At 63.2% G+C, this 57,671-nt stretch carries 49 protein-coding genes and 2 tRNA genes (1 of these 51 running past the window's edge); 18 read left to right on the top strand and 33 right to left on the bottom strand.

The annotated features are described in order from the left end of the window. The 5 genes from ilvN to mrcB all read right to left on the bottom strand — a co-directional run. Positions 1-464 carry the 5' portion of an acetolactate synthase small subunit gene (gene ilvN / locus ACXHGZ_RS02195; RefSeq protein ID WP_003250040.1) on the bottom strand. It extends 28 nt beyond the left edge of the window, so the window shows 464 of its 492 coding nt (coding positions 1-464); it begins with the start codon at positions 462-464; the stop codon falls past the left edge of the window. 1 nt (position 465) lies between these two features. Next, positions 466-2,190, bottom strand: a complete 1,725-nt coding sequence (locus ACXHGZ_RS02190) for an acetolactate synthase 3 large subunit (protein ID WP_480462164.1) — start codon at positions 2,188-2,190, stop codon at positions 466-468. 408 nt (positions 2,191-2,598) lie between these two features. Continuing rightward, a complete protein-coding gene (locus ACXHGZ_RS02185) occupies positions 2,599-2,931 on the bottom strand; it encodes a YqcC family protein (RefSeq protein ID WP_480462162.1) in 333 nt (110 codons plus the stop codon). Next, positions 2,928-3,710 (bottom strand): tetratricopeptide repeat protein, encoded by a 783-nt coding sequence (locus ACXHGZ_RS02180; RefSeq protein WP_480462160.1) that lies wholly within the window; start codon positions 3,708-3,710, stop codon positions 2,928-2,930. The genes ACXHGZ_RS02185 and ACXHGZ_RS02180 overlap by 4 nt, the downstream gene beginning before the upstream one ends. Positions 3,711-3,735: 25 nt before the next feature. Next, entirely contained in the window at positions 3,736-6,054 is a 2,319-nt protein-coding gene (gene mrcB / locus ACXHGZ_RS02175; protein ID WP_480462159.1) for a penicillin-binding protein 1B, read from the bottom strand. 153 nt (positions 6,055-6,207) lie between these two features. Here mrcB and ACXHGZ_RS02170 point away from each other — a divergent pair, with 153 nt between their 5' ends. Together ACXHGZ_RS02170 and ACXHGZ_RS02165 are read left to right on the top strand one after the other, a co-directional pair. Beyond that, positions 6,208-7,770 (top strand): bifunctional aminoglycoside phosphotransferase/ATP-binding protein, encoded by a 1,563-nt coding sequence (locus ACXHGZ_RS02170; RefSeq protein WP_480462156.1) that lies wholly within the window; start codon positions 6,208-6,210, stop codon positions 7,768-7,770. A gap of 214 nt (positions 7,771-7,984) precedes the next feature. After that, the gene (locus ACXHGZ_RS02165; RefSeq protein WP_224457905.1) at positions 7,985-8,263 is read left to right on the top strand and encodes a TfoX/Sxy family protein; all 279 of its coding nucleotides are present in this window, start codon (positions 7,985-7,987) and stop codon (positions 8,261-8,263) included. Positions 8,264-8,452: 189 nt separating this feature from the next. On the opposite strand, the gene ACXHGZ_RS02160 is transcribed toward ACXHGZ_RS02165, so the two are convergent. Genes ACXHGZ_RS02160 through ACXHGZ_RS02145 form a run of 4 tightly spaced genes read right to left on the bottom strand, consistent with a single transcriptional unit; the run spans position 8,453 to position 12,013 of the window. Beyond that, the gene (locus ACXHGZ_RS02160; RefSeq protein WP_480462154.1) at positions 8,453-9,331 is read right to left on the bottom strand and encodes a ChaN family lipoprotein; all 879 of its coding nucleotides are present in this window, start codon (positions 9,329-9,331) and stop codon (positions 8,453-8,455) included. 11 nt (positions 9,332-9,342) lie between these two features. Beyond that, positions 9,343-10,110, bottom strand: coding sequence for a heme ABC transporter ATP-binding protein (locus ACXHGZ_RS02155; protein WP_480462152.1), 768 nt, complete (start codon positions 10,108-10,110; stop codon positions 9,343-9,345). Beyond that, the gene (locus tag ACXHGZ_RS02150; protein WP_480463979.1) at positions 10,110-11,093 is read right to left on the bottom strand and encodes a FecCD family ABC transporter permease; all 984 of its coding nucleotides are present in this window, start codon (positions 11,091-11,093) and stop codon (positions 10,110-10,112) included. Before ACXHGZ_RS02150 ends, ACXHGZ_RS02155 begins: the two co-directional genes overlap by 1 nt. 50 nt (positions 11,094-11,143) lie before the next feature. Continuing rightward, entirely contained in the window at positions 11,144-12,013 is an 870-nt protein-coding gene (locus tag ACXHGZ_RS02145; protein ID WP_480462151.1) for a heme/hemin ABC transporter substrate-binding protein, read from the bottom strand. 151 nt (positions 12,014-12,164) lie between these two features. Here ACXHGZ_RS02145 and ACXHGZ_RS02140 point away from each other — a divergent pair, with 151 nt between their 5' ends. Next, a complete protein-coding gene (locus ACXHGZ_RS02140) occupies positions 12,165-12,482 on the top strand; it encodes a Rieske (2Fe-2S) protein (RefSeq protein WP_480462149.1) in 318 nt (105 codons plus the stop codon). Here ACXHGZ_RS02140 and sfsA read toward each other — a convergent pair. Together sfsA and ACXHGZ_RS02130 are read right to left on the bottom strand one after the other, a co-directional pair. Next, entirely contained in the window at positions 12,472-13,185 is a 714-nt protein-coding gene (gene sfsA, locus ACXHGZ_RS02135) for a DNA/RNA nuclease SfsA (RefSeq protein ID WP_224457900.1), read from the bottom strand. The genes ACXHGZ_RS02140 and sfsA overlap by 11 nt on opposite strands. Then, positions 13,185-14,357, bottom strand: a complete 1,173-nt coding sequence (locus ACXHGZ_RS02130) for a pyridoxal phosphate-dependent aminotransferase (protein ID WP_480462147.1) — start codon at positions 14,355-14,357, stop codon at positions 13,185-13,187. The genes sfsA and ACXHGZ_RS02130 overlap by 1 nt, the downstream gene beginning before the upstream one ends. 211 nt (positions 14,358-14,568) lie before the next feature. Here ACXHGZ_RS02130 and dksA point away from each other — a divergent pair, with 211 nt between their 5' ends. From dksA to ACXHGZ_RS02065, 13 genes are all read left to right on the top strand, one after another. Beyond that, positions 14,569-15,015 carry an RNA polymerase-binding protein DksA gene (dksA, locus tag ACXHGZ_RS02125; protein ID WP_084855459.1) on the top strand — a complete coding sequence of 149 codons (447 nt, stop codon included), beginning with the start codon at positions 14,569-14,571 and terminating at the stop codon, positions 15,013-15,015. Positions 15,016-15,077: 62 nt separating this feature from the next. Next, positions 15,078-15,965 (top strand): tRNA glutamyl-Q(34) synthetase GluQRS, encoded by an 888-nt coding sequence (gene gluQRS, locus ACXHGZ_RS02120; protein WP_480462145.1) that lies wholly within the window; start codon positions 15,078-15,080, stop codon positions 15,963-15,965. Between the two features lie 256 nt (positions 15,966-16,221). Continuing rightward, on the top strand, positions 16,222-16,398 hold the full coding sequence (locus tag ACXHGZ_RS02115; protein WP_003250005.1) for a hypothetical protein: 177 nt from the start codon (positions 16,222-16,224) through the stop codon (positions 16,396-16,398). Beyond that, positions 16,382-19,357, top strand: coding sequence for a sensor histidine kinase (locus ACXHGZ_RS02110; protein ID WP_172402961.1), 2,976 nt, complete (start codon positions 16,382-16,384; stop codon positions 19,355-19,357). The genes ACXHGZ_RS02115 and ACXHGZ_RS02110 overlap by 17 nt, the downstream gene beginning before the upstream one ends. Positions 19,358-19,361: 4 nt before the next feature. After that, positions 19,362-20,819: a sigma-54-dependent transcriptional regulator gene (locus tag ACXHGZ_RS02105; RefSeq protein ID WP_480462143.1), complete on the top strand. Its 1,458-nt coding sequence runs from the start codon at positions 19,362-19,364 to the stop codon at positions 20,817-20,819. Between the two features lie 849 nt (positions 20,820-21,668). Beyond that, positions 21,669-23,057 (top strand): polynucleotide adenylyltransferase PcnB, encoded by a 1,389-nt coding sequence (locus tag ACXHGZ_RS02100; protein ID WP_084855463.1) that lies wholly within the window; start codon positions 21,669-21,671, stop codon positions 23,055-23,057. 2 nt (positions 23,058-23,059) lie between these two features. After that, positions 23,060-23,539, top strand: coding sequence for a 2-amino-4-hydroxy-6-hydroxymethyldihydropteridine diphosphokinase (gene folK, locus ACXHGZ_RS02095; RefSeq protein WP_084855464.1), 480 nt, complete (start codon positions 23,060-23,062; stop codon positions 23,537-23,539). Between the two features lie 251 nt (positions 23,540-23,790). Continuing rightward, positions 23,791-24,591 (top strand): 3-methyl-2-oxobutanoate hydroxymethyltransferase, encoded by an 801-nt coding sequence (gene panB / locus ACXHGZ_RS02090; protein ID WP_084855465.1) that lies wholly within the window; start codon positions 23,791-23,793, stop codon positions 24,589-24,591. After that, positions 24,588-25,451: a pantoate--beta-alanine ligase gene (gene panC, locus ACXHGZ_RS02085; protein WP_084855466.1), complete on the top strand. Its 864-nt coding sequence runs from the start codon at positions 24,588-24,590 to the stop codon at positions 25,449-25,451. Before panB ends, panC begins: the two co-directional genes overlap by 4 nt. A gap of 228 nt (positions 25,452-25,679) precedes the next feature. Continuing rightward, a complete protein-coding gene (gene pgi / locus ACXHGZ_RS02080; RefSeq protein ID WP_480462140.1) occupies positions 25,680-27,344 on the top strand; it encodes a glucose-6-phosphate isomerase in 1,665 nt (554 codons plus the stop codon). A gap of 206 nt (positions 27,345-27,550) precedes the next feature. After that, positions 27,551-29,485: an acetate--CoA ligase gene (acs, locus tag ACXHGZ_RS02075; RefSeq protein ID WP_480462138.1), complete on the top strand. Its 1,935-nt coding sequence runs from the start codon at positions 27,551-27,553 to the stop codon at positions 29,483-29,485. 30 nt (positions 29,486-29,515) lie between these two features. Further along, a complete protein-coding gene (locus ACXHGZ_RS02070; protein WP_480462136.1) occupies positions 29,516-30,385 on the top strand; it encodes an oxygenase MpaB family protein in 870 nt (289 codons plus the stop codon). Between the two features lie 79 nt (positions 30,386-30,464). Continuing rightward, positions 30,465-33,401 (top strand): DUF748 domain-containing protein, encoded by a 2,937-nt coding sequence (locus ACXHGZ_RS02065; protein WP_480462134.1) that lies wholly within the window; start codon positions 30,465-30,467, stop codon positions 33,399-33,401. A 347-nt stretch (positions 33,402-33,748) separates the two neighbouring features. Here ACXHGZ_RS02065 and ACXHGZ_RS02060 read toward each other — a convergent pair whose 3' ends face one another. Continuing rightward, on the bottom strand, positions 33,749-34,162 hold the full coding sequence (locus ACXHGZ_RS02060) for a VOC family protein (protein WP_084855470.1): 414 nt from the start codon (positions 34,160-34,162) through the stop codon (positions 33,749-33,751). A 60-nt stretch (positions 34,163-34,222) separates the two neighbouring features. Here ACXHGZ_RS02060 and ACXHGZ_RS02055 point away from each other — a divergent pair, with 60 nt between their 5' ends. Continuing rightward, positions 34,223-34,537, top strand: coding sequence for a heme-binding protein (locus ACXHGZ_RS02055; protein WP_084855471.1), 315 nt, complete (start codon positions 34,223-34,225; stop codon positions 34,535-34,537). 106 nt (positions 34,538-34,643) lie between these two features. Here ACXHGZ_RS02055 and ACXHGZ_RS02050 read toward each other — a convergent pair whose 3' ends face one another. From ACXHGZ_RS02050 to rlmE, 16 genes are all read right to left on the bottom strand, one after another. Next, positions 34,644-34,991 (bottom strand): BON domain-containing protein, encoded by a 348-nt coding sequence (locus tag ACXHGZ_RS02050; protein ID WP_084855472.1) that lies wholly within the window; start codon positions 34,989-34,991, stop codon positions 34,644-34,646. Between the two features lie 257 nt (positions 34,992-35,248). After that, positions 35,249-37,354, bottom strand: coding sequence for a polyribonucleotide nucleotidyltransferase (gene pnp / locus ACXHGZ_RS02045; protein WP_084855473.1), 2,106 nt, complete (start codon positions 37,352-37,354; stop codon positions 35,249-35,251). Between the two features lie 250 nt (positions 37,355-37,604). Further along, a complete protein-coding gene (rpsO, locus tag ACXHGZ_RS02040) occupies positions 37,605-37,874 on the bottom strand; it encodes a 30S ribosomal protein S15 (RefSeq protein ID WP_011532144.1) in 270 nt (89 codons plus the stop codon). A 149-nt stretch (positions 37,875-38,023) separates the two neighbouring features. Next, positions 38,024-38,941, bottom strand: coding sequence for a tRNA pseudouridine(55) synthase TruB (gene truB / locus ACXHGZ_RS02035; RefSeq protein WP_480462131.1), 918 nt, complete (start codon positions 38,939-38,941; stop codon positions 38,024-38,026). 3 nt (positions 38,942-38,944) lie between these two features. Next, a complete protein-coding gene (gene rbfA / locus ACXHGZ_RS02030) occupies positions 38,945-39,343 on the bottom strand; it encodes a 30S ribosome-binding factor RbfA (protein ID WP_224457887.1) in 399 nt (132 codons plus the stop codon). A gap of 115 nt (positions 39,344-39,458) precedes the next feature. Then, positions 39,459-41,996 carry a translation initiation factor IF-2 gene (infB, locus tag ACXHGZ_RS02025; protein ID WP_480462129.1) on the bottom strand — a complete coding sequence of 846 codons (2,538 nt, stop codon included), beginning with the start codon at positions 41,994-41,996 and terminating at the stop codon, positions 39,459-39,461. 27 nt (positions 41,997-42,023) lie between these two features. Continuing rightward, positions 42,024-43,505: a transcription termination factor NusA gene (gene nusA / locus ACXHGZ_RS02020; protein ID WP_070092245.1), complete on the bottom strand. Its 1,482-nt coding sequence runs from the start codon at positions 43,503-43,505 to the stop codon at positions 42,024-42,026. A 59-nt stretch (positions 43,506-43,564) separates the two neighbouring features. Further along, entirely contained in the window at positions 43,565-44,023 is a 459-nt protein-coding gene (rimP, locus tag ACXHGZ_RS02015; protein ID WP_043210161.1) for a ribosome maturation factor RimP, read from the bottom strand. A 129-nt stretch (positions 44,024-44,152) separates the two neighbouring features. Continuing rightward, positions 44,153-44,229 (bottom strand) — tRNA-Met (locus ACXHGZ_RS02010). Positions 44,230-44,327: 98 nt separating this feature from the next. Continuing rightward, positions 44,328-44,413: transfer RNA gene (locus tag ACXHGZ_RS02005), tRNA-Leu, on the bottom strand. A gap of 21 nt (positions 44,414-44,434) precedes the next feature. Next, on the bottom strand, positions 44,435-44,827 hold the full coding sequence (gene secG, locus ACXHGZ_RS02000; protein ID WP_196145662.1) for a preprotein translocase subunit SecG: 393 nt from the start codon (positions 44,825-44,827) through the stop codon (positions 44,435-44,437). 4 nt (positions 44,828-44,831) lie between these two features. After that, on the bottom strand, positions 44,832-45,587 hold the full coding sequence (gene tpiA, locus ACXHGZ_RS01995; protein WP_480462126.1) for a triose-phosphate isomerase: 756 nt from the start codon (positions 45,585-45,587) through the stop codon (positions 44,832-44,834). Positions 45,588-45,653: 66 nt separating this feature from the next. Beyond that, complete coding sequence (glmM, locus tag ACXHGZ_RS01990) at positions 45,654-46,994, bottom strand: phosphoglucosamine mutase (RefSeq protein WP_480462124.1); 1,341 nt, start codon at positions 46,992-46,994, stop codon at positions 45,654-45,656. A 16-nt stretch (positions 46,995-47,010) separates the two neighbouring features. After that, positions 47,011-47,862 carry a dihydropteroate synthase gene (gene folP, locus ACXHGZ_RS01985; protein ID WP_480462123.1) on the bottom strand — a complete coding sequence of 284 codons (852 nt, stop codon included), beginning with the start codon at positions 47,860-47,862 and terminating at the stop codon, positions 47,011-47,013. Between the two features lie 8 nt (positions 47,863-47,870). Beyond that, positions 47,871-49,778, bottom strand: coding sequence for an ATP-dependent zinc metalloprotease FtsH (ftsH, locus tag ACXHGZ_RS01980; RefSeq protein WP_084855481.1), 1,908 nt, complete (start codon positions 49,776-49,778; stop codon positions 47,871-47,873). Positions 49,779-49,981: 203 nt separating this feature from the next. Then, complete coding sequence (rlmE, locus tag ACXHGZ_RS01975) at positions 49,982-50,608, bottom strand: 23S rRNA (uridine(2552)-2'-O)-methyltransferase RlmE (RefSeq protein WP_084855482.1); 627 nt, start codon at positions 50,606-50,608, stop codon at positions 49,982-49,984. Between the two features lie 102 nt (positions 50,609-50,710). On the opposite strand from rlmE, the gene yhbY reads away from it, so the two are divergent. Beyond that, positions 50,711-51,019 carry a ribosome assembly RNA-binding protein YhbY gene (gene yhbY, locus ACXHGZ_RS01970; protein WP_084855483.1) on the top strand — a complete coding sequence of 103 codons (309 nt, stop codon included), beginning with the start codon at positions 50,711-50,713 and terminating at the stop codon, positions 51,017-51,019. A gap of 128 nt (positions 51,020-51,147) precedes the next feature. Here yhbY and ACXHGZ_RS01965 read toward each other — a convergent pair whose 3' ends face one another. The 5 genes from ACXHGZ_RS01965 to dapB form a co-directional block, all read right to left on the bottom strand. Further along, positions 51,148-51,597 (bottom strand): MFS transporter, encoded by a 450-nt coding sequence (locus ACXHGZ_RS01965; protein ID WP_480462120.1) that lies wholly within the window; start codon positions 51,595-51,597, stop codon positions 51,148-51,150. Beyond that, the gene (greA, locus tag ACXHGZ_RS01960; protein ID WP_480462119.1) at positions 51,575-52,057 is read right to left on the bottom strand and encodes a transcription elongation factor GreA; all 483 of its coding nucleotides are present in this window, start codon (positions 52,055-52,057) and stop codon (positions 51,575-51,577) included. Before greA ends, ACXHGZ_RS01965 begins: the two co-directional genes overlap by 23 nt. Continuing rightward, positions 52,054-55,275 carry a carbamoyl-phosphate synthase large subunit gene (gene carB / locus ACXHGZ_RS01955; protein WP_084855485.1) on the bottom strand — a complete coding sequence of 1,074 codons (3,222 nt, stop codon included), beginning with the start codon at positions 55,273-55,275 and terminating at the stop codon, positions 52,054-52,056. The genes greA and carB overlap by 4 nt, the downstream gene beginning before the upstream one ends. Before the next feature lie 107 nt (positions 55,276-55,382). After that, entirely contained in the window at positions 55,383-56,519 is a 1,137-nt protein-coding gene (gene carA / locus ACXHGZ_RS01950; RefSeq protein ID WP_084855486.1) for a glutamine-hydrolyzing carbamoyl-phosphate synthase small subunit, read from the bottom strand. Between the two features lie 332 nt (positions 56,520-56,851). Continuing rightward, positions 56,852-57,658: a 4-hydroxy-tetrahydrodipicolinate reductase gene (gene dapB / locus ACXHGZ_RS01945; protein WP_084855487.1), complete on the bottom strand. Its 807-nt coding sequence runs from the start codon at positions 57,656-57,658 to the stop codon at positions 56,852-56,854. Between the last annotated feature and the right edge of the window lie 13 nt (positions 57,659-57,671).

Here is a 57,671-nt window from a genome sequence, read left to right as displayed (position 1 = left end):
GCAATGCCGGTAACGCCGCTGCGCACGGTTTCCAGGATCGACGCAGTGCCGATGGCCTGGATGAAGCTGTCCAGCTTGTCGCTGGTGCCGCTCAGTTGCACGGTGTACACGCTGGCGGTGACGTCGACGATCTGGCCACGGAAGATATCCGTGGTGCGCTTGATCTCGGCGCGCTGGGCGCCGGTGGCCTTGACCTTGACCAGCATCAGCTCGCGCTCGATGTGAGCACTTTCCGACAGATCGACGAGTTTGACCACTTCGACCAGCTTGTTCAGGTTCTTGGTGATCTGTTCGATCACTTCATCATGACCAACGGTCGTCAGGGTCAGGCGCGACAGGGTCGGATCCTCAGTCGGCGCCACGGTCAGGCTTTCGATGTTGTAGTTACGCTGGGAGAACAGGCCGACCACGCGAGACAAGGCACCGGGTTCGTTTTCCAACAGCAGGGAAATGATGTGCCGCATATCAGGTACGCTCCGTCTTGCTCAGCCACATGTCACGCATCGAGCCGTCCTTGATCTGCATCGGATAGACGTGCTCGGTCCTGTCGACCGCGATGTCGATGAACACCAGGCGGTCCTTCATCGCGAAGGCCTCTTCCAGCTTCGGCTTGAGGTCCTTCAGGCTGGTGATGCGGATACCCACGTGACCATAGGCCTCGACCAGCTTGACGAAGTCAGGCAGCGACTCCACGTAGGAGTGCGAGTGACGGCCGCTGTAGGCCATGTCCTGCCACTGGCGAACCATGCCCAACACACCGTTGTTCAGGTTGACGATCTTCACCGGCAGGTCGTACTGCATGCAGGTGGACAGCTCCTGGATGTTCATCTGGATACTGCCTTCGCCGGTCACGCAAGCGACGTCCTGATCGGGGAAGTTGAGCTTGATGCCCATCGCCGCCGGGAAACCGAAGCCCATGGTGCCCAGGCCGCCGGAGTTGATCCAACGGTTCGGCTTGTTGAAGCGGTAGTACTGCGCCGCGAACATCTGGTGCTGGCCTACGTCGGAAGTGATGAAGGCATCGCCCTTGGTCACTTCGCAGAGGGTCTCGATCACGGTCTGCGGCTTGATCACGCTGCCGTCGCCCTTGTCGTAGGGGAACAGGTCGCGATCGCCACGCCATTCCTCGATCTGCTTCCACCAAGCATCGAGCGCGGCCTTGTCGGGCTGCTCGCCAATTTCCTTGAGGATGGTCAGCATCTCGTTGAGGACGCTTTCCACAGGGCCTACGATCGGCACGTCGGCCTTGATCATCTTGGAGATCGACGCCGGGTCGATGTCGATGTGGATGATCTTGGCATTCGGACAGAACTTGGCCGGGCCGTTGACCACACGGTCATCGAAACGCGCGCCGACCGCGAAGATCACGTCGGCATTGTGCATGGCCATGTTGGCGGTGTAGCTGCCATGCATACCGAGCATGCCGAGGAACTGACGGTCGGTACCCGGGAAGCCTCCCAGGCCCATCAGGGTATTGGTGACCGGCAGGTTCAGCGACTTGGCGATCTCGGTGAGCGCCTCGGAGCCGCCGCCGAGGATGACGCCGCCGCCGGAGTACACCACCGGGCGCTTGGCGGCCAGGAGCATCTCGGCCGCCTTGCGGATCTGGCCGGAGTGACCGCGTACCGCCGGGCTGTAGGAGCGCAGCTTGACCTTCTTCGGGTAGACGTATTCGAACTTCTCGGCCGGGTTGGTCATATCTTTTGGAATGTCGACCACGACCGGGCCTGGGCGACCGGATTGCGCCAGGTAGAAGGCTTTTTTCAGGACTTCGGGAATTTCCGTGGCATGTTTGACCATGAAGCTGTGCTTCACGATCGGCCGGGAAATACCAATCATGTCGGTTTCCTGGAAGGCATCGGTCCCTACCATGGTGCTGGGCACCTGGCCAGAGAGGATGACCATCGGGATCGAGTCCATATAGGCGGTGGCAATGCCAGTGATGGCATTGGTAGCGCCCGGGCCGGAGGTGACCAGTACCACGCCGGCCTTGCCGGTGGCACGGGCATAACCGTCCGCCATATGGGTGGCAGCCTGCTCATGACGAACCAGGATGTGGTTGATCTCCGGTTCCTTGAACAGGGCGTCGTAAACATGAAGGAGAGCACCACCAGGGTACCCATAGATGTGCTTAACGCCTTCGTCACGCAAGAAGCGGACGACCATCTCAGCGCCAGATAAAAGCTCCACGTTGTTCACCTCTAAAACGCCAGAATACCGCCCTCATTGGGCGGGTCTTAATAGGTTTACTGCCAAGCAGAGCATGAGCGAACGTCAGCACTGACTGAGCAAGTATTGGGAGCGCCCCAGAGTGTTGCGGGGGTTTCCCACCCAGCGCGAGGTAACGCGTTGCGGGGTGTAACAAGTCGGCGCGGGTGTGCGCCTCATGATCTGCTTAGCGGGTCTGCTTCTGGCAGTCCCTCTACAGCGGAAACTGGATTCTTCTGATTCGGCACGCGTAAGTCAAGAAAAATTATTGCCAATTTTTCCCAAGGATGAAGTGCTGCCACCACTAAAAACGAGCTCTGCAGCAGAAAAATAAAGAATCCAATAAAAAAGGGCCACAATCTGCGGCCCTTGAAGGAAAAAGAGAAGAAATCAGGCGGAAGGACTGATCAATTGATCGAACGCTGCCAGCAGGCGCCGTAGCTCGCGGCTCTGTTCCGGACGATCGACGAACACGGTTTCGGCCATGACCAGGATGCCGGAGGCGTTGGGGAGCGGATGCCCTTGCTCGATGATGAGCTTCATACGGGGCAGGAAGATCCATTGCAACCACTGCTCGAAGGCCATGGTGTCCACCGCGAACGGCACCACACTGGCGAGCGCCTCAGCCGTTGGCGCCTCGGCGCTCCACCAGCCCTGGACCTGCAGCTCACGCTCGATCAGCAGCAGGTGGTCGGCGATGTCCAGGATACGCTGCTCCATCACGATGTCGTCCGCGCCTTCTGCCGCGCCAATGCCGCGCCAGCGCTGTCACCCTGCTTCTCGCGGGCCTGGGCGATGGTGTTCCACAGCTCGGCCTGCAGGTCGGGGCGACCGTTGGCGTAGGTCAGGGCGCGACGGGCCAGTTGTTCGGCCTGGGCGGCGTCGCCCTGGGCCAGGCGCACCTGGGCCAGACGGAACAGTACCTGCGGCTCGCGCGGGGCGATGCGCTGGGCACGCTCCAGGCTCGATGCGGCACCGTTGAAGTCACCGCCGCCCTGCTGCTGTTGGGCAGTGGTCAGCAACGCCAGCACAGGGCCGTCCAGTTGCTCGTCGGCCGACAAGCCACCGCTGCCCACGTTGCTGCGCGGAATGCCGGTCGGGGCGCCGGAGGTGGCGCTCGGCGCGCTGTTCATCGACGCGATGTCGAACGGTTCATCCGCCACCGGATTGGGGTTGGTGGTAATCGGGCCGGTGCCGATCGGCCCAGGCGTGATCGGCCCAGTGCTGATTGGCGCCGCGCTGCTGCCGGCCGGGAAGGACTGGATCGGTGCACCGCCGGCCCCTTGCGGGATCATTACGGTCACGCCGGAGTCTTCGGGCAGGGCCTGGGCCTGGCGGGTGCCGCCACTGGTCGCCAGGCCACCGCTGCGGTTGGCCGCGACCCGCTCGCTGTTGGAGACCCGGGTGCTGGAGTCCACCACCGGGATATTGCCGCGCGGCACGCTGGCACAGCCATGGAGCACGGCCATCGCCGTCAAGGCAGGAAACAACCACTTGTTCACGTCACACCCTCTTCGAAGCTAGCGCTCAATTCATCCATCCCTTGACCCAGTCCATGACGGACTCGACCGGGTCCTGTGGGCCACAGATGGCACCAGGAGCCGGTTCACTCCCTCGAATATACGGCATCTGCACCGCCCCCGGACAGCTGCTGTCCGACCCCTGGCCGCTGTACGGGTCGATCCAGGCTTGTACCACGTTGTCCGGTTGCGGCATGTCCAGCGGCAGTGGGTCGGCCTTGCGCATGAAGCTGGTCCAGACCTGCAGAGCGCCGGTGGCACCGGTGAAAGGGGTCTTGCCGTTGTCGTCACGCCCCAGCCAGACCACCGCCAGCAGGTCCTGGCTGAAACCGGAGAACCAGCTGTCGCGCGAGTCGTTGCTGGTACCGGTCTTGCCGGCCAGGGTCAGCGAGCGTGGCAGCACGTTGTAGACCGAGCGGCCCGTACCTTCGCGCATCACCCGCTGCATGGCGTTCTGCACCAGGTAGATGGCGCCCGGGTCGAAGGACTGCTGGATCTGGAACGGATAGCGCTTGAGCGGCTCGCCTTCGGCGGTGAGCACGCTACGGATACCGCGCATCGGCGTGTTGAAGCCACCGTTGGCGATGGTCTGGTACATGGTCGCGACCTGCATCGGCGACATGCCGCCGGCCCCCAGCAGCATCGACGGGAATGCCGGCCAGTCGACGTTCACGCCGAGCCTGCCGATGGTCTTGATCACGTTGGGCACACCCACTTCCAGGCCGATCTTGGCGGTGGACAGGTTGTACGAGTTCGCCAGGCCCTGGTACAGGTAGATGGTGCCGTGGGGGCGGCGATCGTAGTTCTGCGGGCGCCAGACCTGGCCGTCGGCACCTTTGACCGAGAACGGCTCGTCCTGCACCCAGCTGGTCAGGGTGTACTTGGTCGGTTTTTCCAGCGCAGTCAGGTACACCGCCGGTTTCACCAGCGAGCCGATCGGCCGTACCGCATCGATGGCTCGGTTGAAGCCGGCGAAACCGGCCTGGCGACTGCCGATCAGTGCCTGCACCTCGCCGGTTTCGGGGTTGGTCACCACCATCGCCGACTCCACCTCATCAGCGCCCTTGCGCCCGGCCAGGCGCTTGAAGGTCTCGCTCATGGCCGTCTCGGCCTTCATCTGCAAGATCGGGTCGAAACTGGTGAAGATGCGCAGGCCTTCTTCGGTCAAGTCTTCGTCGCGGTAGTCCTGGCGCAGCTGGCGCTTGACCAGGTCGAGGAATGCCGGGAAGGAGCTGTCGGCGAGGCTGCCGCGCTTGGTCACGCCCAACGGCATCTTCTTCGCCGCCGCGACCGCTTCCGGGGTCGCCACGCCCTGCTCGGCCAGCAGGTCGAGCACCAAGTTGCGACGGGCCAGGGCGCGGTCCGGATGGCGCCGCGGGTTGTAGTAGGACGGCCCCTTGACCATACCGACCAACAGGGCGATCTGGTGCAGCTTGAGTTCGGCCAGCGGCTGGCTGAAGAAGAACTGGCTGGCCAGGCCGAAGCCGTGCACGGCGCGCTGGCCGTCCTGGCCGACGAACACCTCATTGAGGTAGGCCTCGAGGATCTCGCGCTTGTCGTAGTGCAGCTCCAGCAACACCGCCATCATCGCTTCGGTCAGCTTGCGGCTGAGGCTACGCTCGTTGGTGAGGTAGAAATTCTTCACCAATTGCTGAGTCAGCGTACTGCCGCCCTGGCGCATCGCGCCCGCCGACGTGTTGACCCACATGGCGCGGGCGATGGACTTGGGCGATACGCCCAAATGGCTGTAGAAGTCGCGGTCTTCCACGGCCACCAGGGTTTCCAGCAGATACGGTGGCACCTGGTCGATCTTGATCAGGATGCGGTCTTCCAGGTTCTTGGGGTAGATGCCGCCGATCATCAGCGGCTCCAGGCGCACCACGTCGAGCTTGCCGCCATTGGCCCCGGAGAGCCCTGCCACGTAGTCGCCGGAAAAACGCACGCGTACGAACTGCGCGGGCTCCATCCCCTCGTAGAACTGGAAGCCACGGGTATTGAGGTCGACGGTGTTACCGTTGACCGATGCTTCGCCCGGGCCTTGGGCGGCGGTTTCACGGCGGTAGCCGAGGGCATCGAGTTCGGTGAGGAAGTCGTTCTTGCTCAGCTTCTGGCCGACGAACAGCTCCAATGGCCGGGCGTACACCTTGGCCGGGATGGTCCAGCGCTTGCCGGAGAACTTCTCCTGGACGACAGCATCGAGGTAGACCGCGAAGCCGGCGATCAGCACCAGGCCGACCAGGCTGAGCTTGAGGGCCCAGCCCAGCCAGGCGCGGGAGCGGCCGGTCGGGCGTTTCTTGGGGGTGCGGGAGTTTCGGGTACGAGTCATGGCGGCGGATTATACGCACTTTGGTCAAGGCTGGTGGGCTGCGGGGCGATTCAGAATAGTCGCTTCGTCCGCCTGGAATTCCAGCGGTTTGCAGGGACGGCACCATTGACCATAATGGCGCTTTCGAATTCCCTGCCTCCAGAAGGATTGCCCGTGAGCCAAGCCCTGATCAGCGCGCTGCAGAACCCCGCCCTCTATTCCCATCCGGTGGACGGGTTCCAGCTCATCGAGACGCATATCTCCTGGGTGCTGCTGACCGGCGAATATGCCTACAAGATCAAGAAGCCGATGAACTTCGGCTTCCTCGACTTCACCGGCCTGGACCAGCGCCAGCATTTTTGTAACGAAGAGCTGCGCCTGAACCAGCGCCTGACCGACGGCCTGTACCTGGAAGTCCTGCCGATCACCGGTAGCGCCGAGGCTCCGCAACTGGGCGGCGATGGCGAGCCGATCGAATATGCACTGAAGATGCGTCAGTTCCCTCAGGGGCAGATGCTCAATACCCTGCAGGCCAATGGCGAGCTGAACGCCGGCCACATCGACCAGATGGCCCGGCAGATCGCCGAGTTTCACCTGCAGGCGCCCAAAGTCGCGGTCGATCACCCATTGGGGACACCGGAGAGCGTCATGGCCCCGGTGGAGCAGAACTTCGAGCAGATCCGCCCGTTCCTCACCGACAAGGCCGACCTGCAACAACTGGACAACCTGCAGGCCTGGGCCCGCAGCAGCTTCGAGCGGCTGCACGGCCTGCTCGAAGCGCGCAAGGCCAATGGCTTCATCCGTGAATGCCACGGCGACATCCACCTGGGCAATGCCACGCTGATCGATGGCAAGGTGGTGATCTTCGATTGCATCGAATTCAACGAACCCTTCCGCCTGACCGATGTCTACGCCGACATCGCCTTCCTGGCCATGGACCTCGAAGACCGCGGCCTGAAGTGCCTGGCGCGCCGCTTCATCAGCCAGTACCTGGAGCTGACCGGCGACTACGAAGGCCTGGAGCTGCTGAACTTCTACAAAGCGTACCGTGCCCTGGTACGCGCCAAGGTCGCCCTGTTCAGCATGCCGGCCGAAGCCGACGGCGTGCAGCGCGCCACCACCCTGCGCACCTACCGCAACTATGCCAACCTGGCCGAAAGCTACAGCGCTATTCCATCGCGCCTGCTGGCCATCACCCATGGCGTCTCGGCCGTGGGCAAGAGCCACGTGGCCATGCGCCTGGTCGAAGCCCTGGGCGCGATTCGAGTACGTTCGGATGTCGAGCGCAAGCGCCTGTTCGGCGAGCAACAGCAACAAAGCGCTGGCCAACTGCAGGCCGGCATCTATGACCAGGACGCCAGCCGCGCCACGTATCAGCGCTTGCATGAGCTGGCGGCGATCATCCTGCGTGCAGGCTTCCCGGTGGTGCTCGATGCCACTTACCTCAAGCTGGCCCAGCGCCAGGCCGCGGCCCAGGTTGCCAACGAAACGGGCGTTCCGTTCCTGATCCTCGATTGCCAGGCGCCCGACGCCGTCATTGCCAGCTGGCTTGCCCAGCGCCAGACCGAGGCTAACGACCCCTCCGATGCCACCCTGGAAGTGGTCAAGGCCCAGCAGGCCAGCCGCGAACCGCTGAGCGCCGAAGAACTGCCCCACTGCAAGCGGGTGGACACTCAGGAAAGCGCCAGCATGGACCAGTTGATCGAGCAAATCCGCCAGCGCCTCCCGGGCATCTGAACGGTTCATGAAGGGCTGCTTTTGCAGCCCTTTTTTGCATGCCATCGCGGCCGGGTAAAGCCGCTCTCACGGACGCCAATGCCCAGCTTTCAGGATCGCCCTCGTCGGGGGTCGATGGCAAAAGGCCGCGTATTTCCCAACCCCCGCTACACTCCTTTCTGACCTGCTCGCGATTTATTCCACAGACCTCGTTCAGCCATCGCCAGGAGGCCAGATGAACGATGAATTGCAGCATCTGAGAAATCTTGGCAAGACCTCCGCACAATGGCTTCACGCCGTCGGTATCCACAGTGCATCGGACCTGCGCCGCCTGGGCGCGGTGGGCGCCTATCAGGCCGTGAAGTCGCGAGGGTTCCGGGCCTCGAAGGTGTTGTTGTACTCCATCGAGGCAGCATTGCTGGACATGCACTGGAACGATTTGCCCGCCGAGCGCAAGCAGGCGCTCGACGATCAACTGGATGCCAAGACCCCTGCGCAAAAAAAACCAAAATAATCGGGTGGAGGGATTGACGTCGAAATGAGAATCGTTATGATTAGCACAACTGGTCGCGAGACTGGTTGGATAAGCTGAAAGGTCCCTGGTTCGGACGCTCAGATTATCTCCTCATCAGGCTAATCACGGTTATTGACCCGGCAGTTTTGCCGGGTCTTTTTTTGGCCGGCATTCGGCAACGGCGGTATCTCATCGCCGCAACTGAGCGCAATAGTCCTGGGCAGGCAATGCCGCCGTGTACCACACATAGTCCGCCATGCCTGGCTCGACCTTCTCTCCGACCTCCACCAGCAGCAAGACCTTCGTCTCGCCCGGCGCCCCCAGGTCTGCCAAGTGCAGCGGCACGCCAAGGTCCTTGCGTGCATGGTAGCTGCCAGCGAACAGCAAGGCCGGGGCCGGCGCAGCCATCATCCGCTCGGCGATACGCCGGTCGCGCTGTTGCTGGACGGCAAGCATGGCTGGCAGTTGCGGCTCCGGCAGCAACCCACAATGGCCAGCACGGACTTGTTCGAGCAACGCAGCCTTCACCGCCGGAGCATTCGAGTGCTGCCCTTCCAGCACCTGCGGGTTGCGATAGGCCTGGCGCATTTCATCCGGCGTCAGGTTGGCTGCCAGCAAAGGGATCTGCCGCTGCAGGGCCTCACGCACGATAGGCCCGTACAACCGCCAGTCCCATCCCTCTTGCCAGGCCAGGGCCTGCGGCAGCTTCTCGGGCTGTGTCGCCTGCCCTTGCAGTGCATCGACCAAAGGTTGCTGCGCTGGCTGTAGCATTTCCAGCAACAGGCTGCCCTGCGCACGCCGGGCTTCCAGCGCACGCAGCAACCATAACTGCAGGGCGTGGTGGTCGGGATTGTCGTGCTTTTCGCCCACCAGCACCCGAGGAGCCCACGCCAACTGCGCCACGAGCTGGTCAGGAGTGAGCCGTCGGCCATCAGCCAGGTTGCGGATCTCCCCTAGCTGCGCATCATTCCGCCCCTCTGAGCTCTGCCAGGCGGGCAACGGCGGCAGGTTGGCCTGGCAGCCGGTCAATACCAGGACCAACAAGCCGGACCACAACCCATTACGCATGGCAGAACCTCCTAGCGGATGATGATCAGCGGATGCCCACGCTCCGGATGCGCCTGCACCAGCACATCGATGCCGAACACCGCCTTGAGCGCGGCGGGTGCAAGAACTTGTTGCGGTGTACCCAGGGCATGGCTGCGCCCCTGCTCCAGCAACAGGATACGGTCACAGTAGCGCGCCGCCAGGTTGAGATCATGCAGGATGACCAGCACCGCTGCCCCTTGGTCGGCGAATCGACGTACCGCCTGCAAGGTGGTGTGCTGGTGCAAGGGGTCGAGCATCGAGGTGGGTTCGTCCAGCAACAACGTGCTGCCCGCCTCGCCTGGCCATAACTGCGCCAATACCCGGGCCAGGTGCACCCGCTGGCGCTCACCGCCGGACAGGGCCAGGTAGTTGCGCTCCAGCAGGTGCCAGGCATCTGCCGCACGCAAGGCCGCCTCGACGATTTCCCGATCACGCTGGCGGCCGCTGGCGTGAGGCAGCCGGCCGAGCCCGACCACCTCTTCGACGCCAAAAGCAAAACCCAGGCTGGAGACCTGTGGCAACACCGCCAGGCGACGAGCGCGCTCCTGGCCCGACCAATCTGCCAACGGGCGCCCCTGCAACTGCACCTGCCCCTGGCTGGGCACCAACTCGCCACACAAGGCGCCCAACAGGCTGCTCTTGCCGGCGCCATTGGGCCCTAGCACACCCAGGACTTGCCCGGGCCGCACCTGCAGGTCTATCCCGTGCAGCACATCATTGCTGCCACGCCGCAGGTGCAGGCCGTCGACTTGCAACATCAGGCGCGCCCTCGAATCAGCAGGAACAAGAAAAATGGCGCACCGATGAATGCGGTCACGATACCGATCGGCAGCTCTGCGGGTGCCAACGCCAGGCGCGCCACCAGGTCGGCGAACAGCAACAGCGCCCCGCCGGCCAACAAGGATGCCGGCAACAGCACCCGATGGTCCGGCCCGCAGAGCAGACGTACCAGGTGTGGCACCACCAGGCCGATGAAGCCGATCAGCCCGGCTGCAGCAACGGCGGCCCCCACTCCCAAGGCAGTACAGAACACTAGCTCGCGCTTGAGCGCTTCCACGTCGATACCCAGGTGCCGCGCCTCCGATTCTCCCAGCAGCAGGGCATTGAGCGCCTGGGCTCGGCGTGGCAACCACAACGAGACGGCCGTCGCCACCAGCAACAAAGGCCACAGGCGCTCGTAGCTGGCGCCGTTGAGGCTGCCCAGGTTCCAGAATGTCAATGTACGCAAGGTGGCATCGTCGGCCAGGTAGGTGAACAGCCCCACGGCCGAACCCGCCAGCGCGGTCAGGGCGATGCCCGCCAACAGCATGGTGGCGACGTTGGTCTGGCCGTCGCGCCGCCCCAGGCGATAGACCAGCGCAGTGACGCCAAGACCGCCAAGAAAAGCGCACGCCGACAGCAGGTAAGGAGCGAACCACTCCGGGATCCCGCCCAACCAGCTGCCGCCGACGATCGCCACTGCCGCGCCCAGGGCCGCGCCACTGGCAACGCCGACAAGCCCGGGGTCGGCCAACGGGTTGCGGAACAACCCTTGCATCGCCACGCCTGACAGCGCCAGCACCGCACCCACCGCCAACCCCAGCAGGGTACGCGGCAGACGGATCTGCCCAAGAATCATCTCGGCCTGCTCCAGACCATCGACGGCAATGGGCAACCCCAACAGGCGCAACCCTGCACGCAACGTATCGAACAGCGGCAGGCTGACCGGGCCCAATGCCAGCGACAACCAAGTCGCCAACAGGCACAGCAGGGTCAGGCCGATGAACAGAGCACGAGGCTGGACACGTTGTCTCATTGGGCGGCCGGATAGAAGGCCTCGACCAGGCCGTTCAAGGTCGTTGGCAGGCGCGGGCCAAGGCCACCGACCAGCAAGGTCGGGTCCAGGGAAACCAGGCGTTTGTCACGCGCTGCACGGGAGGCTGCCAGAGCTGGGTTTTCCTTGAGCAGCGCCTGCATGGCCTGCTCCCCCTCCAGGGCACGGTCGGAAAACACCACCACGTCCGGGTCCAGGGCAGCGAGGGTCTCGACGGAGAAGTTCTTGTAGCCTTGGTGATCGGCCAGGTTGCGGGCACCGGCCTGGCGCAGCAGCCAATCGCCGGACGTCCCCTGGCCTGCGATCAGGGGCTTGGCGCCGGCATGACCGACCAACAACAGGACTCCCGGAACCTTCCCGCTGGCCTGGGCCCGCTTGACCTTCGCCTGCACGGCCTTCAGTTGCTGGTGATAACCGGCGCTCAGCTCGGCGGCCTTCTGCTCGGCACCAAGCAGGCTGCCCAATTGCTTGAGGTTGCCGTCCACGGCGCCCAGTTCGGCTTTGCTGGAAAACAGCTCGACCCGCACACCCGCCTTACGGATCTGCGCCAGCACGGGGGGTGGCCCCATTTCCTCGGTACCGACCAGTACATCAGGTCGCAGGCTGAGGATGCCTTCGGCAGACAGCTGGCGTTGGTAGCCGATGCTGGGCAGCGCCTTGAGCGATGCCGGGTGCTGGCTGGTGGTATCGACCCCGACCAACCGCGGCTCGCCCCCCAAGGCACTGATCCATTCACTCAACGCACCACCGGCACTGACCCAGCGCTGCGGCAGCTCTGCGCTCCAGGCCTGGGTGGACAGAAAGGCCCCCACACACAGGGCGATCAGGGCAGCAGGACGACGCATCATCGTATTCCTTTGCAGAGGGCGGGCCACACGCTTGTCGCAGGCAGCGGAACTGCGCACCATAGACAGCCGGACGCAGCGAATGCGAGCAATTTGATAATTATTCGCATTGAAGCGTCAAGCCATCCCTTTGTTACACGAGTCGTCTGCATCGATGCATTTTCTCTGCGCTTCACCCGACCTGGCCGAAGGTACCAGCCGCGCTTTCAGCGTAGCCGGCGAGCACCTGTTCGGTGTGCGCCGCCAGGGCCGGGTCTATCTCTACCGCAATCGCTGCCCGCATCGCGGCATCCCCTTGAACTGGGATGCCGATGCCTTTCTCGACGACAGTGCCAGCCTGATCCATTGCGCCCACCATGGCGCATTGTTCCTGATCGAAAGTGGTGAATGCGTGGCCGGCCCTTGCGAGGGCGAGCAGCTGGACGCCCTGGGCTGCCTGGAAGACAGCCAGGGCATCTGGCTCAAGGCGTGAGCAACACCGGCAATGGCCGGTCGATGACGATCTGTTCGGCATCCAGCCGGGTACCGTAGGCCAGCACTTCGACGCCATCCGCCACTGCAGCCCGCAACGCCTGCGCATAGGCCGCGTCGATCTCCTCGGCCGGGCGCACCGCCTCCACGCCGGTGAGGTTGACGCAGTACAGCTGCACTGCGCGAATACCTTGGCGCGCCAGCGCCGCCAGCTCGCGCAGATGCTTGGCGCCGCGCTGGGTCACCGCATCGGGAAAGGCGGCAATCGGCGTATCCGGGTAGCCCAGGGTAACGCTCTTGACCTCCACGTAGGCCGGCCCGTCCGGAAACTCCAGGCGAAAGTCCACCCGGCTGCCTTCCTCGCCATAGGCCACCTCGCGCTTGAGCGCGGTGAAGCCGGCCAGCTCGGCGATCTGCCCACCGCGCAGGGCCTCCTCCACCAAGGCATTGGCCCGACCGGTGTTGACGCAGGCCAGGCGTCCCTGGGGCGTCTCGCTGATTTCCCAGGTGCCCGGCAGCTTGCGCTTGGGGTCATTGGAGCGGCTGAACCAGACCTGCCCGCCCTCGCGCATGCAATTGAGCATGGACCCGGTATTCGGGCAATGGATGGTCAGTTGTTCGCCACTGGCCAGTTCGATATCGGCCAGGAAGCGTTTGTAGCGGCGCAGCAGGCGCGCCTGTTCAAGTGCGGGAAAGAACAGCATCAGCCTTGCCAGCTCTTCAGGCCACGGGCAATGCGCTGCACCGCCTCCTCCAGGCGCGGCAGGCTTTGGGTATAGGCGAACCGTACGTGGTGGCCGGCCTGGTGGCGGCCGAAGTCCAGGCCGGGGGTGAAGGCCAGGTGCTCGGTCTCCAGGAAATGCCGGCAAAACGCGAAGGCATCACCGCCGAAGGCGCTGATATCGGCGTACAGGTAGAAGGCGCCCTGGGGCTCCACGGCAATGCCGAAGCCCAGCTCGCGCAGGGCCGGCAGCAGGTAGTCGCGTCGCCGGCCGAACTCGGCCCGGCGCTCCTCGAGGATGGCCAGGGTCGCAGGCTCGAAACACGCCAACGCTGCGTGCTGGGCCATACTGGGCGCACTGATGTAGAGATTCTGAGCGAGTTTTTCCAGGTCGCCCACGGCACTGGGAGGCGCTACCAGCCAACCGAGCCGCCAGCCCGTCATGCCGAAGTACTTGGAAAAACTGTTCAGGACAAACGCCTGGTCGTCCACTTCCAGCACGCTGGGCGCGTCCATGCCATAGGTCAGGCCGTGGTAGATCTCGTCCACCACCAGGTGCCCGTGGCGTTCACGGGTGGCCTTGGACAGGCTGGCCAGCTCGGCGCGGTCGAGGACCGTGCCAGTGGGGTTGGCCGGCGAGGCCACCAGCGCACCGACGGTGTCTTTGTCCCAGTAGCGCTCGACCAGGTCGGCAGTGAGCTGGTAGTTGACCTCCGGCCCTACCGGCACCAGCTGCGCCCCACCTTCGACCAGCCGCAGGAAGTGCCGGTTGCAGGGATAGCCAGGGTCGGCCAACAGCCAGTGCTTGCCCGGGTCGACCAGCAGGCTGCTGGCCAGCAGCAGTGCACCCGAACCGCCCGGGGTGACGAGGATGCGCTCCGGGTCCACGCTCACGCCATAGCGCTGGGCATAGAAGCCGGCGATCGCCTCGCGCAGCGCCGGCAGGCCACGCGCCGCGGTGTAGCGGGTGTGGCCTGCGGCCAATGCCGCCTGGCCTGCAGCCACGATGGGTTCCGCTGTGGTGAAGTCCGGCTCGCCGATCTCCAGGTGGATGACATCATGGCCGGCCGCCTGCAGCTCATTGGCGCGCGCCAGCAAGGCCATGACGTGGAAGGGTTCGATGGCGCGACTGCGCGCACTGTGTGGCTGAGCCATGGGCCTTCTCTCAATTGGGTCTAAACTGGTGATTCTACCTCTGCGCGGCATCGAACGTGCGGCTTGCGTCGCTGTCAACACCTAGGATCGGGCGGGGTAGCGCACCCCCGATCTATCTGGTAAGTTCGGCGGCTCGCAGTCGCAGGGCCGGCGGGTGCCGGAGATGGAGCAGCCTGCGCATTGGATCAGATGAGTAAGAGGCGGTCTATTCATGTCCACCGTAGAAAAGCAAAAAGCCGGTCAGACCATGTACGGTGTCGAACCCTACGTCGAAACCAAGGGTGAAGAGTACATGGGCGAGCCCATGAAACAGCACTTCACCAAGCTCCTCAGCGCCTGGAAGCAGGAACTGATGACCAGCGTGGATCGCACCGTGGATCACATGAAGGACGAAGCGGCCAACTTCCCCGACCCGGCCGACCGCGCCAGCCAGGAAGAAGAATTCGCCCTGGAACTGCGTAACCGTGATCGCGAGCGCAAGCTGATCAAGAAGATCGACAAGACCCTCGACAAGATCAAGGAAGACGAATACGGCTGGTGCGATGCCTGCGGCGTCGAGATCGGCCTGCGTCGCCTGGAAGCCCGCCCGACCGCCGACCTGTGCTTCGACTGCAAGGAGCTGGCGGAGAAGAAGGAAAAGCAGGTCGGCAAGGCCTGACCTGATTCCCACCTGAACGGGGCGCTCGAGGCGCCCCGTTTCATTTATATAGCCTGTACCCCATGAACGACTCCCGCTACATCGGACGCTTCGCCCCTACGCCCAGTGGTTTTCTGCATTTCGGCTCCCTGGTCGCCGCCCTCGCCTCGTGGCTCGATGCACGCGCGGTGGGCGGCCGTTGGCTGCTGCGCATGGAAGACACCGACCCACCACGGGAAATGCCCGGCGCCCGCGATGCCATCCTGCAGACCCTGGAGCGCTACGGCCTGGAGTGGGATGGCGAGGTGGTATTCCAGAGCCAGCGGCACGACGCCTATGCCGCCGTGGTCGACCGCCTGTTCAATATGGGCCTGGCCTATGCCTGCACCTGCTCACGCAAGCAACTGGAGGCGTACAACGGCATCTACCCAGGCTTGTGCCGCAACGCCGGGCATGCCCAAGAAGGGGCCGCGATCCGCTTGCGGGTACCGGAGCTGACCTACCGCTTCACCGACCGGGTGCAAGGCGAATTCCAGCAACACCTGGGCCGCGAGGTGGGCGATTTCGTCATCCAGCGCCGCGACGGGTTGTATGCGTACCAGTTGGCGGTGGTGCTGGACGATGCCTGGCAGGGTGTCACCGACATCGTGCGCGGCGCCGACCTGCTCGACAACACCCCACGCCAACTGTACCTGCAGGAGCTGCTGGGCTTCTCGCAGCCGCGTTACCTGCACATTCCGCTGATCGTGCAGCCGGATGGGCACAAGCTGGGCAAGTCATACCGCTCGCCGCCGCTCGAGGCCGACCAGGCAACGCCCTTGCTGTTGCGGGCCTTGCGTGCGCTGGGGCAGGACACCGAGCCTGCCATGGCGAGTGCTAGCCCCGCCGAGGTATTGGCTGTCGCCCGGCAACGCTGGCGACCAGAGGCGATTGCACGGCAACTGAGCGTGCCTGAGGCTGACCTGCACTAATACAGCGGACACGATCGATGTAGGAGCGGCCTTGTGCCGCGAAAGGCTGCAGAGCCGCCTCTGACGTCAAGGACCTGGGGCCGCTTCGCGCCCCATCGCGGCACAAGGCCGCTCCTACAGAGGGCGTGCAGGCTGAAAAACAAAAGGCCAATAAATTCAAACCCTTGGCTAACCCTATCGATTCCCGCTAGCATCGCCCCAGCCATTTGCGCCAATAATAAGTCCAAGCCCGCAGCGCCCAATCAACGAGGCCAGCATGTACATCTATCGTTTGGTCCTGCTTCTGGTCGTGGGGATCTACCTCTTCTCCCCGGCCATCATGGACTGGTGGATCGAGCCGACCGGTGCCTGGTACCGCCCCTACCTGCTCTGGCTGATCCTCATCGTCGTCACCTTCATTCTGCAGAGCCAACGAGATGCCGATGAGCTTTAGCCTGACCCAGATGATCCTGATCAGCGCCGCCTACCTGCTGGTGCTGTTCGGTGTGGCCTGGATCAGCGAGCGCGGGCTGATCCCGCGCTCGATCATTCGCCACCCGCTGACCTACACCCTGTCTTTGGGCGTCTACGCCAGTGCCTGGGCCTTCTACGGTTCGGTAGGCCTTGCCTATCAGTACGGCTATGGCTTCCTGGCCTGCTACCTGGGGGTGTCCGGCGCCTTCCTGCTGGCCCCGGTGCTGCTCTACCCGATCCTGAAGATCACGCGCACCTACCAGCTCTCGTCACTGGCCGACCTGCTGGCGTTTCGCTTTCGCAGCACCTGGGCCGGCGCGCTGACCACCATCTTCATGCTGATCGGCGTGCTGCCGCTGCTGGCCTTGCAGATCCAGGCGGTCGCTGACTCGATCAGCATTCTCACCGGTGAGCCGGTCAAGGCACGGGTGGCCTTTGCCTTCTGCGCGCTGATCATTCTGTTCACTATCTTCTTCGGCTCGCGCCACATCGCCACCCGCGAGAAGCATGAAGGCCTGGTATTCGCCATTGCCTTCGAATCGGTGATCAAGCTCCTGGCCCTGGGCGGCATCGGCCTGTACGCGCTGTATGGGGTATTCGGCGGCCCGCACCAGCTGGAGGTCTGGCTGTTGCAGAACCAGACCGCCCTGGCCGCGCTGCACACCCCGCTGCAGGAAGGCCCCTGGCGGACCCTGCTGCTGGTGTTCTTCGCCTCGGCGATCGTCATGCCGCACATGTATCACATGGCCTTCACCGAGAACCTCAACCCGCGCTCGCTGGTCAGCGCCAGCTGGGGCCTGCCGCTGTTCCTGCTGCTGATGAGCCTGGCCGTGCCGCTGGTACTCTGGGCAGGGCTGCGCCTGGGCGCGAGCACCAACCCCGAGTACTTCACCCTGGGCCTGGGCATCGCCGCCGACAACCCAGCGCTGGCGCTGCTCGCCTACGTGGGCGGGTTGTCGGCCGCCAGTGGCCTGATCATCGTCACCACCCTGGCGCTGTCTGGCATGGCGCTGAACCACTTGGTGCTGCCGCTCTACCAGCCGCCGGCCGAAGGCAACATCTACCGCTGGCTGAAGTGGACCCGTCGGGCCCTGATCGTGGCCATCATCACCGCCGGCTTCGTGTTCTACCTGACCCAGAACAACCATCAGAGCCTGGCCAACCTAGGCATCGTCGCCTTCGTCGCCACCTTGCAGTTCTTGCCTGGCGTGCTGTCGGTGCTGTACTGGCCGACCGCCAACCGACGCGGCTTCATCGCCGGCCTGATGGCCGGTATCGCGGTGTGGATGGTGACCATGCTGCTGCCGCTGCTGGGCAACCTGCAGGGCTTCTATATTCCCTTGCTGGACATGATCTATGTGCTGGACGACACCAGCTGGCACATGGCCGCCATCGGTTCGCTGGCAGCGAACGTGCTGCTGTTCACCCTGATCTCGCTGTTCACCAACGCCAGCAGCGAAGAGGTCAGCGCCGCCGAGGCCTGTGCCGTCGACAACGTCCGCCGCCCGCAGCGTCGGGAGCTGCACGCCGCCTCGCCCCAGGAGTTCGCCACCCAGCTGGCCAAGCCGCTGGGCGCCAAGGCGGCGCAGAAGGAGGTGGAGCAGGCCCTGCGCGACCTCTACCTGCCCTTCGATGAACGCCGCCCCTACGCCTTGCGCCGCCTGCGCGACCGCATTGAGGCCAACCTGTCCGGCCTGATGGGGCCAAGCGTGGCCCAGGACATGGTCGAGACCTTCCTGCCGTACAAGTCGGGCAACGAGAACTACGTCACCGAAGACATCCACTTCATCGAGAGCCGCCTGGAAGACTACCACTCGCGCCTGACCGGCCTTGCCGCCGAGCTCGACGCCCTGCGTCGCTACCACCGCCAGACCCTGCAGGAGCTGCCGATGGGCGTCTGCTCCCTGGCCAAGGATCAGGAGATCCTGATGTGGAACAAGGCCATGGAGGAATTGACCGGTGTTGCCGCCAAGCATGTGGTCGGCTCGCGCCTGGTCACCGTCTCCGAGCCCTGGCGTGGGCTGCTGCAGAACTTCATCAATGTCCCGGACGAACATTTGCACAAGCAGCGCCTGGCCCTGGACGGCCAGACCCGCTGGCTGAACCTGCACAAGGCCGCCATCGCCGAGCCACTGGCACCGGGCAACAGCGGCCTGGTGCTGCTGGTCGAGGACCTCACCGAGACCCAGGCCCTGGAAGACAAACTGGTGCATTCCGAGCGCCTGGCGAGCATCGGCCGCCTGGCCGCGGGCGTGGCCCACGAGATCGGCAACCCCATCACCGGCATCGCCTGCCTGGCGCAGAACCTGCGCGAAGAACGCGAAGGCGACGGCGAGATCATCGAGCTGTCCAGCCAGATCATCGAGCAGACCAAGCGCGTCTCGCGCATCGTGCAATCGCTGATGAGCTTCGCCCATGCCGGCGGCAGCCACCAGAACAGCGAGGAGCCGGTATGCCTGGCCGAGGTGGCGCAGGATGCCATTGGTCTGCTGGCGTTGAACCGGCGCAATTTCGAAGTACAGTTCTTCAACCTTTGCGACCCGGACCACTGGGTCGAAGGTGACCCGCAACGCCTGGCCCAGGTGCTGATCAACCTGCTTTCCAACGCCCGCGACGCATCCCCGCCCGGCAGTGCCGTGCGTGTGCGCAGCGAGGTCAACGAGCACACCGTCGACCTGGTCGTCGAGGATGAAGGCAGCGGGATCCCGAAAAGCATCATGGACCGTCTGTTCGAACCCTTCTTCACCACCAAGGACCCGGGCGAAGGCACCGGACTTGGGCTTGCTCTGGTCTATTCCATCGTGGAAGAGCATTATGGGCAAATCACCATCGACAGCCCCGCCGATATCGAACGGCAGCGTGGCACCCGGATCCGCGTGACCCTGCCCCGGCATGTCGTAGCGACGTCCCCTGAAATTCGAGACCGTCGAGAGAATTGAATCAATGCCGCACATTCTGATCGTCGAAGACGAAACCATCATCCGCTCGGCCTTGCGTCGACTGCTCGAGCGGAACCAGTACCAGGTCAGCGAAGCCGGCTCGGTGCAGGAAGCCCAGGAACGCTTCAGCATTGCCACCTTCGACCTGATCGTCAGCGACTTGCGCCTGCCCGGCGCCCCGGGCACCGAGCTGATCAAGCTCGGCCAGGGCACGCCGGTACTGATCATGACCAGCTACGCCAGCCTGCGTTCGGCGGTCGACTCCATGAAGATGGGCGCGGTGGACTACATCGCCAAGCCTTTCGACCATGACGAGATGCTCCAGGCGGTGGCGCGCATCCTGCGCGACCGGCAAAACGCCCCGGCACCTGCCGCGGCCATCGGCGGCACCGAGCCTCGGGCCAACGGCAAGCCCGTCGTCTCCGACAAGGGCAGCCCTGCCCCGGCTACCGGCGAGATCGGCATCATCGGCTCGTGCCCACCCATGCAGGACATGTTCAGCAAGATCCGCAAGGTCGCGCCCACCGACTCCAATGTGCTGATTCAGGGCGAGTCCGGTACCGGTAAGGAGCTGGTCGCCCGCGCCCTGCACAACCTGTCGCGTCGGGCCAAGGCCCCGATGATCTCGGTGAACTGCGCGGCCATTCCGGAAACCCTGATCGAGTCGGAACTGTTCGGCCACGAGAAGGGTGCCTTCACCGGCGCCAGCGCTGGCCGTGCGGGCCTTGTCGAAGCGGCCGACGGCGGCACCCTGTTCCTCGACGAAATCGGTGAATTGCCACTGGAAGCCCAGGCCCGCCTGCTGCGCGTGTTGCAGGAGGGCGAAATCCGCCGGGTCGGCTCGGTGCAGTCGCAGAAGGTCGACGTGCGCTTGATCGCCGCGACCCACCGGGACCTGAAGAACCTGGCCAAGGCCGGCCAGTTCCGCGAAGACCTTTATTACCGCCTGCATGTCATTGCGCTGAAGCTTCCGGCCCTGCGCGAACGCGGCAGCGACGTCAATGAAATCGCCGACGCCTTCCTGGCCCGGCAGAGCGCCCGTATCGGTCGTGACGACCTGCACTTCTCCACCGAAGCAGAGCAAGCCATCCGCCATTACAGTTGGCCGGGTAACGTGCGCGAGCTGGAAAACGCCGTGGAGCGCGCGGTGATTCTCAGCGAGAGCTCGGAAATTTCCGCAGATCTGCTGGGCATCGACATCGAGCTGAGCGGCCTGGAAGACGAAGAAGCCTTCGATATCGCGCCAGCCGCCCCGGGCGCCAACGCCAACAATGCGAGCCATGAGCCGACCGAGGACCTCTCCCTGGAGGACTACTTCCAGCACTTCGTCCTCGAGCACCAGGACCACATGACCGAGACCGAACTGGCCCGCAAGCTCGGCGTCAGCCGCAAATGCCTGTGGGAGCGCCGCCAGCGCCTGGGCATTCCACGGCGCAAGAGCAACGCCACCAGCGATAACTGATCCTTCCTGGGCGGGAACACAGCTTCCCGCCTCTTTCTCTGCTCGTTCTCGATACCGCAATCGCGGGACAAGCCCGCTCCCACAAGGATTGTTGTGCCCGACGGCCCCTGTGGGAGCGGGCTTGTCCCGCGATTGGGCGGCCCTGCTGCCGCAAGGGCATGGGCATGGGCATGGGCAAGGGCTCCCTCCTGCGCCGAAATCTGTTACCCAACCTGCCCAGCCGTAACATCCACCGAGGCGTACGGTAACGAAATTTCCACATTTCCTGCCTTCCAGATCCTGTACACACCTCTCAAACCCCTGATTTTGCTGGCTTTTGAAAAGTTGGCACGGCACCTGCTATATCTTTGGTACAAGAACAATAACAAGCACTGCAATCCAGAATAAGAACAAGACGAAACGGCTCACGCACAATAAAAACAAGACGGCGGAGGCGCAGCTAACTGATTCTTTTGGAGAGGAGTTGTGTTTGGGGCTTGCCCCACAACCAGGCAGAGAACAATAAAAACTGCACTAAAAAGCAGCGCCTGAACTGGTTGGATCGGTTGATCAGCATAACATCAGCGACCAAAGCAATCCGTTTGCTCTTCACCCCCGGGTTGGGGGTCGTCCACAAGCTTCGAGATTTGTGGGCAGGGCATTCAACAAAAACAAGAAGCCCGGCAGAAAAACAATAAGAGCACGCAACGACTTTCCTGGGGAGCTTCGGCTCCCCATGTCGTTTCTACCCCCCGCAGCGACACCTGGGCGTACCGCCTACACCATTCCCAGAGTAAATGCTAGAATCCCCGCCCATCATGCGGCCATTCTCCTATTCTTGGCCGAACATTCCTTCAAACAGTGCATCCCATGCTGAAGAAGCTGTTCCAGTCGTTCCGCCCTCCCCTTCGTGGCCAACACCACAGGCGCACCACGCCTGAAGTGATCAACAAGAGCCAGCACTCGCTGCAGCGCAGCCAGTTCAGTCGCCACGCGGTGAGCATCGTCGAGCGCCTGCAGGGCGCCGGCTACCAGGCCTATCTGGTCGGTGGCTGCGTGCGCGACCTGCTTTTGGGTATCACCCCAAAGGACTTCGATGTCGCCACCAGCGCCACCCCCGAACAAGTGCGCGCCGAGTTCCGCAATGCCCGGATCATCGGCCGGCGCTTCAAGCTGGTCCATGTACACTTCGGCCGCGAGATCATCGAAGTCGCGACCTTCCGTGCCCACCATTCCGAAGAAGACCAAGGCGACAGCCACCGTTCGTCGCACAACGCCAGCGGGCGCATCCTGCGCGACAACGTATACGGCACGCTGGAGGACGACGCGCAGCGTCGTGACTTCACCATCAATGCCCTGTACTACGACCCGGTCAGCGAGCGCGTCCTCGACTACGCCAATGGCGTGCATGACATTCGCAACCGTCTGCTGCGCCTGATCGGCGACCCGACCCAGCGCTATCAGGAAGACCCTGTGCGCATGCTGCGGGCCGTGCGTTTCGCCGCCAAGCTCGACTTCGGTATCGAAAAGCACACCGTGCAGCCGATTCGCGAACTGGCACCGCTGCTGCGCGAAATCCCGCCCGCGCGCCTGTTCGAGGAAAGCCTCAAGCTGTTCCTCTCTGGCCAGGGCGCTATCACCTTCGAAATGCTGGTCGACCTGCAACTGTTCGACCCACTGTTCCCAGCCAGCGCCCACGCGCTGGAAGAACGCCCGACCTACACCCATACCCTGATCAGCCAGGCCTTGGCCAACACGGACCTGCGCGTCAAGCAGGGCAAGCCGGTAACGCCGGCGTTTCTGTTCGCCGCCCTGCTCTGGCCAGCACTGCCCGGTCGCGTCCTGTACCTGCAAAGCCAGGGAGTACCGCCGATTCCGGCCATGAACGGCGCAGCCCACGACCTGATCGCCGAGCAATGCCAGCGCATCGCCATACCCAAGCGCTTCACCCTGCCGATCCGCGAAATCTGGGACATGCAGGAACGCCTGCCACGCCGCAGCGGCAAGCGTGCCGACGTGATGCTCGACAACCCGCGCTTCCGCGCCGGCTACGACTTCCTGCTGTTGCGCGAAAGCGCCGGCGAGGAAACCGATGAGCTGGGCCAATGGTGGACCGACTACCAGGACGCCAACGACAGCGAGCGGCGCGAAATGATCCGTGAGCTGGGCAGCCGCGACGACGCCTCCGGCGCCGCTCCACGCAAGCGCAAGCGCAGTGGCAGCAAACGCAAGCGCAGTAATGACGAGGCCTGGGACTGAGCATGACGGTGCGCGCCTATATCGGCCTGGGCAGCAACCTCGATGCCCCCGCCGACCAGCTGCGCAGCGCCCTGCAGGCGCTGGACCAGATCGCTGACACCCGCCTTGCCGCGGCCTCGGCGCTGTACACCAGCGACTCGCTGCTGCCCGGCCAGCCGCGCTACACCAACGCGGTAGCGGCCCTCGACACCGGCCTCGCGCCGCTGGACCTGCTCGATGCCCTGCAAGGCATCGAGAACGACCAGGGCCGGGTACGCAAGGAACGCTGGGGCCCGCGCACCCTCGACCTGGATATCCTGTTGTTCGGCGAAGAAGTGATCGACGTGCCGCGCCTGAAAGTGCCGCACTATCACATGCAAGCCCGTCCGTTCGTGCTCTACCCGTTGGCCGAACTGGTGCCCGCCGACTTTCGCCTTGCCGACGGCCGCAGCCTGGCGCAACTGCTCGAAGCCTGCCCCTTCGTGGGCCTGGAACGCCTGTAAATCGGGCGTTCCGGCCATCGGTAACGCCAGTAACACCCTGATCGTAACAATGCGGTAACAGGGTGATTGACTTCCCCCCCCTCGCTCACGACTATAGGCGTCCCGTGGCACTAAAGTGCCGCCTCATTGACCGATTTAGGCTCGGACGGACCTGTGCCCAAACATCACGCGCGATGATGTGCCGCTCCGAAAGATGATTACACGCGTTGTACGCAGTCGTTTTTCACAGCGCCTGAACGAGGATTTCCTACATGCCTGAAGTAACCCTGACCACTCTGCACGGCCTCAAGGCCAAGGGTGAGAAAATCGCCATGCTGACCTGCTACGACGCGACCTTCGCCAAGGCCGCCAGCGAGGCCGGCGTGGAAATACTGTTGGTGGGTGACTCCCTGGGCATGGTCCTGCAGGGCCATGACAGCACCCTGCCGGTGACGACCGCCGAGATGGCCTACCACACCGCCTGTGTGAAGCGCGGCAACAGCGGGGCGCTGATCCTCGCCGACCTGCCCTTCATGGCCCACGCTACACCCGAACAGGCCTTCGCCAACTGCGCCACCCTGATGCAAGCCGGCGCCCACATGATCAAGCTCGAGGGTGCCGCCTGGCTGGCCGAAACCATCCGCCTGCTGGCCGAGCGCGGCGTGCCTGTGTGCGCGCACATGGGCCTGACGCCACAGTCGGTCAACGTCTTGGGCGGCTACAAGGTCCAGGGCCGCCAGGAAGCCCAGGCGCGGCAGATGCGCGCCGACGCCATCGCCCTGGAACAGGCCGGCGCGGCCATGCTCCTGCTCGAATGCGTACCCAGCGAGCTGGCGGCGGAAATCACCCAGGCCGTGAGCATTCCGGTCATCGGCATCGGCGCCGGCAGCGCCACCGACGGGCAGGTGCTGGTATTGCACGACATGCTCGGCCTTTCCCTGAGCGGCCGCGTGCCGAAGTTCGTGAAGAACTTCATGACCGGCCAGCCGGACATCCACAGCGCCCTTGCCGCCTATGTCGCGGCGGTCAAGGACGTCAGCTTCCCAGGCAGCGAACACGGGTTCAGTGCATGAATACAGTCAAGACCGTCCGAGAACTGCGCGCCGCCGTGGCGCGCGCCCGCGGCGAAGGCAAGCGGATCGGCTTCGTGCCGACCATGGGCAACCTGCACAGCGGCCATGCCGCCCTGGTAACCAAGGCGGCCCAACGCGCCGACTTCGTGGTCGCCAGCATCTTCGTCAACCCGCTGCAGTTTGGCGCCGGCGAAGACTTGGACAAGTACCCGCGTACCCTGGCAGCCGACCAGGAGCGCCTGCTCCAGGCCGGCTGCCACCTGCTGTTCGCTCCGGGCGTGGAGGAAATGTACCCCGACGGCATGGCAGTACAGACCCGTGTCAGCGTGCCGCAACTGTCCGAAGGCCTGTGCGGCGCCAGCCGGCCCGGCCACTTCGAAGGCGTGGCCACGGTGGTCAGCAAATTGTTCAACATGGTCCAGCCGGACCTCGCCGTGTTCGGCGAGAAGGACTATCAGCAACTGGCGGTGATCCGCGCCATGGTGCGTGACCTGAACATGCCGATCCAGATCATCGGCGAGCCTACCGTGCGTGCCGAAGACGGCCTGGCACTGTCGTCGCGCAACGGTTACCTGAGCCCAGAGCAACGTGCCGCCGCGCCTGCGCTGTACCGTACCTTGAGCGCCATGGCCGAGGCCATCCGCAGGGGCCAGCGTGATTTTCCTGCGTTGATCGCCGATGGCCAGGCTCAGCTGGTGGCTGCCGGGTTCCGCCCGGACTACCTGGAAGTGCGCCATGCCCTGACTTTGCGCCCGGCAATGGTCGACGACCGTGATGTGGTGGTGCTGGCCGCCGCGTACATGGGCACGACGCGGTTGATCGACAACCTGTACGTGCATCTGGACGAAAAGACCGCATAACGCCCGACATCATGTGGGAGCGGGCTTGCCCCGCGATTCGGCCCGGCCCGATATCACCGCCGCTCCCACAAGAGATCGCGCCGCGGCCTTGTATCGCGAAAGGCGCACATGGCGCCTCCGCCCCCCATTCCCCCCGCGCCACCAATGCCTATAATGAGGGCCGGCCTGCAACTGGCAGCCACGGCCTGATGTCCAAGGCCAGACCACGCACCAAGGAAAGCATCCGCAATGGCGTATTACCGTACTCCCCACGATGTGACGGCGCTGCCCGCCTGGCAGGCGCTCCAGCAACACCGCGACGCCATGCAAGGTTTCAGCATGCGCGAAGCCTTCGCAGCCGATCCCAAGCGCTTCGACCAGTTTTCCCTCAGCAGTTGCGGCCTGTTCCTCGACTACTCGAAGAACTTGATCACCGAGCAGACCCGTGACCTGCTGGTGGACCTGGCCAATGAAGTGGGCCTGGCGGACGCGATCAAAGCGATGTTCAGCGGCGAGATCATCAACGCCTCCGAAGGTCGCCCGGTACTGCACACCGCCCTGCGCCGCCCAGTAGGCGACAAGCTCAGCGTCAATGGCGTCAACGTGATGCCCGAAGTGCACAAGGTGCTCAACCAGATCACCGAGCTGGTGGGCCGCATCCACGACGGCCTGTGGCGCGGCTACAGCGAAAAGCCGATCACCGACGTGGTGAACATCGGCATCGGCGGCTCGTTCCTGGGCCCGGAGCTGGTCTCCGAGGCGCTGCTGCCCTACGCCCAGCGCGGCGTGCGCTGCCATTACCTGGCGAACATCGACGGCAGCGAATTCCACGAGCTGTCGGCCAAGCTGCGCGCCGAGACCACCTTGTTCATCGTCTCGTCGAAGTCGTTCAACACCCTCGAGACCCTGAAGAACGCCACTGCCGCACGCACCTGGTACCTGGCCCAGGGCGGCTCCGAGGCCGAGCTCTACCGCCACTTCATCGCCGTATCGAGCAACAAGACCGCTGCCGTGGCCTTCGGTATCCGCGAAGAGAACATCTTCCCTATGTGGGACTGGGTGGGTGGGCGCTACTCGCTGTGGTCGGCCATCGGCCTGCCGATCGCCCTGGCCATCGGCACGGCCAACTTCAAGGAACTGCTGTCCGGTGCCTACACCATGGACCAGCACTTCCAGAACACCCCGTTCGAGAAGAACATGCCGGTGCTGCTGGCCTTGCTGGGCGTATGGTACGGCAACTTCTGGGGCGCCCAGAGCCACGCGATCCTGCCGTACGACCACTACCTGCGCAACATCACCAAGCATTTGCAGCAATTGGACATGGAGTCCAACGGCAAGAGCGTGTTGCAGGACGGCACCCCGGTGAAGACCGAAACCGGCCCGGTGATCTGGGGCGGTGTCGGCTGCAACGGCCAGCACGCCTACCACCAGTTGCTGCACCAGGGCACCCAGCTGATTCCCGCCGACTTCATCGTGCCGGTGGTGAGCTTCAACCCGGTGGCCGACCACCATCAATGGCTGTATGCCAACTGCCTGTCCCAGAGCCAGGCGCTGATGCTCGGCAAGACCCGCGTGGAGGCCGAAGCCGAGTTGCGGGCCAAGGGCCTGAACGAAGCGGACATCGAGAAGCTCGCACCGCACAAGGTGATCCCGGGCAACCGCCCGAGCAACACCCTGGTGGTCGAGCGCATCAGCCCACGTCGTCTCGGGGCGCTGGTGGCCATGTACGAACACAAGGTGTTCGTGCAGAGCGTCGTCTGGGGTATCAATGCCTTCGACCAGTGGGGCGTGGAATTGGGCAAGGAGCTGGGCAAGGGTGTATACCAGCGCCTGGTCGGCAGCCTGGAAGACAGCGCCGAGGATGGCTCCACCCAGGGTCTGATCAACTACTTCCGCGGCCGCCACCGCGGCTGAACCAACAGGCCCAATCGCCCCGTGCAGAGTCGCACCTGTGGGAGCCGGCTTGCCGGCGATTGGGCCATTGCTCCCCGGAACACCTTCGCGGGCTACACTGTCCAATCGAATAGCCGTTGCACCTCATCCTGCCGGCGATCATGTCATTGCCTTGCGTATCGGGATGTCGTGCAGTCCATCGCCCGACAAGAGCAGGACCACCCGCCATGTTCGATATCCGCGACTACCCCCAGGCCCTGGCCGTCAGCCAGTCCGCACGCCTTTCCCCCGACGAGTACCGCCGCCTCTACCGTCAGTCGGTCGAAGACCCCGACAGTTTCTGGGCCGAGCAGGCCAAACGCCTGGACTGGATCAAGCCCTGGCGCCAGGTGCAGCAATGCGACCTGAGTACCGGCGCGGCGCGCTGGTTCGACGGTGGCCAGCTCAACGTCAGCTACAACTGCATCGACCGCCACCTGGCCACCCGAGGCGACCAGACCGCGCTGCTCTGGGAAGGTGACGATCCCAAGGACGCCAAGGCGATCAGTTACCGCGAACTGCACCGCCAGGTCTGCCGGCTGGCCAATGCCCTCAAGGCCCGGGGCGTGAAGAAAGGCGACCGGGTGTGCATCTACATGCCCATGATCCCTGAGGCGGCCTATGCCATGCTCGCCTGCGCACGCATCGGCGCCATTCATTCGGTGGTGTTCGGCGGCTTTTCGCCCGATGCCCTGCGTGACCGCATCCTCGATGCCGACTGCCGCACGGTGATCACCGCCGACGAGGGCGTGCGCGGCGGCAAACGCATCCCGCTGAAGCAGAACGTCGACAAGGCCCTGGCAAGCTGCCCCAATGTGGCCAGCGTGCTGGTGGTACGCCGCACCCGGGCCGACGTCGCCTGGAGCGAAGGTCGCGATCTGTGGTACCACGATGCGACGGAACAGGCCGGTGACGACTGCCCTCCCGAGCCCATGGACGCGGAAGACCCGCTGTTCATCCTCTATACCTCCGGCAGCACCGGCAAGCCCAAGGGCGTGCTGCACACCACCGCCGGCTACCTGCTGCAGGCCGCCCTCACCTTCGAGGTGGTGTTCGATTATCGTGACGGCGAGGTGTTCTGGTGCACTGCCGATGTCGGCTGGGTCACCGGGCACAGCTATATCGTCTACGGCCCTCTGGCCAACGGCGCGATCTCGCTGATGTTCGAAGGCGTGCCTAACTACCCGGACAGCTCGCGCTTCTGGCAGGTGGTGGACAAGCATCAGGTGAACATTTTCTATACCGCCCCCACGGCCTTGCGCGCCCTGATGCGCGAAGGCGAGGCGCCGCTGCAGGGCACGTCGCGGCAAAGCCTGCGCCTGCTGGGCAGCGTGGGCGAGCCGATCAACCCGGAAGCCTGGGAGTGGTACTTCGAAGCAGTCGGGCAGAAACGCTGCCCCATCGTCGATACCTGGTGGCAGACCGAGACCGGCGGCATCATGCTCACCCCGTTGCCCGGCAATACACACCTCAAGCCAGGCTGTGCTACCCAGCCGATGTTCGGCGTGCAGCCGGTGCTGCTGGACGAGAAAGGCAAGCTGATCGATGGGCCAGGTGCCGGCCTGCTGGCAATAAAGGCCAGCTGGCCTGGGCAGATCCGCAGCGTCTATGGCGATCACCAGCGTATGGTCGATACCTATTTCAAACCCATGCCTGGCTACTACTTCACAGGTGACGGCGCCCGTCGCGATGCAGACGGTGATTACTGGATCACCGGGCGCGTGGACGATGTAATCAATGTCTCCGGCCACCGCATCGGCACAGCCGAGGTGGAAAGCGCATTGGTGCTGCACGACAGCATCGCCGAGGCCGCCGTGGTGGGATACCCTCACGACCTCAAGGGTCAAGGCATTTACGCCTTCATCACGCCCATGAACGGTGTTACCCCGGACGACGCGCTCAAGGCCGAGCTGCTCGCCCTGGTCAGCAAGGAGATCGGCAGTTTCGCCAAGCCGGAACTGATCCAGTGGGCCCCGGCCCTGCCCAAGACCCGCTCGGGCAAGATCATGCGGCGTATACTGCGCAAGATCGCCTGCAACGAGCTGGACAACCTGGGCGACACATCGACCCTGGCCGATCCAGGCGTGGTCCAGGGGCTGATCGACAAACGCCTCAACCAGTAGATGGCCGCCATGGCGGCCTGCAGGACCGCCATGGAAGCCCTACGTCGCCGTATCGAAACCCAGGTCATGAGCCTCACCGGGCTGGCCCTCGGCCAGCTCGACCTGGAGTCGCCCAAGGGTGACCCAGGGCTGTTCGGCCCGCAGAGCGTCAGTTGGCAGGTGCACGGCGACTTCCCCAGCATGCTGGTTGGCGGCATCAGTGCCCTGATGCTGCAATTGCTGCACCCCCTGGCGCTGGCCGGGGTGTGGGATCACTCCAACTTCCGTCACGACCTGCTCGGCCGCCTGCGCCGCACCAGCCAGTTCATTTCCGGCACCACCTTCGGCTCGACCCGCGACGCCCAATGGCTGATCGACAAGGTCCGCACCATTCACCTGCAGGTGGTCGGCACCGCGCCCGATGGTCGCCCTTATGCGGCCAGCGACCCGGACCTGCTGACCTGGGTGCATGTCGCCGAGGTCAGCAGCTTCCTCGCCGCCCACCTGCGCTACCGCAACCCCGGCCTGTCATGTGCCGACCAGGATGCCTACTACGACGAGATCGCCCTCATCGCCGAACGCCTCGGTGCCCGGGAGGTGCCACGCTCGTGCCAGCAGGTCGAGCACTACCTGCAGCGCATGCGCCCGCAGCTCCAGTGCGATGCACGCAGCCATGAAGTGGTGAAGATCCTGCTCGACGCCCCCGCCCCCAGCCGCATGGCCGAGCCGGTGGGCAAGTTGATGCTCCATGCCGGCATCGACCTGCTGCCCGACTGGGGCCGCAGCCTGCTGGGCCTGCACCAGGGCCCGCTGCAGCAGCGCCTGATCCGCCTGGGCATCAAAGGCACCGCGCCCGTGCTGCGCTGGGCCATGCGCGACGGGTCCGCGCATCGCGCGCGGCGACGCATGGGTATCGAGTAAGGTATTTTGGTCGTTTCGTCGGAACCGTTTTAACGTGCCATACTCCAAGGCACCTCGCTTCAGACAGATGACGCCTTACATGCCCAAAGGATTGACTCGCGCCCTCGGCGCCTTGCTGGCCATCGTTGCCTCTTACAGCCTGCTTGGCTTTCTCATTCTCCCCGGTGTCGGCCTGCGTATCGCCAACCAGCAACTGGCGCAATACGCCACGGTGCCGGCGCACTTGCAGCGCATCGAATTCAACCCCTTCAGCCTGGAGCTGACGCTCTGGGGCCTGCAGATCGGCGAGCCCGGCAAGGAACAGGTCGGCTTCGAACGCCTGTACGCCAACCTCTCGCTGGACAGCCTGTGGACCAAGGCCCTGCACCTGGATGCCGTGGAGCTGGACAAGCCACGCAACGAAGTGCTGTTCGCCAAGGACGGCAGCCTGAACCTGACCCAGCTGTTCAAGCTGCCGGCCAGCGAGCCCAAGCCCGACGAGCCGCCCAGCGATCCCTTCCCGCTGCGTATCGGCAGCATCAAGCTCAGCGAAGGCTACCTGCATTTCCAAGACCTGCGCCCCAGCGAGCCCATCGAGTTCCTCTACGACTCCATGAACCTGGAGCTGAAGAACCTCAGCACCCTGCCGGACGACAACGCCGACATGACCTTGGTGGCCAACGGCCCCAACGGCGGGCGCATCGACTGGAACGGTACCCTGAGCCTGGCCCCCATCGCCTCCGAAGGCACCCTCAAGGTCACCGAAGGCCGAATGAAGTCCTTCTGGCCCTATGTACGCGATGCCGTCCCGCTGGTGCTGGAAGATGGCGTGGTGAGCCTCGATACCCACTACAAGCTCAACCTCGCCAAGGAAACCGAGCTGCTGCTGGACAAGACCTCGCTGCGCATCGCACCGTTCGCCATCAAGGCCCCTGATGGCCGCCAACTGGCGCGCCTGGCCAGCCTGGATGTCAGCGAGACGTCCATCGACCTGGCCAGGCAGCAGGTAATCGTAGGCAAGGTCCGCAGCGAAAAGCTGGAGACCTGGGCCGCCTTGGAACAGGATGGCCAGCTCGACTGGCAGAAGCTGTTCGCCAGCCAGCCGGCCAAGGCCACCCCGAAGGAAAAGGCCGAGCCCGCCGCCGCCGAACCGAGCGACAAGGAAAAGGCCGCCAAGGCGCCGAGCAAGCCCTGGCAGGTGCTGCTCAAGGATGTACAACTGCGCAACTACCAGGTCCACCTGGCCGACCGCAGCCAGAAGGAGCCGGTGGCGCTGGATGTCGGCCCGCTCAACCTGGACCTGCAGAATTTCGACAGCCTCAACCAGTCGCCATTCACGCTCAAGCTGGACACCGGCGTGGGCAAGCAAGGCAAGCTGCAGGCGGCAGGCCAGGTCAACCTGGCCCCGGTCACGGCCAAGCTCGAAGTCAGCACCCGCGACATCGACCTGCGCGTGGCCCAGGCCTACATCAGCCCCTATATCCGCCTGGAACTGCGCAGCGGCATGCTCGCCAGTGACCTCAAGGTCGACCTCAAGAGCACCGAACCGTTGGCCTTCACCGTTGGCGGCAAGGCCCAGGTCAGCCAGCTGCATACCCTGGACACCATCAAGGACCGGGACTTCGTCAAATGGCAGCAACTGGACCTGAGCGGCCTGTCCTACATTCATGGCGACGCCCTGTCGATCGACAAGGTGAGCCTGCTGCAGCCCTATGCACGCTTCATCATCAACGAAGACCGCACCACCAACGTCGACGACCTGCTGATCCCCCAACCGGCGGGTACACCGAGCAGCGGCCAGGCCAAACCGGCCAGTGCGAGCAATGAAAAGCCGCTAGGCATTCGTATCGGGCAGATCGACATCAACGATGGTTCGGCCAACTTCGCTGACCTGACCCTCACGCCCAACTTCGCCACGGCGGTGCAGCAGCTCAACGGCCAGATCGGCACCATCGACAACCGCAAGCCAGCACCGGCCAAAGTGGACGTCAAGGGCAAGGTCGACCGCTACGCCCCGGTCACCATCAAAGGGGCGCTCAACCCGTTCAATCCTCTGGCGAGCCTGGACATCGCCACCAGCTTCAAGCGGGTCGAGCTGACCACCCTGACGCCCTACTCCGGCAAGTTCGCGGGCTTCCGCATCCGCAAGGGCCGGCTCAACCTCGACCTGCACTACCTGATCACCAACGGCCAGCTCAAGGCCGAGAACAAAGTGGTGGTCGAGCAGTTGCAACTGGGCGAGAAGGTGGACAGCCCCGATGCCGTGGACCTGCCGATTCGCCTGGCGGTCGCGCTGCTCAAGGATACCGAGGGCAAGATCTCCATCGAGCTGCCGGTTTCAGGCGACCTGAACAACCCTCAGTTCAGTGTCATGCCGATTGTCTGGCAGACCCTGCGCAACCTGGTGCTGCGCGCGGCCCAGGCACCGTTCAAGTTCATCGGAGGGTTGATCGCCGGCGGCGGCTCGGAAGACCTTGGCACCGTAAAATTCGCGCCCGGCTCCAGCGAGCTCAGCGGCGATGCCCAGTCGGCCCTGGACAAGCTCGCAGCGGCCCTCAAGGAACGCCCGGAACTGCGCCTGGAGATCGAAGGCACCAGCGCCCAGAGCAGCGACGGCCCCTTGATCGCCCAACAACGCCTGGAGCGTGAATACCAGGCCACCTGGTACAAGATGCTCCAACGCCGCGGTGACAAGGTACCGGCCAATGCTTCGATGCTGGTGGTCGACGACAGCGACAAGCCGGCCATGCTCGAAGGCATCTACCGCAATCGCCTCAAACAGCAGCCTCCGGCCGAATGGAAAGAGCTCGGCCGCGAGGAGCGTGCCGTCAAGCTGCGCGATGCGGTGATCAAGTCCTGGGCCGAAAGCGCAGCACTGCTGCGCACCCTCGGCCAAGAGCGCGCCAGCAGCATCAAGGATTACCTGGTGGACAAGGGCCAGCTGGAGGATGACCGGGTGTATTTCCTCGATACCACCCTGGGGCAGGCCGAGAGCGATGGGCAGGTCATTACGCCAATGCACCTGGATGCCGAGTAGGGATCAGCGGCATTTCTCGTCCAGAAGCGTGTCATTTTCGCGAGTAAACCCGCTCCCACAGGATTTTGCGCAACCCTGTGGGAGATTACCCAGCCCTTTGGGCTGCGCTGTCGCGCAGAGAACAAGCGGCCGATGCTTGCCCCTGTGGGAGCGGCGGTGCGGCGGTCCGACTTGTCCCGCGATCAAGGGCGAAGCCCTTGCCAGGCGACGGTGATATCGGGCCCGGCCTAATCGCGGACAAGCTGACCAGATCAAGCCCGCTCCCACAGGGTGCAGCAAATCAAATGGTCATGCGTTGTTCTATGAGAGCGGGTTCACCCGCGAATCTCATTGGCAGTCCTTTTCCTTCAGACCAACCGCTGCCCGGACACCGCCGGGTGATACAGCGGCTGCACCTTGTTACCTGCCGGGTCGAGCACATGGAAGCTGCGCGCTCCATCGCCGTGGTCGAACGGGCGGTCCAGCAGGGTCACGCCATGGGCTTTGAAATAGGCGTACCAGGCATCGAGTTCTTCCACGCTGTCGACGATGAACCCGTAGTGGTCCATGGTCTGTAACCCATTGGCCGCGCCTGCGGCACGCCCCAGGGACAGGTTATCGTTACCGCAAGTCAGGTACACCAGGTCTTCATGGGCACGGTGCAGCACCTCCATGCCGAGCAGGTCGACGTAGAAACGCTCGCACTCCTCCAGATTCGGGACCAGCAGGGCCAGATGGCGCAAGCCATTCAGGCGGCCAGGACGGACGGGTAAATCGGACATGGACTCGGCTCCTATTATGTATACAATTTGAAGCCGAATTTAAAACAAAAGGATCGCCCTGTGTACAGTTTGTTCATCAAGACCCGTGTAAAACCCGGTAGCGCCGAAGCCTTTCTTTCGGCCATCAAGGTCAATGCCGCCGCTTCGGTGGCCAACGAGCCGGGCTGCCTGGTGTTCGATGTGTCCCAGGACCGTGTCGATCCCGAGGTGATCTATCTCTACGAGATCTACCGTGATGACGCAGCGTACGAGGCCCATACCCAGACGGCCCATTTCCGCGACAGCAGGCCGCTGGTCGAGCCGTTGATCCTTGAACAGGAATGCTTCGAGAGCGATGTGATCGCCTTCAACCCGGTGCGCCTGGGCGGGGAGTGAGCGCAGGCGCTGCCCCTGCCCTTGACGCAACACAAGGCCGCTCCTGCAGACAGAAACGGCCTTGTGCGAAGGGGTGGCCAATTCCGTTTGGCCGACGGGACATGCCTTATTCGGCTTTCAGGCCATCAGCGGATACGGCCTGCACACCCTTGATCTTCTTGGTGATGGCGATCGCCTGCTCTTTCTGCGACTGGGTAATGGCCACGTCGGAAGACAAGGAGACCACGCCTTTGTTGGTCTCGACCTTGATGTCGCTGCCAGGGATGCCTTTCTCTGTCATCAGGTCGGCCTTCACTTTGGTGGTGATCCAAGTGTCTTTGGTTTCTTCCTTGGCCTTGGTCATTTCACCGGCCGCCAGCGTCATTGGCTGGGCGGGTTGCTGGGCGAATGCCGCATTAGCCATGGTCAGGGTCAAGGCGGTGGCAGTAGCGGCAGCAATGGCGAATTTCTTCATGTGAGTCACTCCTGTTGTTCGAAAGGCCTGCGCCGTCGTTCCTGGCAGCAGGTGTGAATACCATTGCACGCGCTGTGCCAGCTTTCCCAGATTAGCAACCTCTTTAAAATTAACTACTTAAAATGGATGACAAACAAATGCCATCGTGCAATTTGCAACCCGGGGCAAAATCCTGCATGCAAGATGCAAGCGGGCAAAGTAAAAATCGAGGCGAAAAAAAAAGAGCCCCGAAGGGCCCTTTCTTTTGTCGCTGACGTTTAGACGCCGGAGGCCTTGGCAGCCGCCACGTCCTTGATCGACAGCTTGATACGGCCGCGGTTGTCCACGTCCAGTACCAGTACTTCGACTTCCTGGCCTTCCTTCAGAACGTCGGTGACCTTCTCCACGCGCTCGTTGCTGAGCATGGAGATGTGCACCAGGCCGTCCTTGCCCGGCAGGATGTTGACGAAGGCGCCGAAGTCGACGATACGCTCGACCTTGCCCACGTAGATCTTGCCGATCTCGGCCTCGGCAGTGATGCCCAGGATGCGCTGCTTGGCAGCTTCAGCGGCTTCCTTGGTTTCGCCGAAGATCTTGATCGAGCCGTCGTCTTCGATGTCGATCGAAGCCTTGGTTTCCTCGCAGATGGCGCGGATGGTGGCGCCGCCCTTGCCGATGACGTCACGGATCTTGTCGGTGTCGATCTTCATGGCCAGCATGGTCGGGGCGTTGGCCGACAGCTCGCTGCGCGATTGGGCGATGATCTGGTTCATCTGGCCGAGGATGTTCAGGCGCGCTTCCAGGGCCTGGCCCAGGGCGATTTCCATGATCTCTTCGGTGATGCCGTTGATCTTGATGTCCATCTGCAGCGCGGTGACGCCCTTGGCGGTACCGGCAACCTTGAAGTCCATGTCGCCCAGGTGGTCTTCGTCACCCAGGATGTCGGTCAGGACCGCGAACTTGTCGCCTTCCTTGACCAGGCCCATGGCGATACCGGCAACCGGCGCCTTCATCGGTACACCTGCGTCCATCAGAGCCAGGGAAGCACCGCACACCGAGGCCATGGAGCTGGAGCCGTTGGATTCGGTGATTTCCGACACCACGCGGATGGTGTACGGGAACTCGTCGTCGCTCGGCAGCATGGCCTGGACGCCACGACGGGCCAGACGGCCGTGGCCGATCTCACGACGGCCGGCACCGCCCATGCGGCCGCACTCGCCGACCGAGAACGGTGGGAAGTTGTAGTGCAGCATGAAGGCGTCTTTCTTCTCGCCTTCGAGGGTGTCCAGCAGCTGGGCGTCACGGGCAGTACCCAGGGTCGCGACGACCAGGGCCTGGGTTTCGCCACGGGTGAACAGGGCCGAACCATGGGTCTTGGGCAGAACACCGACTTCGATGTTCAGCGGGCGGACAGTGCGGGTGTCACGGCCATCGATACGCGGCTTGCCGTTGACGATGTTTTCGCGGACGGTGCGGTATTCCAGCTCGCCGAAGATGTCCTTGATCTGGCCGGCGGTCGGGCCGGTCTCTTCGTTGGACAGGCGGGCAACAGCCTGGTCGCGCAGCTCGCCCAGACGGTTGTAGCGGTCGGCCTTCAGGGTGATGGTGTAGGCTTGGGAGATGGCCTCGCCGAACTCGGCACGCACCAGATTCAGCAGCTCGGTGTTGGCAGCAGGTGCCTGCCAGTCCCAGGTCGGCTTGCCGGCTTCGGCAGCCAGTTCCTTGACGGCCTGGATCACGGCCTGGAACTCGTCGTGGGCGAACAGCACGGCGCCCAGCATCTGGTCTTCGGTCAGTTCCTTGGCTTCGGACTCGACCATCAGTACGGCGGACTCGGTACCGGCGACGACCATGTCCAGGCTGGACGCTTGCAGTTGCTCGTAGGTGGGGTTCAGCAGGTAGCCGGTGCTTTCATGGAAGGCGACGCGTGCAGCGCCGATCGGGCCTTCGAACGGAATACCAGAGATGGCCAGGGCAGCCGAGGTACCGATCATCGCAGCGATGTCCGGGTCGGTCTTCTTGCTGGTGGAAACCACGGTGCAGACGACCTGCACTTCGTTCATGAACCCTTCAGGGAACAGCGGGCGGATCGGACGGTCGATCAGGCGCGAGGTCAGGGTTTCCTTTTCGGAAGGACGGCCTTCACGCTTGAAGAAGCCACCCGGGATCTTGCCGGCGGCGTAGGTCTTTTCCTGGTAGTGGACAGACAGCGGGAAGAAACCCTTGCCTGGATCGGCCTGCTTGGCACCGACCACGGTCACCAGCACGGTGACATCGTTATCGACGGTGACCAGTACAGCACCGGTGGCCTGACGGGCGATACGGCCTGTCTCGAGAGTAACGGTCGACTGACCGAACTGGAACGTCTTGATTACCGGGTTCACGGTTTCCTACCTTTTTCAGTGGCTCTGGGGGGAACTTGTTCTTGCGAATTCTTGGGCAGAACGGGGAATCGGCCCCATTGACCGTCCAGATACAACACGAGGCTGGGAGCCTGGCCGCCGGGCGGAAAATCCGCTCAGCACAGCCAGGCTGCCAACCTCGGAGATACGCGTGGCGTGCCTGACGCGAATGCTGCCAGGCAGCATTCCCGAAACATGCGACACGCCATGCACACCACTGGCCAGGACGCTATTAGCGACGCAGGCCCAGGCGACCGATCAGGGCGCTGTAACGAGTGGTGTCTTTGCCCTTCAGGTAGTCCAGCAGCTTACGACGCTGGTTGACCATACGGATCAGGCCACGACGGGAGTGGTGGTCTTTTTCGTTGGCCTTGAAGTGGCCTTGCAGCTTGTTGATGTTGGCGGTCAGCAGAGCAACCTGCACTTCCGGGCTACCGGTATCGCCGGCGGCTTGCTGGTATTCGGCAACGATCTGAGCTTTTTCTTCGACGCTGAGGGCCATTTGGCTTCTCCTGATAAACGGATCCCGCGAACGGTCTCCAATAGGCCAGGGACAAGTCCCTGTATTAATGAGAAGAGGCGTGACCGTGCCTATTAACAGCCACCCTCGGTTCCGCAGGTTTCGGCCGGGGCCTCGGCCTGCGATTTCGATCATTCCGACCGAATCAGTCGACGCGGCGCAATACGCCCGTCTTCGCTCACTTCACCGATACCGATGAAGCGTTCATTGTGATCCTGTACCCGGACCATGCCGAACTGCGGGGCATCCGGGGCGCGAACCGCCTGGCCATGCAGCCAGTAGAACGCACTGTGCTCGGAGAGACGCACCAGCGGCCATTCCTGCAACCCACTGTCGGACGGCATGAGGAAGCGGTCGAGCGCTTCGTTGCCACCGTCTGCATGGGCCTGCTCAAGGGCCTCGAGGGTCACGGTCTGGGCCAACTCGAACGGGCCAGCCTGGGTACGGCGCAATTCGGCGACATAGGCACCACAGCCCAGCGCCTCACCGATATCCTCCACCAGGGTGCGAATATAGGTGCCTTTGCTGCAACCGACCGACAGGCGAACCCGGGTGCCTTCGCACTCGAGCAACTCCAAGCGGCTAATAGTAACAGAACGCGCCTCGCGCTCCACTACCTCTCCTGCACGCGCCAGTTTGTACAACGGCTGGCCGTCTCGCTTTAGGGCCGAGTACATCGGCGGAATCTGGCTGATTTGACCACGAAAGCGTGGCAGCACGGCCTCGATATCGGCACGACCAACGGTCACCTCGCGGGTCTGCAGGACTTCGCCCTCGGCATCGCCGGTGCTGGTCGTCTGCCCCAGTTGCATGACCGTCTCGTAGCCCTTGTCGGAATCGAGCAGGTACTGGGAGAACTTGGTGGCTTCGCCGAAGCACAACGGCAGCACGCCGGTGGCCAGCGGGTCGAGGCTACCGGTGTGGCCGGCCTTTTCGGCATTGAGCAGCCAGCGGACCTTCTGCAAGGCGGCATTGGAGGTAAACCCCAGCGGCTTGTCCAGCAGGATGATGCCGCTGACATTGCGGCGGATTCGTTTGACCTGGGCCACCAATTACTCCTCGGCGTCCGCTTTGTCGGCATCCTTGTGCAGGCGATCCTCGGCCACGGCACGCTCGATCAGCGCCGACAGGTGGGCACCCCGGCTGACACTTTCGTCAAAGTGGAAATGCAGCTGTGGCACGCTGCGCAGTTGCATGACACGGCCCAGGTGCAGGCGCAGGAAGCTCGCAGCGCTGTTGAGCGCCTTGAGCGTCTGCGGCACGGCATCGGTGCCGTCCTGGCCCATGACGGTGATGAAGACCTTGGCATGGCCCAGGTCGCGGCTGACATCCACGGCGGTGATGGTCACCAGGCCAACTCGCGGATCCTTGACTTCGCGACGGATCAGCTCGGCCAGCTCACGCTGCATCTGATCGCCGATGCGTTGGGTACGGCTATATTCTTTTGCCATTCTTGCTACCTGTAACTAAAGCGGCAAACGCCCGGACAGGCTCAAGCCTGACCGGGCGCTACCTTCAGAGGCGCTGCCAGCCGCCCTGGGGCGGGGCCTGCGCCACGCTCGCCCCTTACAGGGTACGAGCCACCTGGACTTTCTCGAAGACTTCGATCTTGTCGCCGACCTTGACGTCGTTGTAGCTCTTGACGCCGATACCGCACTCCATGCCATTACGCACTTCGGAGGCGTCGTCCTTGAAGCGACGCAGCGATTCCAGTTCGCCTTCGAAGATCACCACGTCCTCGCGCAGTACGCGGATCGGACGGTTGCGGTACACGGTACCTTCGATGACCATGCAGCCGGCGATGGCGCCGAACTTCGGCGAGCGGAACACGTCACGCACTTCGGCGACACCCAGGATGTTCTCGCGAACATCGCTGCCGAGCATGCCGGTCAGTGCCTTCTTGACGTCTTCGATGATGTCGTAGATCACGTTGTAGTAACGCATATCCAGACCTTCCTGCTCGACGATCTTGCGCGCACCGGCATCGGCACGCACGTTGAAGCCGAACAGCACCGCGTTGGACGCCAGGGCCAGGTTGGCATCGCTTTCGGTGATACCACCGACACCGCCACCGACCACACGGACCTGCACTTCGTCGTTGCCCAGGCCGCTGAGCGAGCCCTGCAGCGCTTCGAGGGAACCGCGAACATCGGTCTTGAGGACGATGTTGAGGGTCTTCTTCTCTTCCTGACCCATGGTCTCGAAGATGTTTTCCAGCTTGCCGGCGTGGGCACGGGCCAGCTTGACCTCGCGGTACTTGCCTTGACGGAACAGGGCGACCTCGCGGGCCTTCTTCTCGTCGGCGACCACGGACATCTCGTCACCGGCTTCAGGCGTGCCATCCAGGCCGAGGATCTCGACCGGGATTGCCGGGCCGGCTTCCTTCACAGGTTTGCCGTTCTCGTCGAGCATGGCTCGCACGCGGCCATAGTTCGAGCCGACCAGGACCATGTCGCCCTGACGCAGGGTACCGTCCTGAACCAGGATGGTCGCCACCGGGCCACGGCCCTTGTCCAGGCGCGACTCGACCACGACACCACGACCTGGAGCGGTCGGGGTAGCGGTGAGCTCGAGGATCTCGGCCTGCAGCAGCACGGCTTCGAGCAGTTCGTCGACGCCGGTACCCATCTTCGCGGAGACCTTGACGAACGGGGTATCGCCACCCCAGTCCTCGGAGGTCACGCCTTCGACGGCCAGCTCGTTACGGATGCGATCGATATCGGCACCCGGCTTGTCGATCTTGTTCACCGCGACCACCAGCGGAACGCCGGCAGCCTTGGCGTGCTGTACCGCTTCGCGGGTCTGCGGCATCACGCCGTCGTCCGCCGCCACCACCAGGATGACGATGTCGGTGGCCTTGGCACCACGGGCACGCATCGCGGTGAACGCGGCGTGGCCTGGGGTGTCGAGGAAGGTGACCATGCCGCGGTCGGTTTCCACGTGGTAGGCACCGATGTGCTGGGTGATACCACCGGCCTCGCCAGCGGCAACCTTGGCACGACGGATGTAGTCGAGCAGCGAGGTCTTACCGTGGTCGACGTGGCCCATGACGGTCACGACCGGTGCACGCGGCTCGACTTCACCTTCGAACTTCAGCGATTCGGCCAGGGAGTCTTCCAGGGCGGTGTCGCTGATCAGGGTCACCTTGTGGCCCAGTTCCTCGGCTACCAGCTGAGCGGTTTCCTGGTCGAGCACCTGGTTGATGGTGACCGGGGTACCCAGCTTGAACATGAACTTGACGACTTCAGCGGCCTTGATCGACATCTGCTGTGCCAGTTCCGAAACCGTGATGGTCTCGCCGATGGTCACGTCACGGATGACTGGACCGGTCGGGTTCTGGAAGCCGTGCTGGTTGCGCTTCTTCGGCTTGCCCTTGCCACCGCGACCGCGACGGAAACCATCGCTCTCTTCGTCGGTGGTACGAGGCGCTGCGCGAGGCGTAGGCGCTTTTTCCTTTTCCTTGACCTTGACCTTGATCGAAACGCGCGGGGCTTCGCCACGGCGCTCGCCACCCCCACGACGGTCGTCGTCACGGGTACGGCTTTCGTTGCGGCGGGTCTCGTCCTTCTTGCGCTCGGCGGCACGGGCCGCTGCGTCTTCGGAGACTGGGGCCTCCGCCACTACCGGTGCGGCGACAGGCGCCGGAGCCGGCTCGGCCTTGGCCGCAGGCGCCGCAGAGGCGGCTTCGGCGGCCTGGCGACGGGCCTGCTCTTCGGCGCGCTGGCGCGCTTCGGCGTCGGCTTTTTCGCGAGCAGCGTTTTCGGCTGCACGGCGCTCTTCCAGCTCACGCTTCTGCTCAGCCTGGATTTCTTCCGGGCTGCGCTGCACGAATACTTTCTTCTTGCGTACTTCTACGCTGATGCTCTTGCTACCGGCGACACGCAGGGTGCTGGTGGTCTTGCGCTGCAAGGTGATCTTGCGCGGCTCTTCCGCCTTGCTCTTGTGGCTGCTCTTCAAATGAGTCAGCAGAACCTGCTTTTCATTGTCGGTCACTACCTGACCGGCGTCGGTGTGCGGCAGACCTGCCTCACGCATCTGCTGCAGCAGGCGCTCTACCGGTGCCTCGACCTCTTGGGCCAGCTCTTTCACCGTGACTTGCGTCATGCACTTCTCTCCTCAGGCCACGCCTAATTACTCGAACCAGTGGGCTCGGGCGGCCATGATCAACTTGCCGGCACGCTCTTCGTCGATGCCGTCGATGTCGAGCAGATCGTCAATCGACTGCTCGGCCAGGTCTTCGCGGTTAACCACGCCGCGCACCGCCAGTTCCGCCGCCAGGTCCTTATCCATGCCCTCGAGGGAGAGCAGGTCGTCGGCCGGGTGGGCGTCTGCCAGTTTTTCTTCGGTAGCGATGGCCTTGGTCAACAAACGGTCCTTGGCACGAGCGCGCAGCTCATTGACGATATCCTCGTCAAAGCCATCGATGTTGAGCATTTCTTCCAACGGTACGTAGGCAATTTCTTCGAGGCTGGTAAAGCCTTCGTCGACCAGCACTTGGGCCAGCTCCTCGTCGACTTCCAGTTCCTCGATGAAGTTGCGCAGGATGTCGCCGGTTTCTGCTTGCTGCTTGGCCTGGATATCCTTCTCGGTCATCACGTTCAGGGTCCAGCCGGTCAGCTGACTGGCCAGGCGAACGTTCTGACCGCCACGGCCAATGGCCTGGGCCAGGTTGTCTTCGGCAACGGCGATGTCCATCGCATGGGCGTCCTCATCAACGATGATCGCTGCAACCTCGGCAGGCGACATGGCGTTGATGACGAATTGCGCCGGGTTCTCGTCCCACAGGACGATATCCACACGCTCACCGCCCAGCTCGCCGGATACGGCCTGGACGCGCGAACCGCGCATGCCGATGCAGGCACCTTGCGGGTCGATGCGCTTGTCCTTGGAGCGGACGGCGATCTTGGCACGCGACCCCGGATCACGGGAGGCGGCCATGACTTCGATGAGGCCTTCGGCGATTTCCGGCACTTCGATGCGGAACAGCTCGATCAGCATCTGAGGCGCGGTGCGCGACAGGATCAGCTGCGGGCCGCGGTTCTCGGTGCGGATCTCCTTGAGCAGTGCGCGCAGGCGCACGCCGACACGGAAGGTCTCACGTGGAATGATGTCTTCACGGGCCAGCAACGCCTCGGCGTTGTTGCCCAGGTCGACGATGACGTTGTCGCGGGTCACCTTCTTGACCGTGCCGGAGATAATCTCGCCAACACGTTCACGGTAAGCGTCGACCACCTGGGCGCGCTCGGCTTCGCGAACCTTCTGCACGATCACCTGTTTGGCGGTCTGGGCGGCGATGCGGCCGAATTCGATCGACTCGATCTTCTCCTCGATCACGTCACCGACCTTGGCATCCGGGTGGGTCTCGTGGATCTTGCTCAACCAGGTCTCGATCGCCGGATCGTCCAGATCGGCTTCGTCAACCACGGTCCAGCGACGGAAGGTCTCGTAGCTACCGGTGTGGCGGTTGATTTCCACACGCAGGTCGACTTCGTCCTCAAAACGTTTTTTGGTTGCAGTGGCCAGGGCCACTTCCAGCGCTTCGAAAATGACGCCGGGCGGTACACCTTTTTCGTTGGATACCGATTCAACAACCAGCAGTACTTCTTTGCTCATCGTACGCCTCGCCTTGCGCAAGCCATTGGGCCCGGATAGTCCGCCGGGCCCGGCACGTCTCAGTCAAAACTGGGAATAATATTGGCCTTGTCGATCGAGTCGATCGGCAGCAGGAATTCATGGTTGTCCACCTGGACCACCACATCCTGGTCCTCCACGCCGCGGAGAAGGCCCTGGAAGTTACGACGACCTTCGAAGGGCGTACGCAGCTTGATCTTCACTTGTTCGCCGGCATGCGAGGCAAACTGTTCCAGAGTGAACAGCGGGCGGTCCATGCCAGGAGAGGACACCTCAAGGGTATATTCGTTGGTGATCGGGTCTTCCACATCGAGGATAGCGCTGGCCTGGCGACTGACCGCTTCGCAGTCGTCCACCAGGATTCCGCCTTCCTTGTCGATATAGATACGCAGTACCGAATGCTTACCCTGGGAAACGTACTCGATCCCCCAGCATTGATAGCCCAGACCCTCGACCACCGGGGCCAACAAGGCCTGCAACTGTTCTAGCTTGCTCGACACCTGAACCCCCTCGTGCATGCTGTGCAAATAAAAAATGGGCAAAGCGCCCATCCCTGAAAGCGCCGTTGGACAACGACGCGAAGAACTGTCAGCTAGCAAAAAGCCCCTGAAAAGGGGCTCCGCTGAAGCTGGTTGCGGGGGCTGGATTTGAACCAACGACCTTCGGGTTATGAGCCCGACGAGCTACCAAGCTGCTCCACCCCGCGACAAAGCTGGGGCGAAAGTATAAGACCGAACCCGTTACAGGGTCAATCCGACCTCCACCTGCAAGAAAGCCCGCTAAAGCGGGCTCTCATGCTTCAATTGGTACCGAGAAGGGGACTCGAACCCCTACACCCTATGGGCACAACCACCTCAAGGTTGCGTGTCTACCAATTCCACCACCTCGGCAATACTACTTCTTGAAACCCGTTACTTCTGCTCTTCGGTTGGAGGAGGTACGTCACCAGCGTTGGTGGTTTCGCTCTTCTTCTCCTGGAGCACCGGTACATCATCATTTACTGCCGGCTTCTGCTCTTTGACTTCCAGCACTGCTGGATCTGGCAGACCTGCTTGAGTCAGCTGGTGAGCTTTCTCTTTAGCGAAGTATCCTAACCCAAGAGCAGTCAAAAAGAAAGTGGCAGCAAGTATAGCAGTAACTTTACTCAAAAAGGTAGCGGAACCTTGGCTTCCGAACACAGTATTTGAAGCACCTGCGCCGAAAGATGCACCTGCTTCCGCACCTTTACCCTGTTGCAGCAACACGAACACTACGAGTGCCACGGCCGCCAACAGATGAAAAACAACTACGACTGTTTCCAGCATTTGTTCAGTTTCCTGCGGCGCGACAAATTGCACCGAATTCGTCTGCGTTCAGGGACGCTCCACCAATGAGCCCCCCATCGATATCCGGCATGCCGAACAGTTCGGCCGCATTGGCCGCCTTCACGCTGCCGCCGTAGAGAAGCTGCACGTTCTGGGCAACTTCAGCGTCCAGCGCCGCCAACTGCGCCCGAATGGCTGCATGCACATCCTGGGCTTGCTGGGGCGAGGCCGTCAGACCTGTGCCGATGGCCCAAACAGGCTCATAGGCGATTACCGCATTGGCAAAAGCGGCAACACCGAACGCGTCGATGATACTGCTCAATTGACGCCCAACGACTTCGAGCGTCTTGCCTGCCTCGCGCTCCTCAAGGGTTTCCCCTACGCAGAGCACGGGCTTCAAACCACTTGCCTGGGCGGCTGCGAACTTGCGGTTGAGCACTTCGTCATTCTCGCCAATGACTTGGCGACGCTCCGAATGCCCGATCAACACAAGCTTGCAACCTGCTTCGGCCAACTGAGCCGGTGCAATCTCCCCGGTCAGTGCGCCCTGTTCGGGCTGTACAGCAGAATTCTGGGCTCCGACGATGATCCCCTTCCCTTGCAGCCCATCAACCACTTGATTGATGAACAGGGCCGGTGGAAACACCGCGACTTCCACACCGCTCGGCAGGGCCAGATTGCTCAAGCCCTCGGTCAGCTCAGCGACGCTGGCGCGGGTACCGTGCATCTTCCAGTTACCAGCTACCATGGGGCGACGCATGCTTTACCTCGTCGGTCAAAGTGGGCGCAGATCTTACCCAACCCGAACTGCGCTGGCAAGCGTCTTTCAGGCACAAACTTCGCCAACCAGCTTGGCCAGTGCCTCGGCATGGCCACGGACCTGGTTTTCGTCGTCGCCTTCGACCATCACCCGGACCAATGGCTCGGTGCCAGACTTGCGCAGCAGCACCCGGCCGCGACCGGCCATGGCCTCGGTGACCTTGGCACTGGCCTCCTGCACGGCGGGGTTTTCCAGCGGGTCGTCCTTGCCCGCGCCGAAACGCACATTGATCAACACCTGCGGGCACTTGCGCAGGCCCTGGCGCGCCTGGGCCAGGGTCTCGCCGCGACGTTTGAGCGCCATCAGCACCTGCAGCGCCGCGATGATCGCATCACCCGTGGTGGTGTGATTGCCACACACCACATGCCCGGAGTTCTCGCCTCCCAGCTGCCAGTCACGCTCGAGCAGTTCGGCCATGACGTAACGGTCGCCGACCTTGGCACGGGCGAACGGGATATCGAGGTCCTTGAGCGCGAGCTCCAGGCCCAGATTACTCATCAGGGTACCCACTACCCCACCCTGCAGCTTGCCGCGATCCTTGAGGTCACGGGCGATGATGAACAGCAGCTCGTCGCCGTCGACAATAGCGCCGGTGTGATCGACCATCAGTACGCGGTCGCCGTCACCGTCAAAGGCGATACCCAGGTCCGCATGGCCGACCAGCACGGCAGCCTGCAGCGATTCGATATGGGTCGAACCGCAGCCTTCGTTGATATTCAGGCCATCAGGCTGGGCATGCAGCACGGTGACTTCGGCGCCAAGCTCGCGGAAGACGCTTGGCGCCACCTTGTAAGTTGCCCCGTGGGCACAATCGACTACCAGCTTGAGCCCGTCGAAGCTGGTGCTGCTCGGCACGCTGCTCTTGCAGAACTCGATGTAGCGACCGGCCGCATCATTGATACGCGACACCTTGCCCAGCTTGCTCGACTCGACCACGGTCATGGGCTGGTCGAGCAACTCCTCGATCATCAGCTCGACTTCGTCGGGCAGCTTGGTGCCCTGGCCGGAGAAGAACTTGATGCCATTGTCGTCGTGCGGGTTGTGCGAAGCACTGATGACGATACCGGCTTCGGCATGGAAGGTACGCGTGAGGTAGGCGATCGCCGGCGTCGGCATCGGCCCCAGCAGCAACACATCGGCACCCGCCGCGGACAAGCCAGCCTCGAGGGCGGACTCGAACATGTAGCCGGAGATGCGCGTGTCCTTGCCCACCAGCACGCGGCAATTGCCCTGCTTGCGGAAGGCCATGCCCGCCGCCCAGCCCAGCTTCAGCATGAAGTCGGGAGTGATCGGGTATTCGCCGACACGGCCACGAATGCCATCGGTACCAAAGTATTTTCTGCTCATAGGGACTCCAATGTTCTTATTCGGCGTTCTGCACCGCGGCAATCATGCGTACCACGTCGACGGTTTCAGCCACGTCGTGCACACGCAGGATGCTCGCACCCTTGGTCATGGCCAGCGCGGCCAGCGCCAGGCTGCCGTAAAGCCGCTCACCGACGGGACGATCCAGCGTCAGGCCGATCATGCTCTTGCGCGAGACACCGACCAGCAACGGTCGGCCCAGGCGGTAGAGCACTTCCATGTGTTTGAACAGGCTAAGGTTATGCTCGAGCGTCTTGGCGAAACCGAAGCCCGGATCGAGGATGATCCGTTCGGCGTCGATCCCGGCGGTCGCGCATGCCGCCATCCGCTCTTCAAGATAGCGCGTCACATCCACGGAGACATCGTCGTAGTGTGGATTGTCCTGCATATTGCCCGGCTCGCCACGCATGTGCATCAGGCACACCGGCAACCCGGTAGCCGCGGCGGCATCCAGCGCGCCGTCGCGCTCCAGGGCGCGTACGTCGTTGATCAGGCCGGCGCCCAGGCGGGCCGACTCACGCATGACAGCCGGCGTGGATGTGTCGACCGAGATGATCACGTCAAGGCGGCTGTTGATCGCCTCGACCATGGGCGCCACGCGCTCCAGCTCCTCGGTGGGGGAAACCGCGCGTGCGCCGGGGCGAGTGGACTCGCCACCGACGTCGATCAAGGTCGCACCGGCCGCCACCATCGCCTCGGCGTGGCGCAAGGCTTCGTCACGCTGACTGAAGCGCCCGCCATCGGAGAAGGAATCGGGGGTGACATTGAGGATACCCATGACATGGGTACGGGACAAATCAAGAACCCGGTTGCCGCAAGGCAACCGGGTCGGGTACTGCTTTGAAGTCATAGATGCCCTTAGTGTTGAGCCGCAGGACCGCCGATCGGCGACTCCGGGCGATCACCCTGGGAGGCCTGGTTGCCGGAGGTACCGGCGTCGTTGTCCCAGTCACGCGGTTCACGCGGCGTACGGCCGGCCATGATGTCGTCGATCTGGTCGGCATCGATGGTCTCGTACTTCATCAGGGCCTCGGCCATGGCGTCGAGCTTGTCGCGGTTGTCGGTCAGGATCTGCTTGGCCGTGGCGTAGCAGTGATCGATGATGCTGCGCACCTCGGAGTCGATCAGCTTGGCCGTCTCACCCGACACGCTGGCATGCTGGCTAGCCGCGCTGCGACCGAGGAACACCTCGCCCTCCTCCTCGGCATACATCAGCGGGCCGAGCTTCTCGGACAGGCCCCACTTGGTGACCATGTTCCGGGCGATCTGACTCGCGCGCATGATGTCGTTGGAGGCACCGGTGGTGACGCCGTCGAAGCCCAGGGTCATTTCCTCGGCGATACGGCCGCCATACAGCGAGCAGATCTGGCTGATCAGCGCACGCTTGGACAGGCTGTAGCGATCTTCCTCGGGAAGGAACATGGTCACGCCCAGCGCACGACCGCGCGGAATGATCGAAACCTTGTACACCGGGTCGTGCTCGGGAACGAGGCGACCGACGATGGCATGGCCTGCCTCGTGGTAGGCCGTGTTCTGTTTTTCCTTCTCGGACATGACCATGGTCTTGCGCTCGGCGCCCATCATGATCTTGTCCTTGGCCAGCTCGAACTCCTTCATCTCGACCAGGCGCTTGCTGGCGCGAGCGGCGAACAGCGAGGCCTCGTTGACCAGGTTGGCGAGGTCGGCACCGGAGAAACCGGGGGTACCGCGGGCGATGACGGCCGCATTGACGTTTTCGCCGACCGGCACCTTGCGCATGTGCACCTTGAGGATCTGCTCACGGCCACGGATATCCGGCAGGCCGACCACCACCTGGCGGTCGAAGCGGCCAGGACGCAGCAGCGCAGGGTCCAGGACATCCGGACGGTTGGTGGCGGCGATCACGATGATGCCGTCGTTCATCTCGAAGCCGTCCATCTCCACCAGCAACTGGTTGAGGGTCTGCTCGCGCTCGTCGTGACCACCGCCCATGCCGGCACCACGATGGCGACCCACGGCATCGATCTCGTCGATGAAGATGATGCAAGGCGCGTGCTTCTTCGCCTGCTCGAACATGTCACGGACACGGCTGGCACCCACGCCGACGAACATCTCGACGAAGTCGGAACCGGAAATGGTGAAGAACGGCACCTTGGCCTCGCCTGCGATGGCCTTGGCCAGCAGGGTCTTACCGGTACCGGGCGGGCCGACCATCAGCACGCCACGCGGAATGCGGCCACCCAGGCGCTGGAACTTGCCCGGGTCGCGCAGGAACTCGACCAGTTCGCCGACCTCTTCCTTGGCCTCGTCGCAACCGGCGACGTCAGCCAGGGTGGTCTTGACCTGGTCTTCGGACAACAGGCGCGCCTTGCTCTTGCCGAAGCTCATCGGGCCGCCCTTGCCGCCCGCACCGCCCTGCATCTGGCGCATGAAGAACATGAACACGGCAATGATCACCAGGATCGGGAAGCTGGCCACCAGCAACTGGGTCCAGATGCTCTGCTGTTCAGGTTGCTTGCCTTCGACGGTGACGTGGTTGTCGACCAGGTCGCCGATCAGGCCGTTGTCGGTGATGGCCGGGCGGATGGTCTTGAAGTTGTCGCCGTCGGTGCGCTTGCCGGTAATGACATAGCCGTCGACGGTGACACGCTCGACCTTACCGTCCTTGACCTGCTGAATGAAGTCGGAGTAGTTGAGGGTCTGCGGCTCGTTCGGGCTGGAGAAGTTGTTCATCACCGTCACAAGGACTGCCGCGATGATCAACCACAGGATCAAATTCTTTGCCATGTCGTTCAATTAGCTACCCTCTGAGGCCGGCGCACGACGCTGCCGTGCCTCGCATGATATTCACCGCCCTAACTTACTACATTACCTACGCATCCGCAGGCGCCGTCTGTAACCCTTTGTGAAAGCTAGACTACACGAAGTTCGGACGATCCTGACGGAACCGCCGATTGGAAATAACTATCGGAGGCCCCGCAAAACGTCACTCACGCCCCTTTGAAGCCACGGCCCAACAGGTACTGTTCGCGGGAACGATCCCGGGAGGACGAAGGCTTGCGCATCTGTACCTTGTCGAACTTGCTACGTACATCCTTGAGGTACTGGTCGAACCCTTCACCCTGGAAGATCTTGATCAGGAAGTCTCCACCAGGGCGCAATACGCGGGTCGCGAGATCCAGGGCCAGCTCACAGAGGAACATGGCACGCGGCATGTCCACGGCGGGCGTACCACTCATATTGGGGGCCATGTCGGAAATCACAAGGTCCACGTGCGAATCGCCCACCGCTTCGAGGATGCGCTGGAGCACTTCATCCTGGGTAAAATCGCCCTGGATGAAGGTAACGTCGGGGATCGAGTCCATTTCCAGGATGTCCGAAGCGATCAGGCGCCCTTGCCCGCCGATCAGACGACTGGTCACCTGTGACCAGCCTCCTGGGGCCGCGCCCAGGTCGATCACGCTCATGCCAGGGCGGATCAATTTGTCCTTTTCCTGGATCTCCAGCAGTTTGTAGCTCGCGCGCGAGCGGTAGCCGTCCTTTTGCGCCTGCTTGACGAAAGGATCGTTGAAATGCTCTCTCAGCCAGTTATGGCTGCTCTTGGAACGTTGCGCCACAGGGCACCTCGATGATATGCGTCGTGATTGACTGGGCGGAGCCAGTGGCCCTCGGGTAAAATGGCCACCAATTTTACAGAATCAGACGAAAAGGGTCAGATTATGCCGCTCAATAACGAGCAGAAGAAACAATACAAATCGATTGGTCACGACCTGAAGCCGGTCCTGATCGTCGCGGGCAATGGTTTGAACGAAGGCGTGGTCGCCGAACTGGAGCGCGCCCTGACCGATCACGAACTGATCAAGGTCGAAATCCGCTCGGAAGACCGCGAAGAGCGTGCCGCCGCCATCGCAGAACTGTGCAAGGCCGGCCGTGCCGAGCTGGTGCAGACCATCGGCAAGAAGGCGCTGATCTACCGCAAGAACCCGCAGCCGAACAAGCAACTGTCCAACATCCACCGTTACAAGTAACGGTACGGACGCAACCGTACAAACCTGTGGGAGCCGGCTTGCCGGCGATCACCGGCGCAGCCGGTGCCAAGCACTGCGATGCCTTCATCGCCGGCAAGCCGGCTCCCACAAAGGCATGGATCGCCAGGTCAATGGCGCGATTTTCGCACCCTGACCGGAACCGGCTGGGCCACCAGCACGATGCCGGAAAAGCCCAGCACCAGGAAACAGAACATCTGCCACCGCTCGCCCACGGAGATCCCGTAGCGCAGTGTGTAGTAGCCGACGCAGGCACCGAAACCGAGCAATAGCATCTGGCCACGGAACTGCCGCCACCAGGCCGAAAGGCCATCCACCCTCGCCAATACCGCCAGCTGGGTCATCAGGCCGAGCAACGCGACGCCGATCAACCAGCGGTCGATCTGCGCAGCCACGTCCTGCACGAGCAATGGCGCAAGGCCGGTCACCTTGAGCGCCGGCACCAGCCCTACATGAAATACCCACAGGCCGCCGACCCAGAAGACCTGGGCCAGCTGCCATAGGATCCCTTCGAGGGATGGCGCCCGCGGATGCCGGTCAGATGTGCTTGACTTCGACAATCTCGTACTCGACCGTGCCGTTTGGTGTCTTGACGACAACGGTGTCACCTTCTTCCTTGCCGATGATGGCACGGGCGATCGGCGCACTGTTCGAGAGCTTGCCTTTCTTTACGTCCGCCTCGTCCTCGCCCACGATCTGGTAGGTCACCTGATCGCCGGTCTCGGTATTCTCAAGGTCCACGGTGGTCCCGAAGATCACCTTGCCGGTGTGCGCAATGGTGGTGACATCGATCACCACCGAGTTCTGCAGGCGACCTTCGATGTCACGGATACGCGCCTCGACCATACCCTGCTCCTCGCGGGCGGCATGGTATTCGGCGTTTTCCTTCAGGTCACCCAGCTCACGCGCCTCGCCAATCGCCTGGCTCAGGCGCGGGCGCTCGGTCTTGCTCAAGAAGAGCAGTTCCTCTTCCAGGGCGCGAGCGCCCTGGACGGTCATTGGGTACTTGGCAATGCTCATGCGTTCAATCCTGCGTGCAGATCCTGCAAGCGACGAACGGTCTTCTCGGGACCGAATTTCAGCGCTTCACAGATGGCTTCACCTGCCGCAATGGTCGTGGTGCAGTAGATCTTGTGCTGCAGCGCATTGCGACGAATCGAGTAGGAATCGGCGATCGACTGGCGGCCTTCGGTGGTGTTGATGATCAGCGACACTTCGTCGTTCTTGATCATGTCGACCACATGCGGGCGACCTTCGGTCACCTTGTTCACGCGGCGCACCTTCAAGCCTGCCGCCTCGATGACCTTGGCGGTGCCCGCGGTAGCGACCACTTCGAAGCCCAGGGCGATCAGGTCGCGGGCGACACCGGCCACTTGCGGCTTGTCGTCGTCGCGCACGCTGATGAACGCGGTACCGCTGCAAGGCAGGATTTCGCTGGCGCCCATCTGGGCCTTGGCGAAGGCTTCACCGAAGCTGTCGCCGACACCCATGACTTCACCGGTGGATTTCATCTCAGGGCCGAGGATCGGGTCAACACCTGGGAACTTGGCGAACGGGAAGACGGCTTCCTTGACGCTGTAGAAGTTCGGGATGATTTCCTTGGTGAAGCCCAGCTCTTTCAACGATTTGCCGGCCATGACACGAGCCGCGATCATCGCCAGGGAGGTGCCGATGCACTTGGAGACGAACGGCACGGTACGCGAAGCGCGCGGGTTGACCTCGATCACGTAGATCTTGTCGCCCTGCAGCGCCAGCTGCACGTTCATCAGGCCGACCACGCCCAGCTCCAGGGCCATCTTGCGGACCTGCTCGCGGACTTCGTCCTGGACGTTGGCCGGCAGCGAGTACGGCGGCAGCGAGCACGCGGAGTCACCGGAGTGCACGCCGGCCTGCTCGATGTGCTGCATGATCGCGCCGATCACCACGTCGGTACCGTCGCAGACCGCATCCACGTCCATCTCGATGGCGCAGTTGAGGAAGTGGTCGAGCAGTACCGGGCTGTCGTTGGATACCTGGACCGCTTCGCGCAGGTAGCGCTTGAGCTCGTCCAGCTCGTAAACGATTTCCATCGCACGGCCACCCAACACGTAGGACGGACGCACCACCAGCGGATAGCCGATGTCGCCGGCGGCGCGAATGGCTTCGTCTTCGCTGCGCACGGTGGCGTTTGGCGGCTGGCGCAGGTTCAAGCGCTGGACCATCTGCTGGAAACGCTCACGGTCTTCGGCACGGTCGATGGCGTCCGGGCTGGTACCGATGATCGGCACGCCGGCTTCTTCCAACGCGCGCGCCAGTTTCAGCGGAGTCTGGCCGCCGTAGTGGACGATGACGCCTTTTGGCTTCTCGACACGGCAGATTTCCAGCACGTCTTCCAGGGTCAGCGGCTCGAAGTACAGGCGGTCGGAGGTGTCGTAGTCGGTGGAGACGGTTTCCGGGTTGCAGTTGACCATGATGGTCTCGTAACCGTCTTCGCGCAGCGCCAGGGCTGCGTGCACGCAGCAGTAGTCGAACTCGATGCCTTGGCCGATACGGTTCGGGCCACCGCCGAGGATCATGATCTTGTCGCGGGTCGACGGGTTGGCCTCGCACTCTTCCTCATAGGTGGAGTACAGGTAGGCGGTGTCGGTAGCGAACTCGGCGGCGCAGGTGTCGACGCGCTTGTAGACCGGCAGCACCTCCAGCTTGTGGCGGTGACGGCGCAGGTTCTTGTCGGTCACGCCCAGCAGCTTGGCCAGGCGCTGGTCGGAGAAGCCCTTGCGCTTGAGGCGCAGCATCAGTGCCTTGTCGATGGCGGCCAGGCCCAGGGTCTTGACCTTCTCTTCTTCCTGGATCAGGTCTTCGATCTGCACCAGGAACCAGTGGTCGATCTTGGTCAGGGCGAAGATTTCATCACGGCTCATGCCGGCACGGAAGGCATCGGCGACATACCAGATACGCTCGGCGCCCGGCACGGTCAGCTCACGCTTGAGGATGCTCATGGCTTCCGGGTTGGCCAGGTCGACCTTCGGGTCCAGGCCGCAGGCGCCGACTTCCAGGCCGCGCAGGGCTTTCTGCATGGACTCCTGGAAGGTACGGCCGATGGCCATGACCTCACCCACGGACTTCATCTGGGTGGTCAGGCGGGCATCGGCTTTCGGGAACTTCTCGAAGGCGAAGCGCGGCAGTTTGGTGACCACGTAGTCGATGGAGGGCTCGAAGGATGCCGGGGTACGACCGCCGGTGATGTCGTTCTGCAGCTCGTCGAGGGTGTAGCCGACGGCCAGCTTGGCGGCGATCTTGGCGATCGGGAAGCCGGTGGCCTTCGAAGCCAGGGCCGAGGAACGCGATACCCGCGGGTTCATCTCGATCACGACCATGCGGCCGGTGTTCGGGCAGATACCGAACTGCACGTTGGAACCACCGGTTTCGACGCCGATTTCACGCAGCACCGCCAGCGAGGCGTTGCGCATGATCTGGTATTCCTTGTCGGTCAGGGTCTGCGCCGGAGCGACAGTGATCGAGTCGCCGGTGTGCACGCCCATCGGGTCGAAGTTCTCGATGGAGCAGACGATGATGCAGTTGTCCTTCTTGTCGCGGACAACCTCCATCTCGTATTCCTTCCAACCGATCAGCGATTCGTCGATCAGCAGCTCCTTGGTCGGCGACAGGTCCAGGCCGCGGGCGCAGATTTCTTCGAATTCTTCACGGTTGTAGGCGATACCACCACCGGTGCCGCCCATGGTGAACGACGGGCGGATGATGCAGGGGAAGCCCAGGCGCTCGAGCACCGCATTGGCTTCTTCCATGCTGTGGGCGATACCGGAACGCGGGCACTCCAGGCCGATGGCCTTCATCGCCTGGTCGAAACGCGAACGGTCTTCGGCCTTGTCGATGGTGTCGGCATTGGCGCCGATCATTTCCACGCCGAACTTCTCCAGCACGCCGTGGCGCTCGAGGTCCAGGGCGCAGTTCAGGGCAGTTTGGCCACCCATGGTCGGCAGCAGCGCGTCCGGGCGCTCCTTTTCGATGATCTTGGCCACCGATTGCCATTTGATCGGCTCGATGTAGGTAGCGTCGGCCATGGCCGGGTCGGTCATGATGGTGGCCGGGTTGGAGTTCACCAGGATGACGCGGAAGCCTTCCTCGCGCAGGGCCTTGCAGGCCTGGGCGCCGGAATAGTCGAATTCACAGGCCTGGCCGATCACGATCGGGCCGGCGCCGAGAATCAGGATGCTTTTGATGTCTGTACGTTTTGGCATGGGTTGTCACTCAAATCCGCGGGTCAGTCGGCAAGCCGTCTTGAACAATCTGGGTCAGGCGCTTCCGGGTGCGGCGCGAGCCGCCCCGGGGCCTTGATGCAGGATGCTCAGCGGCGCTTGGCCATGGCATCGATGAAACGATCGAACAGTGGCGCGACGTCGGTCGGGCCTGGGCTCGCTTCAGGGTGGCCCTGGAAGCTGAACGCGCTCTTGTCGGTACGCTCGATACCCTGCAGGGTGCCGTCGAACAGCGACTTGTGGATGGCGCGAACGTTGCCCGGCAGGGTGGCTTCGTCGACGGCGAAACCGTGGTTCTGGCTGGTGATCATGACCACGCCGCTGTCCAGATCCTGGACCGGGTGGTTGGCACCGTGGTGGCCGTGGCCCATTTTCATGGTCTTGGCGCCAGAGGCCAGGGCCAGCAGCTGGTGACCCAGGCAGATACCGAAGACCGGAATGTCGGTCTCGAGGATGTCCTTGATCGCCTGGATCGCGTAGTCGCACGGCTCGGGGTCGCCAGGGCCGTTGGAGAGGAACACGCCATCAGGGTTCAGGGCCAGGACTTCGCTGGCTGGGGTCTGGGCCGGCACCACGGTCAGGCGGCAGCCACGGGCGACCAGCATGCGCAGGATGTTCAGCTTGACGCCGTAGTCGTAGGCCACCACGTGGTAGGGCAGATCGGCCGCTTCCAGGGTCGGGTGGCTGTCGGTTTCCAGGTTCCACACGCTGGAGCGCCATTCGTAGCGGTCCTTGGTGGACACTTCCTTGGCCAGGTCCATGCCCTTGAGGCCTGGGAAGGCGCGGGCAGCGGCGATGGCGGCTTCTTCGCTGATGTCGTCACCGGCCAGGATGCAGCCGTTCTGAGCGCCTTTTTCGCGCAGGATACGGGTCAGGCGGCGGGTGTCGATGCCGGCGATGGCCACGACGTTGTTGGCTTTCAGGTATTCAGGCAGCGACTGGGTGTTGCGCCAGTTGCTGGCCAGCAACGGCAGGTCGCGGATGACCAGGCCGGCGGACCAGACGCGGTTGGACTCAGCGTCTTCAGGGGTAGTGCCGGTGTTGCCGATGTGCGGGTAAGTCAGGGTGACGATTTGCTGGGCATAGGAAGGGTCTGTAAGGATTTCCTGGTAGCCGGTCATAGCGGTGTTGAACACCACCTCACCAACGGTTTGACCGTCGGCTCCGATGGCTTCACCGCGAAAAATGCTGCCATCGGCAAGGGCGAGTATGGCTGGCTTAGTCAAGAAGACCTCCCGTAAATCAAGCCTGAAAGGGCGATCGCAGGTTGCAAAAAAGCGGAATGACGTATGGACACGTCACCCCGCTTTTATGCTGAATTTGTCTGCGCGCTTTTAGTGGACACACTAAAGCTGTAGCTTACAGAAAATTACGTTTTAGGTCTACCGCGTATGTGTCTCTGAAACACAGGAATGCGACAGGCGACAGCGCTGCCCGATCAAATGCAATAGCGGGACAAGCCCGCTCCCACAAGCACCTCACCGCCTTCGAGAGCGGCGCCAAACCTGTAGGAGCGGCCTTGTGCCGCGAAAGGGTCGCGAAGCGACCCCATTTACGATCAACGCAGCTCGAGCACGTCCTGCATGTCGTACAGACCCGGCTCGCGCCCATCCAGCCACAGCGCGGCACGCACCGCCCCCTTGGCGAAGGTCATGCGGCTGGAGGCCTTGTGGGTGATCTCGACGCGCTCGCCTTCCGCGGCGAACAGCACGGTGTGGTCACCCACCACGTCGCCGGCCCGCACCGTGGCGAAACCGATGGTCTGGCGATCACGGGCACCGGTCTGGCCTTCGCGACCGTAGACCGCCACTTCACCCAGGTCACGCCCCAGCGCCTGGGCCACCACCTCGCCCATGCGCAGCGCGGTACCGGACGGCGCATCGACCTTGTGCCGGTGGTGCGCCTCGATGATTTCGATGTCCACCTCGTCACCCAGCACCCGCGCCGCAGTATCCAGCAACTTCAGGCACAGGTTGACGCCAACGCTGAAGTTGGCAGCGAAGACGATCGGGATCTCTTTGCCCGCCTCAGCCAGCAGCTCTTTCTCTTCCGGCGTGAAGCCGGTGGTGCCGATGACCATGGCCTTGCCCGCCTTGCGGCAGAACGCCAGGTTCTTCAGGGTCACCGAGGGGTGAGTGAAGTCGATCAGCACGTCGAACTCGTCGGCGACCTTGGCCAGGTCACCACAGATTTCCACGCCGATGCGCCCCAGCGCTGCCAGCTCACCGGCATCGGCCCCGACCAGGGTGCTGTCGGGGCGATCGATCGCCGCCGTCAGGCCCGCCTGGGGCGCCTGTTGCTGCACAGCCTCGACGAGGGTCTTGCCCATCCGCCCCGCCGCGCCCATCACTGCAATACGTCGCATAGCCTGTTCCTTG

The sequence above is a fragment of the Pseudomonas shiyinii genome, from assembly GCF_056725765.1.
The sequence above is the reverse complement of the archived record's forward strand: the minus strand, read 5'-3'. Positions and strand labels throughout refer to the sequence as shown.

Bases quoted from the DNA above. Each gene is read 5' to 3' on its own strand.
- nusA (WP_070092245.1), bottom strand. From the start codon at position 43,505: ATGAGCAAAGAAGTACTGCTGGTTGTTGAATCGGTATCCAACGAAAAA.
- pgi (WP_480462140.1), top strand. From the start codon at position 25,680: ATGGCGTATTACCGTACTCCCCACGATGTGACGGCGCTGCCCGCCTGG.
- ACXHGZ_RS02070 (WP_480462136.1), top strand. From the start codon at position 29,516: ATGGAAGCCCTACGTCGCCGTATCGAAACCCAGGTCATGAGCCTCACC.
- mrcB (WP_480462159.1), bottom strand. From the start codon at position 6,054: ATGACTCGTACCCGAAACTCCCGCACCCCCAAGAAACGCCCGACCGGC.
- ACXHGZ_RS02165 (WP_224457905.1), top strand. From the start codon at position 7,985: ATGAACGATGAATTGCAGCATCTGAGAAATCTTGGCAAGACCTCCGCA.
- ACXHGZ_RS02155 (WP_480462152.1), bottom strand. From the start codon at position 10,110: ATGTTGCAAGTCGACGGCCTGCACCTGCGGCGTGGCAGCAATGATGTG.
- yhbY (WP_084855483.1), top strand. From the start codon at position 50,711: ATGCCGCTCAATAACGAGCAGAAGAAACAATACAAATCGATTGGTCAC.
- folK (WP_084855464.1), top strand. From the start codon at position 23,060: ATGACGGTGCGCGCCTATATCGGCCTGGGCAGCAACCTCGATGCCCCC.
- ACXHGZ_RS02130 (WP_480462147.1), bottom strand. From the start codon at position 14,357: ATGGCTCAGCCACACAGTGCGCGCAGTCGCGCCATCGAACCCTTCCAC.
- dksA (WP_084855459.1), top strand. From the start codon at position 14,569: ATGTCCACCGTAGAAAAGCAAAAAGCCGGTCAGACCATGTACGGTGTC.
- panC (WP_084855466.1), top strand. From the start codon at position 24,588: ATGAATACAGTCAAGACCGTCCGAGAACTGCGCGCCGCCGTGGCGCGC.
- ACXHGZ_RS02145 (WP_480462151.1), bottom strand. From the start codon at position 12,013: ATGATGCGTCGTCCTGCTGCCCTGATCGCCCTGTGTGTGGGGGCCTTT.
- ACXHGZ_RS02105 (WP_480462143.1), top strand. From the start codon at position 19,362: ATGCCGCACATTCTGATCGTCGAAGACGAAACCATCATCCGCTCGGCC.
- carB (WP_084855485.1), bottom strand. From the start codon at position 55,275: ATGCCAAAACGTACAGACATCAAAAGCATCCTGATTCTCGGCGCCGGC.
- glmM (WP_480462124.1), bottom strand. From the start codon at position 46,994: ATGAGCAGAAAATACTTTGGTACCGATGGCATTCGTGGCCGTGTCGGC.
- infB (WP_480462129.1), bottom strand. From the start codon at position 41,996: ATGACGCAAGTCACGGTGAAAGAGCTGGCCCAAGAGGTCGAGGCACCG.
- rpsO (WP_011532144.1), bottom strand. From the start codon at position 37,874: ATGGCCCTCAGCGTCGAAGAAAAAGCTCAGATCGTTGCCGAATACCAG.
- rbfA (WP_224457887.1), bottom strand. From the start codon at position 39,343: ATGGCAAAAGAATATAGCCGTACCCAACGCATCGGCGATCAGATGCAG.
- ACXHGZ_RS02115 (WP_003250005.1), top strand. From the start codon at position 16,222: ATGTACATCTATCGTTTGGTCCTGCTTCTGGTCGTGGGGATCTACCTC.
- ftsH (WP_084855481.1), bottom strand. From the start codon at position 49,778: ATGGCAAAGAATTTGATCCTGTGGTTGATCATCGCGGCAGTCCTTGTG.
- tpiA (WP_480462126.1), bottom strand. From the start codon at position 45,587: ATGCGTCGCCCCATGGTAGCTGGTAACTGGAAGATGCACGGTACCCGC.
- ACXHGZ_RS02100 (WP_084855463.1), top strand. From the start codon at position 21,669: ATGCTGAAGAAGCTGTTCCAGTCGTTCCGCCCTCCCCTTCGTGGCCAA.
- ACXHGZ_RS02160 (WP_480462154.1), bottom strand. From the start codon at position 9,331: ATGCGTAATGGGTTGTGGTCCGGCTTGTTGGTCCTGGTATTGACCGGC.
- greA (WP_480462119.1), bottom strand. From the start codon at position 52,057: ATGAGCATTGCCAAGTACCCAATGACCGTCCAGGGCGCTCGCGCCCTG.
- acs (WP_480462138.1), top strand. From the start codon at position 27,551: ATGTTCGATATCCGCGACTACCCCCAGGCCCTGGCCGTCAGCCAGTCC.
- dapB (WP_084855487.1), bottom strand. From the start codon at position 57,658: ATGCGACGTATTGCAGTGATGGGCGCGGCGGGGCGGATGGGCAAGACC.
- panB (WP_084855465.1), top strand. From the start codon at position 23,791: ATGCCTGAAGTAACCCTGACCACTCTGCACGGCCTCAAGGCCAAGGGT.
- gluQRS (WP_480462145.1), top strand. From the start codon at position 15,078: ATGAACGACTCCCGCTACATCGGACGCTTCGCCCCTACGCCCAGTGGT.
- ACXHGZ_RS02140 (WP_480462149.1), top strand. From the start codon at position 12,165: ATGCATTTTCTCTGCGCTTCACCCGACCTGGCCGAAGGTACCAGCCGC.
- ACXHGZ_RS02065 (WP_480462134.1), top strand. From the start codon at position 30,465: ATGCCCAAAGGATTGACTCGCGCCCTCGGCGCCTTGCTGGCCATCGTT.
- folP (WP_480462123.1), bottom strand. From the start codon at position 47,862: ATGACTTCAAAGCAGTACCCGACCCGGTTGCCTTGCGGCAACCGGGTT.
- ACXHGZ_RS02060 (WP_084855470.1), bottom strand. From the start codon at position 34,162: ATGTCCGATTTACCCGTCCGTCCTGGCCGCCTGAATGGCTTGCGCCAT.
- secG (WP_196145662.1), bottom strand. From the start codon at position 44,827: ATGCTGGAAACAGTCGTAGTTGTTTTTCATCTGTTGGCGGCCGTGGCA.
- ACXHGZ_RS02050 (WP_084855472.1), bottom strand. From the start codon at position 34,991: ATGAAGAAATTCGCCATTGCTGCCGCTACTGCCACCGCCTTGACCCTG.
- sfsA (WP_224457900.1), bottom strand. From the start codon at position 13,185: ATGCTGTTCTTTCCCGCACTTGAACAGGCGCGCCTGCTGCGCCGCTAC.
- ACXHGZ_RS02110 (WP_172402961.1), top strand. From the start codon at position 16,382: ATGCCGATGAGCTTTAGCCTGACCCAGATGATCCTGATCAGCGCCGCC.